This is a genomic window from Pseudomaricurvus alkylphenolicus, assembly GCF_011683955.1.
In the GTDB taxonomy this organism is placed as follows: Bacteria; Pseudomonadota; Gammaproteobacteria; order Pseudomonadales; family Cellvibrionaceae; genus Pseudomaricurvus; species Pseudomaricurvus alkylphenolicus.
Genome location: NZ_JAAQPI010000006.1, coordinates 1 through 57671 on the forward strand (window position 1 = coordinate 1; position 57671 = coordinate 57671).

Here is a 57671-nt window from a genome sequence, read left to right on the forward strand (position 1 = left end):
GGGCCGCAGCCAACGAACATCTCCGGCAGAACCGGCGGATTACGGCGCAAGCGCCTAATCCGCCCTACGCATAAACAACGCCGTCAGAGTACCAATCCTGCGAATTTCTAAGACCGGTTATGGCACTTTCCAGACTCCCATCTGCTAACAGACTGCGACAAGGTCCCGGCGGGAGAGAACAACAAGTCAACGACGAAATTGGGTCGGCTTCTCTATTTCGTAAAACCCATCCGTGATAGTCTCAAGCTTCTCTTCCACAATTTTCTGAGCATCGTAAATCCCGCGATTGTAAAAAAAAGGCCCCACTTCCTCAGTAAAAAAATCCAACAGAAACTCAGCGTCAAACTGCTTGATATCCTGATCCAACTCTTCGCTGAAATACAGTTTGATCTTCTTGACCAGAATATCCTTTTCATCCCGACTGAATTCGATATCAGACATAACGGTAAACTCCCGTACCCAACAAATTAGTCCAAGATCACATGTGGCAAAAAGCGGGACAAATCCTGCGTAATCAAACTGCGATCCTCCCGTACAGAAAGACCCGCCGCTTCACCATCCACCAACCAGGAACCAATCAACGTATGACTACCCTCGAACTCCGGCAACGGCGAGTATGCCTGCACCACATAACCCTCCTCGCCATAGGGACCGTCAGATACCTCTACCTCACGACCGTCGATATGGATACTGACATTGGCACCCTCCCGCGCAAAAATCGGCTTCTTCACATACCGAGTTAGGCCACTGCCCTGCAACTCATCCTCGAAAAAGGCGGGCAACAAATTGGGATGATTGGGAAACATCTGCCAGAGCATCGGCAACAGCGCCTTGTTGGAAACGATCGCCTTCCACGCCGGCTCAATCCAATCCACACCGGCCCGGCTCAAAGCATCGCTGTAATTCTCCCGCAGCATAAACTCCCAGGGATAAAGCTTAAACATCCAGCCAATCAACTGATCATCCAGATCCGTAAACTGACCCGACTCAGTTTGACCAATGTCCTCAATGTAAACGAAGCGGGTATCAATGCCTGCCTCACGGGCACAATCCTCCAGATACTGAACCGTACCACGATCTTCCTCGGTATCTTTGCAACAGGAGATATGCAGAACATCACCCAACGCATGGGCGCCGGCCAGAGCTTTAAAGCGTTCAATCAGTTTTTCCTGCAGCGAATTAAACTGATCCACATGCGATGGCAAAGAGCCATCAGCAATCTTGTCTTCCAACCACAGCCACTGCCAAAAACCCGTCTCATAGAGACTGGTAGGCGTATCCGCATTGTTTTCCAGCAGCTTCGCGGGGCCGTGGCCGTTATAGGCCAGGTCCAGACGGGAATAGAGAGTTTTATCGCCTCTTTTCCAGGACTGCTGAATCCAGTCCCAGTGATTTTCAGGGATCTGGAAGCGGCGCATCAACACTTCGTCACCAATCACCCGGTCGACCACCTGAAGACACATCTGGTGCAACTCCTCGGTGGGTTCCTCAAGATCCTTTTCAATTTGCTCCAGCGTAAATTGATAGTAGGCAGACTCGTCCCAATAGGGTTCACCATACATGGTGTGAAAGTGGAAGCCGAATTCCTGCGCTTGCTGCTGCCAGCTATCCCTCTCTCGGGTGACTTTACGCTGCATAACTAGCCCCCGAAGCTGCCCTTGGAGAAACCGCCGCTGCTGCTTCTCGCTTTCGACGCCACCATACTCCCAAATCCACCTCTGGAGATTGTGCGCTTAACGGTGGGTTTGGGGGCAAACGCCGACTTGCTGACTTTGGTGCGGCCAAAGCGATGGCTGCCATAAAGCCGGCCATCGGCACCCGCCCACTTACGATAGAGCGGAGAACGTCGGGAATAGGAGGTGTACAGCGGAGCGACGAGATAGTCATCGTCGTCATCAAATTCGGTACCAAACAAAAAACCACCCATAGCGGGCATATACCAGTCGTCCCCTTCGGGGGATTGATAGGGTACGCAGTTATCCACGCCGAATTCTGCTTCGCAGGAGTATTCACGTCGGTATTTCGGCGAGGTTCGGGCGGACTGCTCCAAGGCTCGATAGTATGCCCCCTCGCAAGCGCTTTCGAAAACAGGGTTATCTGCCACGCATTGGGCCACATCGCGATAGATTTGGGCCTCTCGGCCGCCGCTGCAGCCCACCATGGTCGCCGCCACAACCGCCAAGGCAAGAGGCTTAAGCCCCCTGCCCGGCCCGATTTTGCGCATGCGCTGAAGATTGATGGATCGAGTTCGTTTCACGGGCGATCCCTCCTCAGTAAGTCATACAGGCGGCATTAAGCAGCCCCACAGCGATGGATGTACCACCTAGCACAATACCGGCAGAAACCTCATTGTTATTAATACGCTCCACCAGCTGAGGCATAAACAGCAATCGAACCATGGCGAACGCCAGAATCTGAGCGACCAGTGCAATGCCTCCCCAAATGGCGAAATCCACCAGAGACACCGAGTTGGCTGCCGCGCTGGCCAGCGCCAGGGCGAAACCGATCACCGCACCGATAAATCCGGTAGCCGCCGCCACGTTCTGTTCATCCCTGACCAGTTTCCATTCGTCATGGGGGGTCACCAGTGCATAGATAAACTTGAACACCAGTAACAGCGCGATAGCAACGGCAAAGTGAAGGGCGAAGCTGGTAAAACCCAGCAGGGATTCCCGGATCATGTCCATATGAGTTACCTTTCTGTGGAATAAACGGTTGTAGAGGAAAACATTGCAGCGGAATCAGGCACCGGACAGTCGATTCCAATCCACGTGGTTGATTCGTTCATCGGCGATATAGTACAGCGTACTGCCGGGTTTGATCAGCGTATTCAAACGCGGATTGAGTTCGATATTGAAGTGACCGTCTTCAGATACGCCAATCAGAGTGGCATCATAGTGACGCTTGAGACTCTCGAAAATCGTTTCCACCGACATTTCGCCCGCGCCTTCGTAGCGCACGGAATACTGGGTCATTCCCACATCCACGTTCAAGAGCTGGTGGTGCAATTCGCTGGAGCCTGGATCCATAGCGGATTTGGCCAGCATCTCGACAGCAACGGAGGGCATACACTCTACATTGGGGCAATGTTGCTTCAACAGCTTGCCCAGTTTTTCGTCTTCGAAGTAAGCAATGATATGAGCGTCAGGGTTGCGACTGGCCACGTACAACGCCGTGGTCATGGTGACGTCGTCTTCCGGGTTATCGATAATGATACATCCCGCTTTTTCAATGGCTGCACGATCCATTTCTTCATCGTTACTGAAGCTGGTCACTTTGACGAAACCGATGATATCAGGCATGGGGTTTTCAATCTCGGCCCGCACACAGAGGGCCACCTTCTGGTCCTCCTCGTAGTACTCGATTTCTCGCAGCAGCAGACGTAGCAATTGCAGTGTACGCCCGTCATTCCAACCGATCACCAGAATGTGGTTGTTGTAATTCAGGCTTTTCAAACCCTGCACCCCCTTGCGCCATTGAAAAGAAACATAAGCGGCCAGCCGCCCCACAGCGAGACCAAACAGCCCTAACCCAACCGGAATGACAAACAGGCCCGTCACCAGTCTGCCTTCAGGTGTCACCGGCGACAGGTCTCCGTATCCGACGGTCGAGGCCGTGACGACTATCCAATACAGAAAATCCGGGCTGTCCACCAGCGCGGACTCACCGCACAGACTCAGCAGACTCCAGCTGCCAATCAAATAGATCAGCAGCGCCAGCACAATAGTGTGCCAACGCATATCCATAAAATGTTTCAGTAGCAGTTTGCGGAGCTTATTAAAAACAGGCATGTCGATGGCCAGCAGCGGGAATACCGGAGACTGTCTGGCAAAGTTGATCTCCCTTCGGACGTGCCGGCAATATACAATAATTTGCCGGTTCCTTTCATCCCTAAAGGTTCAACAAGAGCAAGTTAGGAGGACGTGTGACGCGCTGGATTGATAGGACAGGCGGAGATGGAGGGCTCCACCTCAGTCCACACAGCACTCAATCTTCCAGCTGAAAACTGAGACCGGCGTTTGCCTGGAGACGATCAATCAAAGCGTCCCCCAGCGCCGACGCCGGCGTCCAGATACCACCACTGGCCAGGTCTGGATTCTTAAGCAGACACACCGCGCTTTCGGCGATCATCTTGCAGGTAGAGCCGTAGCCCGGATCCCGATCACCTTTGACGCTGGCCAGGAGAGTTTCCCCTGCGGCCGTTGAGCCGGCAAACAGCACATCGTAGAAGCCGGTTTCCCGTTCTTCTTTGCTGGGTCCTTCACCCGGCTTGCGGCTACTTTCACTGAAGGATTTGTCTTCCATCACCGCCTTGGCCATGGCTTCGCCCTTTTCACCCGGACCGGTCAGCATCATTTCGTCGTAGACAAATTCCTCACCGTACTGGTGCTTAAGCAGATAATTGGAACGATGAATATTCTTGGTATTGATGGTGGCCATCATAAAGGGCGCTGACCAGCTGCCCAGATCGTCATCATGGACCGGCTCCATACCTGAAGGTTGCTCGGGTCCCTTGAAGGATTGTGTCAGCGAAAACGGGTTCATCAGGCGTTCGACCAAACCGGGAGTTTTGGCCGCGGCGGCCATGGTGGCCTGAAAGCTGGCCAGGGTACCCCCGGAGAAGGTGCCCTTCATGCCGCGCACCCGCCCTTTCACCCGTGTTACAGGCTTGCCGATCTTTTCCTGAGCGGCCCGTTGCAGGTAGTAGACACCAAGGTCAAACGGCACTGAATCAAAACCACAGGAGAAGACAATGCGCGCCCCGGTTGCCGCTGCCCGATCGCTATAGGCGGCGATCATTTCGTACATCCAGCCGGGTTCACCGCAGAGATCCACGTAGTCCGTGCCTTCCTCAGCACAAGCCCTGACCAGATCAGTACCATACAGCTGATAGGGGCCGACGGTGGTTAAAACAACCTCAGCACTGGCTGCCAGAGCGTCAATTGAGGCCGGATCGCCTGCATCGGCGACAACCAGTGGAACATTGGCTGCAATGCCCATCTCATCACGTACCGCCTCCAGCTTTTCTTGACTGCGGCCGGCCATGGCCCACCTGACGTCACCTTCAACGCCGTATTGGTTGTTCAGGTACTCACAAACCAGGCGACCGGTGTATCCGGTCGCACCGTAAACGATAATTCCATATTCACGGGACATAATCGGGACTCTCCATTGGTCTCAGGACAAAGCACAAAATACGCGTTTACCCCTATGTCGTCCAGACTCAGAATCGACTCGGCAGTCACAGACTGCAGACGACATGGACGTAAACACCGCAGCTTCGGCTTTGATTACTGTAGCAGCTCCTTCAGATACTCCCCGGTGCGGGAACGTTTTCGCTTGCAGATCGTTTCAGGTTTACCCTGAGCCACAACCTTGCCGCCGCCTTTACCGCCTTCCGGCCCCATATCGATAACCCAGTCGGCCTCGGCGACCACGTCCAGATTATGCTCGATCACGATTACGGAGTGGCCGGCATCCACCAAGCGGTGTAGCACCCTAAGCAGCTTCTCGACATCCGCCATATGCAGCCCGACGGTCGGCTCATCCAGCACGTAAAGATTGTGCTGCAGCGGCGCGCGTTCATCTTCCACCAACTGGTCTACCCGAGCCTTGGCCAGTTCGGATACCAGCTTGATGCGCTGAGCTTCTCCTCCGCTGAGCGTGGGGCTTTGCTGTCCCAACGTCAGGTAACCCAAGCCCACATCCTGCAGCAACTTCAAGGGGTGATGGATCTTACTGACGGATTCGAAGAACTCCGTGGCTTCGTCCACGTCCATCGCCAGCACTTCACCAATGTGCTTCTCTTTGTAGCGGACCGTGAGTGTCTCTGAGTTAAAACGCCAACCATGGCACTCCTCGCACTCCACCCGTACATCGGGCAAAAAGCTCATTTCCACCTTGCGCATGCCGTGACCACCACAGGCTTCGCAGCGCCCTTCACCCGTATTAAAGGAGAATCGGCCGGGTTTGTAGCCGCGCAGGCGGGCGTCCACCGTTGCGGCAAAGAGTTTACGAATCTCATCCCAGATACCGATGTAAGTCGCCGGACAGGAACGAGGGGTTTTTCCAATCGGTGTCTGGTCCACCTGCAACACCCGGCGAATGGAATCCCAGCCACTGATTTCCTCACACCCCTGCCACTGCACCTTTTTGCGTGATTTCTTGCCCTCGCCAATGACGTTTTTCAGATTGTTCTGCAACACCCGGTTGATCAGTGTGCTCTTGCCACTGCCGCTGACACCGGACACGACCACCAGCTGACGCAGGGGCACATTCACATCAATGGCTGCCAGATTATTCTCGGACGCCCCGACAATTTGCAATTGCTCCGGTTGCAGGCGCGCCCGCATTTTTTCGTGGCGCAGATCAGGCATGGGATGACGTATAGGCTTGGCGATAAACTGGCCGGTGAGCGACTTCTTGTTATTGGTCAGCTTGCTGAGAGAACCGGTACAGATCACTTCACCTCCATTAACACCCGCCCTGGGACCCATATCGATAATATGGTCCGCTTCGCGAATAGTGTCTTCATCGTGTTCCACCACCAGCACCGTATTGCCCTGCTGCTGCAGTTCGCGCAGTGTATTTATCAAGCGACGATTGTCCCGAGCGTGCAAACCGATGGTGGGCTCATCGAGAATGTAACAAACCCCCTGCAGGTTGGAACCCAACTGCGAAGCCAGGCGAATACGCTGGGATTCACCGCCACTCAAGGTCGGCGCAGAGCGGTCCAGTGTCAGGTAGTTCAGCCCTACCTTGTTGAGAAACGACAGTCTTCCCTGCAGTTCTGTCATCAAATCCCGGGCAATTTCCTGCTCCTGGGGTTTGAGCTTGAGTTTGTTAAACCACTGGCCCGCATCCTCCACCGACATAGCCGCCAGGTCAGCAATGGAGTGATCCCGAAAGGTCACAGCCAGGGCGGTATCGTTAAGCCGCTTGCCTTCACAGTGGCGGCAGCTCTTGTCATCTGCGCCGTCTTCCTGCGGCTGCCATTCCAGCTCTTCGCCGGTCTGCTCTTCGTCAAATCCTTTAATGGTAATACCCGTACCATAGCAACCACCACACCAACCGTGTTTGGAGTTGTAGGAAAACAGCCGCGGATCCAGTTCTTCGAAGCCTGTACCACAACTGGGGCAGGATCGTTCCGTAGAAAACAGGGCATCTTTCGGTTTGCGTCGGCCTTTTGCACTGGTTTCTACAATCACAACACCGTTGCCAAGATCCAGTGCCTGCTCCAGTAACTCCAGCAGCTCGGATTCGTTTTTGCTGCTCACCTGCAGACCGCCGACGGGCAATTCGATACTGTGCTCTTTATAGCGATCAAGCTTGGGCCAGGGATCGGTCGGTAAATAGCTGCCATCCACCCGCAGTTGACCGTAGCCCCGATCCGCCGCCCATTTGGCCAACTCTTTGTATATCCCCTTGCGCGCCACAACCATGGGCGCAAGCAACACGACCTGTTGATTGCGATAGTCCTTCAGCAATCGCGCCAAAATGCCTTCTTTGGTTTGAGGTTCGATAGGAACCTCGCAACCCGGGCAGTGCGCGACGCCAAGCTTTACATAAAGCAGGCGCAGATAGTGATAAATCTCCGTCAGTGTCGCCACCGTACTCTTGCGCCCACCGCGGCTGGTGCGCTGTTCGATCGCTACCGTGGGGGGAATACCATAAATGGTATCCACATCGGGTCGCGAGGCCGGTTGCACAAACTGGCGAGCATAGGCGTTCAGGGATTCCAGATAACGACGCTGTCCCTCACCGAAAACGATATCGAATGCCACGGTACTCTTGCCACTGCCGCTGACGCCGGAAATCACCGTAAACTTATTGCGCGGAATGCTGATGTCGACATTCTTGAGATTGTGCTCCCGGGCGTGGTGCACCGTGATCTGGTTTTTATTGCGGCGAAGGGGTTCCGGCAACTCAAGCCTGGCACTGTGGGCGGTATAACTGGCGGCGGCTTCTCGAACTTCGTTGGTTGCTGCCAGATGCTGGCCCAGTTTCTTGGCCTCACCCTGGCTCAACTGATAGTCGTAAAGCGCATGGGCGGTGTGACCGGCCTCGCCAGTCCTGGCTTGCCTGATCAACTCTGCCGGCGTGCCCTCTGCCACCAGTTGCCCCCCCTGATCGCCCCCCTCCGGGCCCATATCGATAATCCAGTCGGCGGCACTGATGACATCCAAGTTATGCTCAATCACCAGCAGTGAATGCCCGGCGGCAATCAACTGTTTAAAAGCGCCCATCAGGGTGGCGATGTCGTCAAAGTGCAGTCCGGTGGTGGGTTCGTCAAACAGGAACAGGGTTTTATCACCGGATTGCTTGTTCTTGTTGGTATTGTTCTTGGCCAGATGCCCGGCCAGCTTCAGTCGCTGAGCCTCTCCGCCGCTGAGCGTGGGCACGGCCTGCCCCAGCTGAACATATTCCAGCCCCACATCGGACAGCGGCTGCAGGGTCTTGATCACTTCCGGTTGATCGGCAAAAAAGGCCAGCGCTTCAGAAACCGTCATCTCCAGCACATCGGCGATGGACTTGCCCACCTTGGTGCCTGTTCCAAAGACTTTGATCTCAAGGATTTCAGTCCGGTAGCGTTTGCCGTCACAGTCCGGACAGCGCAGGTACACATCGCTGAGGAATTGCATCTCCACATGCTCGAAGCCATTACCGGAACAGGTCGGGCAACGCCCCTTGCCGGAGTTAAAACTGAAAGTGCCCGGCGTGTATTTGCGCTCCTTGGCAACCCGATCCGCCACAAACAGTTTGCGAATCGCATCAAAAGCCCCCACATAGGTGGCGGGGACTGAGCGCGTGGTTTTACCGATAGGACTCTGGTCCACCAGTACCAGATCGTCTATCTGTTTATGCCCCAGTACCGCTTTATGTGCACCCGGCGTTTCTGTGGTTTTGCCTTTGTGTTTGCAGAGGGCCGGATACAATACATCGCGCATCAGGGTGGACTTGCCTGAACCACTCACCCCGGTAATACAAACCAGCTGCCCCAGTGGGATGGAAACATCCACCTGCTTGAGGTTGTGCTCCGCCGCGCCCTGGATTTCGATAACCCCTTGAGGTGCCGTATCGATCTCTCCCTCTGGCGGTGCCACCAGCTTACGACCACTGAGATAATCAGCGGTGAGAGATTTGCGATGACGCAGCAGCGCCTTTGGCGTGCCATAAAAACGGATCTCTCCGCCCAGCTTGCCCGGGCCGGGGCCGATATCCAGCACCCGGTCGGCGGCGAGAATCACCTGGGGATCATGCTCCACCACCAGCAGAGTGTTACCAGCGTCACGCAGCCGGTGCAGGACTTTAATAAGGCGTTCAATATCCCGGGGATGCAGACCGATGCTGGGTTCATCCAGAACAAACAGCGTATTCACCAATGAGGTGCCGAGCGCCGTGGTCAGGTTGATGCGCTGAACTTCGCCGCCGCTCAATGTGCGCGACTGACGATCCAGAGTGAGGTAGCCCAGCCCCACATCCAGCAGAAAGCCCAGTCGCGATCGAATTTCCGTCAATAATAGCTGCGCAGCCTCGTCAAGTGATCCGGGCAGATGCAGCGTTTCAAAAAACGCGGCACATTGCTCCAGTGGCAGCTGCATCAGTTGATGAATGTTGTATCCCGGCAGATGAGATGCTTCGACGGGTTGCCGGCCAAGACGCCACAGCAACGCATCCGGCTTTAGACGGGCACCGTGGCAATCCTGACAGGGCGTGTAGGAACGGTATTTGGAGAGCAGTACCCGCACGTGCATTTTGTACGCCTTGCTTTCCAGCCACTCGAAGAAGCGATTGGCACCAAACCAGACCCCATCGTCCCAATCGCCCTCACCTTCGATTACCCAGCGCTTGTGTTTCTGACTCAGGGATTTCCAGGGTTTATCAATCGGCACTCCACGCTTTTTGGCATATTTGATAAGCGCCTGCTGAATCTCAGCATTAGTAGGTGTCTGCCAGGGTTTGATCGCCCCATCGGCAAGTGATTTACTTTCATCAGGTATCACCAGACCCCAGTCGACGCCAATCACCCGACCAAAACCACGGCAAGTTTCACAGGCGCCAATGGGAGAATTAAAGGAGAACACACTAGGGGTGGGCTCACTGTACTCAATATCACAGCTGGCACAGTGGTGGTGACTCGAAAACCTCAACGCTTCACCCGCTTGCATGGATTCATCCAGGGGGTAAACCAGTACATGTCCATTGCCGTGATGCAGGGCGATCTCCACCGCTTCACTGAGTCGCTCCCGCACCTCTGGCTTGAGCTTAAGACGATCCTGCACCGCCTCGACCCGGGATCGGTCACGCTTGTGAATGCGGGTGTATCCCTGCTGGTTGAGCAGCTGTACCACCTCTTCATCGGTAAAGTTTTCCGGCACTTTGATCGGCAGACACACCATCAGGCGTTGCCCGGTGTGCAGGGTTTCATAGAGATGATTGACGATTCCCTGGGGAGTATCGCTGCGCACCTCTTCATCACAGCCGCGACAGTGCAGGTGCGACAGGCGTGCAAACAGCAACTTCAGGTAGTCATTGAGCTCCGTCATTGTGCCCACGGTGGAGCGGGAGGTCCTCACCGGATTGGTCTGATCAATCGCGATGGCCGGCGGAATACCCAGAATATTGTCCACCGCCGGTTTGTCCATACGGTCAAGGAACTGACGGGCATAGGCTGAAAAGGTCTCGACGTAGCGTCGTTGGCCCTCGGCGTAGATAGTATCGAATGCCAATGTGGACTTGCCCGAGCCACTTACCCCGGTCACCACGATCAGCTCGTTGGTGGGCAATTCTAGATCGAGGTTTTTGAGATTGTTCTGGCGAGCGCCCTTAATGACAATGGATTCCTGGCTCATAACGTCCCTAAAACAAAAGAGTGAAAATCGAGGGTGTAGATTGGTACAGAAGCATTAAAGCTGTACGAATATACAGGAATATCCGCTAAGTTAAAGCCCAATCTTGACCCCAGATCAATAAAGCTCCTGGGGGTGGCCGGCGACGAATTAGAAAGCGGACTCTAATTAGGGGGCGGATTCTAGTTTACTCCCCTATCATGGCCACCAATTCTCCCGACACACTGTCTCAAAACCATCACGAGGACCGGCACCATGGCCACCAAGAAAGCCGCAGAACAGAAAGAAGACACCAAAGAAACCATCTTTGATCGCCTGAACTCCGGCACCGATAAGCTGGAGAACATTGCCAAGCAAATCTGGCTTGCCGGCCTGGGCGCCTATGGACGCTCGTTCGACGAGGTTCAGAACCGTTTCGAGAAGATGAACGATGAAAGCCAGCGCCTGTTTGAAGAACTGGTTGCCCGTGGTGAGAAGTTGCAGGCGGATGCCGAAAAGCGCCTGGACGAAGGCAAGACCGATCTCGATTCCCGTATCGAGAAGCTGAAGCAGTACGCCAAGATGCCCGGTAAGACCGCAGTCAATGACCAGCTGGATGACATCAACAGCAAGCTTGATGACATCAACAAAGAAATCAAGAAAAAGGCGTAAGCTGGCCGCAATTTATTGATTTTTATCGGGGTCGCCAACCTTTCCACATAGCACCCCGATACCCCTGCCCTTTACCCATGCTGAACATGTGGGTACAGTTTCTCCCAGGCTCCAGTCCAGACCTTTTGCATGGCAAGAATAAAAACCAAAGACCTGATACTCGAAGTGGCCCTGCTCCTGTTTAACGAACGGGGGGAACGCCTGGTCACCAGCGTCGATCTGGCCAATGAAATGAACATCAGCCCGGGTAATCTCTATTACCACTTCAAGGGCAAAGAGGAGATTGTCGAGGAACTCTATGCGCGCTTTCACACCAGTCTGGTACTGGTGATCGACAATATGTCCAGCGTCGAGCAGATCACAGCCAAGAGCCTGCTCTCGTACCTTAGCCTGGTGGCCGATATCTTCACACAATATCGCTTTATCACCCAGGATCTGCGCGGCTTGGGAGCCCATTACCCCAATGTCGAGCCTCAAGTGACCAAAGCCTTCAGCCGCCTGCATCGCCAGATCCAGGCCCTGGTGGAACAGCTGCCCAGTCGCGAAGCGACGGCAAGTATCGAAAATTCGGCCAGACTGCTGACCGATAACCTGATCAACACACTGTTGCATGCGGACGTCAGAGAGGTTTTTGCCCCTTCTGAGCCATCTGAAGCAGTCGAATCACCAATCGACATGCACGATCGCCTGCTACTTCAACTGTTGCCGTTTCTGCCACCACAGGACGCGTCCGATAACGCCGCCTGAACAACAACCTACTGATTTTTAAGTAAATTTTCTATTTCCAGGGAAGCCCCCCAATTCCCTAAGGGTTTTATTGTGCTATAGTCCCCAGAACATAAGTAAAACCGCCGAGAATTTCTTCGTATGCGCAAGCTTCAGCGTCAGTTTCTGCTTTCACTGGCGGCCGCGGGACTGTTGAGCATCACTCAGCTGGCCCCCGCCAAATCCATCGATTTCAGTTTCACCAAAGATCAGTCGAAAACCGCCGTCGACATCATCGATAAATTGTCCACCAGGCACTATCGCAATCAGGAGTTTAATGACGAACTGTCCGAGGCGATGCTGGACAAATTCATCTCCAACCTGGACCCCAGCAAGTATTTCTTTTTGCAGAGCGACATCGACCTGTTCGAGAAACGCTACGCCCGCAAGCTGGACGACACTCTAAGTTCGGGGGATTTGGAGCCTGGTCGCCACATCTTTACCACCTATTACGAGCGTGCCCACGAGCGCTTGACCTGGGCCATAGCGCTACTGGAGGGCAACGGCGCCAGCGAGTTTGATTTCAGCCGCCAGGAATCCATTCCCCTGGGAGAGGATAACCAGCGCTGGGCACAGAGCGAACCCGACGCCGACGAGAAATGGCGCAAGCGCATCAAATCCAGCATTCTCAGCCTCAAACTGGCTGACGAAAGCATAGAAGATGCCCAAAAGACTCTCCTGCGGCGCTATAAGAACCAGCTGACCCGCCTGGAACAACAGGATGCGGACGATGTGTTTGAGATCATGATCAACGCCCTGACGTTGCTCTATGATCCCCACACCAGCTATTTGTCTCCACGCACTCTGGAGAACTTTAATATCTCCATGTCTCTTTCCCTGGAGGGAATTGGCGCCGTTTTACAGACCGAGGACGAATTTACCAAGGTAGTGCGCCTGATTACCGCTGGCCCCGCCTCCAAGCAGGGTGAGCTGAAACCGGCTGATAAGATCGTTTCAGTGGGCCAGGGGCCTGAAGGCGAGATGGTTGACGTGATCGGATGGCGCCTCGACGAGGTGGTCAAACTGATCCGAGGCCCCAAAAACACCGTTGTGCGCCTGAGTGTGATTCCCGCGGATTCCGGAGATAACAGCATACGCAAGGAAATCCGCATCAATCGAGGCAAGGTCAAGCTTGAAGAGCAGGCCGCCAAAAAAGGCATTATCGAACTCAGTGATGGCGAAGAAGTGTTCAAGCTGGGCGTGATTAACGTACCTGCTTTCTACATCGACTTTGAAGCCTATCGACGCCGGGATCCCAACTTCAAGAGCACCACAACTGATGTTCTGCGCCTTTTGAAAGAACTGGAGCAGGAAAACATTGATGGCCTTATCGTCGATTTGCGCAATAACGGCGGCGGTTCGCTGCAGGAAGCCACTACCCTGACGGACCTGTTTATCGACCAGGGGCCGGTGGTACAGATACGCCAGACCAGCCAGACCATCTCCCGCAATTACCGATCCCGCCGTCGTGCCGCCTATCGTGGGCCCCTGGTGGTGCTGACCAACCGCTTGAGCGCCTCGGCCTCGGAGATTTTTGCGGGTGCTATACAGGATTACAAACGTGGCCTGATCGTAGGCACCCAATCGTTCGGCAAGGGCACGGTGCAGTCCCTGACCCCGGTCTATTCCGGGCAACTGAAGATTACCGAGTCCAAGTTCTATCGCGTCTCCGGCGACAGCACCCAGCACCGTGGTGTCATTCCCGATGTGAACTTCCCATTCCTGGTGGACGCTGAAGAAGTGGGCGAAAGCTCTTACGACACCGCCCTGCCCTGGGACCAGATTCATCCGGTACCACACGAAGCCTACTTTAATTTTGAGGGTATCCTGAAGGAAGTGAAGCGTCGCCACGAAGGACGAAAGGCAGAAGACCCGGACTTTGTCTACCTCAATCAACAGGTGACCCACTTGCGCAGCACCAAGGATCAAACCGAGCTGTCACTCAATGAGAAGGTTCGCCGGGAACAGCAGGTTGACCGCCGCTCTCGCGCACTGGCTATTGAGAATTCCCGTCGTGAAGCCAAGGGGCTGGAACCCTTTCTGACCTCCGAAGCCTGGGAAAAGGATTCCTCGGATCGCAGTGCGGAACAGTCCGCGGCGCCGCCAAGCGAAGACCTGGATACCGACAACGACGCCCTGTTGGCGGAAGCAGGCTATATCCTGATCGACATGCTGAATCTGCTGGAAAAACAGCCACCTGATCAAGTGGCTGATTTCTAAAAGCGATTCAGCCCACCGAAAAGGCCAGCCCACGCTGGCCTTTTTTGTGACCTTTTCTTATGCTACGCGGCTTCCATCTTCAAAGGGAATTTCCATGGTCGTCGTCTCTTTTAACGTCAACAGTTTGCGCATGCGCCTTCACCAACTGCAGCAAGTCATCGATACCCACCAGCCGGACTTTATCGGCCTGCAGGAAACCAAGGTTCAGGATCAGGACTTTCCACTGGAAGAAGTGGAAGCCATGGGGTATCACGTGATCTACCATGGGCAGAAAACCCACTATGGGGTTGCTACACTCAGCAAGCACCCTATTTTATCCAGCCAAAAAGGTTTTCCCAATGATGATGATGAGGCCCAGAAACGCTTTATCGCCGTCACCTGTGAATCGCCTCTGGGCGGGGAAATCACCGTGATCAACGGCTATTTTCCCCAGGGCGAGGCCATTGATCACCCCACCAAGTTCCCAAACAAGCGTGATTTTTATGCCTCGCTGCAGGATTACCTGAACGACAATCACGATCCCAGCGAGCAGATCGTGGTACTTGGCGATATGAATATCTCACCCACCGATCTCGATATCGGCATTGGTGAGGACAACCGCAAACGCTGGTTGCGCACCGGCAAATGCAGCTTCCAGCCTGAGGAGCGGGAGTGGTTGCAGCGGCTGGAAGGCTGGGGCCTGACGGACAGTTTCCGGGCCCTGAATCCGGACACCGATGACCTGTACAGCTGGTTCGACTATCGCAGCAAGGGTTTTGATCGCGAGCCAAAGCGCGGGCTGCGTATTGACTTGATCATGCTGACGCAGTCGCTAATGCAACGCTGCTCTGACGCCGGTGTCGATTACGACGTGCGGGCGATGGAGAAACCTTCTGATCACGCCCCTATCTGGAGCCGTCTGGATTAAGGCCTGTTTCACTAGTGTCGTGAGTCTGAAGTTCTTTGAATTAATTTCAAAGCCAAAAATTAGAGAACAAGGCGGCTGGACGCAGGCGTAGTGGTGCTACGTCAAGTTCAGCCAACACCGTTATCTGATTTTTTGGCGAAGGAATTTTTCAACGAACTTCGGATTCACGACACTAGACAGGGCCTTCCGCGGTGCTGATCTTGTTGTTGATAACGACAGGTTCAGCGCCATCTTCCTCAGCACCACCCAGCCACCGCAACAACAGCGTCTCCAACACCTCATAGCGGACCGGTTTGGCCAGATAGTCATCCATACCGGAGGCAAAACACAGGGACTGATCACCGTCATTGGTGTGAGCCGTCATGGCAATAACGGGAATATGCTCATCCTCGCCGGCTTCCTGTTCCAGCTGCCGAAGCTGACGTGTGGCTTCAAATCCATCCATTTCCGGCATCTGACAGTCCATCAGAATCAGATCCACGCCGCCTTTCTTCACTTCGCACAAGGCCTCCATGCCATTGCCCGCAATACGCACGCTATAGCCCAGTTTCTTCAGCATGCCCTCGGCCACCATTTGATTTACCCGATGATCATCAACCAGCAGCACCTCGCGCTGTTGATCACAGACGCCAATGCCTTCGCTGTCACTGCCGCCCTTCAGCATGGGCTTACCCAGCACGGCATGGGTAATCAGGTCGTGCATGCTCTGGCGAATAAACGGCCGATAGTGATGCACAATGTGGCTGTTGCCATCAATCAGTTGCTGCAATTGGGGGTGGTTGAGGTGATTGTGTGAGAGCAACAGCAATTGAGGAATATCGCGGAACAACTCGTGATCCAGCAGGCTCCTGGAAAAGTCGAGGCAGGTGTCACAATCCTTGGCCAGATTAATCAGAATCAGGTCAGGCCTGTCACCTTTTGCGGCCAATCTCTCCAATGTCTCTTGAGTATCATCGATTGAGCCACCCCGGATCAGATCCAGCCCCCAGTCCTCCATCTCCCGGAAGTGCTGCGGCGCCAGCTCCAATCCAAAATCGACCATCAATACACGCTTACCGCGCAGCTTGGGGTGTGCATTCAGGCTGGACGCCTGCTGGCCCGCCACCTTCAATGGCAGCCACAATTGATACTGGGTTTCCCGCCCTGGTACCGTCTCGATCTCAATGCTGCCACCCATACACTCTGCCAACCCCTTACAGATGGTCAACCACAGACCCGTAGCCCGGGTGGTTACGTCGTCTTCCGTCTCTTCAGAGCCGTTGGGTGCCGACTGAGCGGAGCTGTGGCGATCCACCAGATTGATCTCCAGCAGCCCTCCTTTATCACTGTCTTTCTTAAAGTCGATATCGGCAAATACCATGCCCTGTTCCGAAAACTGGATGGCATTGCCCAACATGTTTTTGACAATCTGGCCCATCCGACCCGCATCGCCTCTGGCACGCAGCGGGAAACCTGCCGCAATTCGATAGTCAAGCTCCACCCCTTGCTGATGGGCATCTACCGACATATCGGACAACCAGGCCTCAATCTGGGAACGCAGATTGAACACGCTGTGATCCAGTACCAGCTTGCGATTGCTGATACGGGAGAAATCCACAATATTGTTCACCAGGTCCAGCTGGCGTTCACCGGCGGTCTGGGCAAGTTTTAGCAGCTCTTGCTGGTGACTCTCGAGTTTGCTGTCTGTCAGCAACGACAGTCCGCCAAGAATGTCGTTGAGTGAGGTTCGGAACTCATGCCCCAGATTGATCAGAAACTGGGAACTCAGATCCACTGAGGCATCGCTGTCGCGTTTCTCAACCTCTAGGGCCCGCGCTTTCTGCGTCAGCGCATAATTGGCTTCCAGGCGCTGCCAGTAGGTGCTGCAGAGTACCTCCACCTGGTGGAACATCATGATCACGAATACCAGCATCATTAGGCTGTACATATAGCCTTCGAAGCCACCGACATAGGCCCCGGCAATGACTGGGGGCAGCAGGGTAATAGAGAGGTAAACCTGGCTAAAACGTTTATAGGGGGCCGTGACCTGCACCGTGGAGGCAAAGAAAATGACGGTGTAAAACCAGAGAATCGGGGTTTCCGCAACAATACCCAGAACCAGGGTGAAGGACACCAGGATCACACTCCACCAGGCCGCCCCCAGCAAGGTCACAACAAAAAAGCGGTTGCGCCACCGGCACGGCCCACTGGCGTAGAGCGTATCAAAGCGAACCAGAAAATAGCCCCGCAGAAGCGCAAACAGGATCAGCCCGACGGTCAGCGCCACTGCCACATTGGGAGCCATTACGCTCATATAACCGGTAGACAGGCAAAGCAGATAGGCCAGGACGTTGACGATGACCCCGCGGCGGCTGTACTTTGCCATGCGTTCGTCGGTTTCACGCATGATGGTCCGATCTTTCTGTACCTTGCCCTGGGCCTCAAATAGCTTCACACGTCACCTGCCTGCTGTGGGGTTATATCCATACTTTTCTAAGGATTATAGTCCTTTCAATGTCAATAGAAAGCACTTGAGGTTATCCATAATTATTTAATAGAAACAATAGATTACGGAATAATAGTGATGTGAATTCTAGCTATTTGTTGACCACTTCCACCAGCACGGTCTTGATCAGGAACCCCAGCAGCCCCAAACCCAGCGCAGTAAACAGGATAAACGTGCCAAAGCGGCCGGCTTTGGACTGCTTGGCGAGATCCCACATGATAAAGGTCATATAGGCAATCAAGCCGCCCACGCCCAGGATCAGCGACCAGTTTTCAAAGGTTTCAATATCCACAGCTACCTCAGGGAATACATAAGATTGTGCCTACAGAAGGAGCACCGCTCCCGCCACTTGTACTCTTATTAGAGTATCCTTGGCTCTCGCGGAATACCGTACGTCCTGTACATAAAAAAGCCGGCAATTATGCCGGCTTTTCAGACATCGATCAAAGATCGATTTACAGCTGGCCTTCCAGCTCAGGAACCGCGTCAAACAGGTCAGCAACCAGACCATAGTCTGCAACCTGGAAGATAGGTGCCTCTTCGTCTTTGTTGATGGCTACAATGACTTTACTGTCCTTCATACCCGCCAAGTGCTGGATAGCACCGGAGATGCCCACAGCGATGTACAGATCAGGGGCCACGATCTTGCCCGTCTGCCCTACCTGCATGTCATTGGGCACGAAGCCGGCGTCAACAGCAGCACGGGAAGCGCCAACGGCGGCACCCAGCTTGTCTGCCACCTTGTACAGCATCTCGAAGTTGTCGCCGTTCTGCATGCCGCGACCACCGGAGATAACGATGCCGGCAGCGGTCAGTTCAGGACGATCGCTGACAGCCAGCTCTTCACCCACAAAACTGGAGATGGCGGCGTCAGTGGCGGAGCCCAGTGCCTCAACAGCAGCGGAACCGCCTTCAGCGGCAACGGCGTCAAAGGCAGTACCACGAACGGTGATCACCTTGATCGCATCGGAGCTCTGCACCGTGGCGATGACGTTACCCGCGTATACAGGACGCTTAAAGGTGTCAGCGCTTTCAACAGAAATGATGTCAGAGATGGCCTGAACATCCAGCAATGCCGCAGCGCGAGGGGCAATGTTCTTACCGTTGGAAGTAGCGGGAGCCAGGATATGGGTATAGCTCTTGCCGATTTCAGCCACCAGCAGAGCCACGTTTTCGGCCAGCTGGTTAGTGTAAGCAGCGTTGTCGGCAACCAGAACCTTGGCTACGCCATCGATTTTGGCGGCAGCTTCGCCAGCAGCGGCGCAGTCAGCACCCGCAACCAGAACGTCAACATCGCCGCCGATGGCCTTGGCGGCCGCAACGGTGTTCAGGGTAGCGCCTTTGATGGAGGCGTTATCGTGTTCAGCAATGACCAGAATGCTCATGAGATTACCTTCGCCTCGTTCTTCAGTTTGTCGACCAGTTCAGCAACGTCAGCTACCTTGATGCCAGCTTGACGCTCGGCAGGCGGCTCAACCTTGAGGGTCTGGACGCGAGGAGCGGCATCCACACCCAGCTCTTCGGGAGTGGTGGTATCCAGAGGCTTCTTCTTCGCCTTCATAATGTTCGGCAGAGACGCATAGCGTGGCTCGTTCAAACGCAGGTCAGTGGTTACAATGGCTGGCAGGTTCAGCTCAACAGTCTGCAGACCGCCGTCGATTTCACGGGTTACCTTGACTTTGCCGTCGCCCATTTCAACCTCAGAGGCGAAAGTACCCTGAGCCATGCCAGTCAGTGCACCCAGCATCTGGCCAGTCTGGTTGTTGTCACCGTCGATAGACTGTTTGCCCATAATGATCAGATCGGGGCTTTCTTTGTCAACAATGGCCTTGAGGCACTTAGCGACAGCCAGTGGCTGCAGCTCAGCGTCGGTCTCAACCAGGATACCGCGATCGGCGCCCAGAGCCATGGCTGTGCGGATTTGCTCCTGAGACTGCTTGGGCCCCATGGAAACAGCCAGAATTTCGGTAGCAACGCCCTTTTCCTTCAGTCGAACGGCTTCTTCGACAGCAATTTCACAAAAGGGGTTGATGGACATTTTGGCGTTGGCGATATCAACGTCGGTGCCGTCGGACTTGGGACGCACTTTGACGTTGTAATCAACGACACGTTTAACTGCAACAAGAATCTTCATGGATTTCCCATTCGCTTATCTGTTAAGGATTGAACCGGAAAAAGCCCGGCATTCCATGGCTCGAAAGCCTGACCCGGCCCCTTTGACAAGGCTCTAACGGTCGTTTTGAGCGGGCCGATATACTGACTCTTTCACCCCCCGAAATCAACCGATTGGCAAATTCGGCGGCGAAGGTCACTGACGCATAGGGCTCGCCAAACGGCGGAATAACTGGCATCCCGACCATTTATCAGTAAACAGCTTAAACCGCCTTAGGGTGAGCCGGATCACCCCCGAGGGTGAAATTGGGGTGAAATTAAGACTAGCCGAGCTATCTGGAATTGCAAAACCACCTAAATTTGCCCGAGCCGAAACCAGCTGCCGGCACTGTGAACGCGCATCCATTCGCGGCCCTGCTCGTCGGTCTCCAGCTCGCTGAGTTCCACCAGCTCATAGAACACATTGCGATTGAGTAATCCCGGCAAGTTTCGATATACAGTCGCCATTGGCCGGGGCTCGCCGCTGTCAGCGTGGGAAACCTCCAGCGGGTTGGCCTCGCTCAGCAACACCTCATGACCGGTGTTGGTTGTTAACACCAGGCCCTGGTGCTCTCCCTGCTGCTCCAGCCTGAGCCCCACAAACACAAAAGGGGCTTGGTCCACTTGAATCCGCCATTTTTCCACCGGCGTCACCAGGAAATAGTCGTCACCCTCGCGCTTGAGAATGGAGGAAAACATTTTCACCATGGACTGGCGCTCAATTTTGCCGCCCTGGTAATACCACTGCCCTTCCCGATCGATACGCATATCGAGGTCGCCATTGCAGTCAGGGGTCCACTTTTCAACGGGAGGCAGTTTGTTTTCGTAGTCGCGTTGCAGCTGCTGAATGGAATCCAGCAAAGAATCGGGGGGGGTACTCATGAACACCTTCTCAAAATAAGGGACGGACTCTAATCAGGAATCAAGGCCTGGCCGCCTGATTGGCCCTTAAAGAACGGGCATAGAGTTCAAAGCCCGCGCTCAGCAGCGATTCGGGTCGTTGGCCGCTCATATTGAGCCAGCTGCCTTTGGCGCTGATAATGGACACATCCATCACATCGCCGCTCATCACATCATAAACGACGATCTTCAGCTCTGCGCGATCACCGCCCATGCCAGCCAGGGACTCCAGATCATCTTCCAGATCGAGCCAGGAATCCAGCCGATTCTCCATATCCAGCAAGGTGGGTACAAGCAGGAAATCGGCTTGCCGCTCCCTGGCCAGGCGCAGATTGTCAGCGAGAGAATGGGGATCCAATGCAACCTCCACCCCTGCAAAATGACGCTCAAGGGAACCGCTAAAATGAGACTGCAATCGGGTGCGCAGTGATCTGGAATAAGTCAGTTGCGCCGGATAGGCCAAATAGAGGTGGGAGTGATCAGATAACGTCCAGTAACGACGGGTATGGAGCTGAAATTGATCCGCCAATCCCAGCGACGGGCCTTTGGAAAAACCGGGAGCTACACAGCCTGTCATTATCGGCACCAACAACGAAAGCCCAATACCTGCGAATACCGCCCGAATGCCCATACCCGAACCTCTGATTTATTCAACCTTGGGTGGAGCACCCTGTGGCTGCTTTTCTGACTCCCTTCCTTCTCCAATGACACCCATGTGGACACCAACATCCATGATAAATTTCAGCAAACCCGCCTTGTCTTCAATCACATCCTGAAATGAGTGATTGTGATAGAGCTCCACCGCGCCGTGGGTGAGGGCCCAATATGCCAGATAATAATAGTAGGGCGGCACTTCTTTCAGCCTTCCCTCGCCAATACGCTGGGCAAAACTGTCATTCAATTTGGACAGCATCTGCTGGCGCAGGGCTTCCATCTGACTGAGTTTTTCCGGCTCTTCACCGTTGGCAACCATCTTCTCTTCAAGCCGCTGGAACAACCTGGCGCGCACCGGATCCGACATACGTTTGGAAAAATAGGCGCGCGCCGGCGCACTGTAATCACCCTGCTCTGCCGCAACCAGCGCCTGCTCCATGTCGGTCTTGAGCCCGTTCTCATAATCAAACAACAGTCGAACGTAGATTTCGGATTTGGAGGCAAAGTGCTTGTAAATCGTGCCCTTGCCAATATCGACCCTGGCGGCGATCTGTTCAACGGTCACCTTATCGTCGCCGTATTCAATCAGCAGTTCCAGCGCCGCATCCAGGATTGCCTGTTCGCGCTGGCGAAATTGTTTGACTTTGAGTTTCGCCTTGTCCTGCTTTGCTGTGTCCTGATTTACTGTATCCATCATTGGCCCTGCTCCGGGATAGAAAGCGGTGTGAAAGAGTATAGTGTGAATGACTGTATTGTGAATGAAAAAAGGGTTTCAGTCATATTTCCTGTAGATTAACACTTAATCATAGTGCTGGCCCAGCACCGAGTCGCTATACTGTTAGGATCAAAAACTTATAAGACACCGCATCCTGATTCAATTCAGGGCGCTCAACACCATTTGCACTGCCCGAGGAGACATCGATGTCCAGCACCAGTATCGCCGAGGCCATCAGCACCCTGACCGAACTGCTTCAAACCCTGGAGGATGCCTATTGGGAGGCGTCCACGATCCGGGACAAAGACACCTTCTTTGACCTTATCAGTGCGATTAACCAGGAACAGACTGAGTTGGCCAAGTTGAGTATCCAGGATCATCACCTGGACTATGAAATGATCAGCCTTGACTTCCGCCGCTGCCAGAACAAGCTCGGCAACCTGCGCAAGCGGCTGGACGATTGCGTCACCCGTTCCAGCACCGCGGTCAGACTGGATACGGTTATCGGGCAGGCCACTGCCCTGATGGGCCATTAATTTGCGGATTCACTATCAATCCGGCCTCCAATTGTCAGTTTGCGGAGGCCAGATTGCTCTGTAATAAACGCGAGAACTCGACAGCAGACAACGGCGGCGAAAAATAATATCCCTGAAAGCTGTCCACCCCGATCGAACGCAGGAATCGATACTGGGACTCGCTCTCCACGCCCTCCGCTACCACAGTCATTCCGAATTTGTGGGCCAGATCCACCATCACTCGTACCAGGGTTTCGCCTTCGGAGTCCTTGAGCACATCCCCCACAAAGCTGCGATCAATCTTGAGTCGGTTAAACGGGAAAGTTTTTAAATAGCTCAAAGACGAATAACCGGTACCAAAGTCATCGATCGCCAGCTGAATACCCTCTGCGGACAAATCCGACAAATAGGCCAAGGCAGCGTCCACATTGTCAACCAACACCCCTTCTGTGACTTCGAGCATCAGGTGGTGGCAATCCACCTGGTGGTCCTGCATCGCCGTTTTCAGCGAGCGCTTCAAAATGCTGTCGCGCAGTTGCCTGGGTGAAATATTGATAGCCATTAAGAATTCAGGAGTGACCTCAAGCCACTGTTGGCAGCTGGCTGCAGCCTCCTGGATAATCCAGTCGCCAATATCGACGATCAACCCCAACTCTTCCGCCAGCGGAATAAAGTCTACCGGGCTCACCACTCCCAACCGCCCATTGGTCCAGCGGGCCAGAGCTTCAGCGCCAATGATGCGCTTGGTGTCCATTTCCACGATGGGCTGGTACACCAACTGAATTTCATCCCGTGCCAACGCCCGACGCAACTCCGTTTCCACCTCCAATCGACGCTGGCTTTCGTCGTTCATGGCTTGGGTGTAAAAACGAAACGTATTTTTGCCAGAAGCTTTGGCTTTGTACATGGCGGCATCAGCATTGCGCATCAACACCTCCGGCGTTTCTCCATCGGCTGGGTATTGTGTAATACCTATACTGGCGGTAGTGACCAATTCCCGGCTGTCGATACTCATCGGCGCCGCCAGAACCTGTTTGATACGCTTGGCACCCAACTCCGCCGCGTTGGCATTGGCAGACTCCAGAATAACCAAAAATTCGTCCCCGCCGAGACGCGCAACCGTGTCGCCGTCCCGCAAGGTGGACTGCAAGCGCCTTGCCACCTTCACTAATAATTGATCACCTGCATCGTGTCCCAGACTGTCGTTGACCTGCTTAAAATTGTCCAGATCGATAAACAGCAGTGACAGCTGATGATTGAATCTTCTGGAATGTTTCAAACTCAGGCTGAGACGATCAAACGCCAGCAATCGATTGGGAAGATCCGTCAAAGTATCGTGATGCGCCTGATGCAGCAGCCTCTCTTCCTGTTGTTTGCGCACGGAAATATCTTCTTGCACCGACAGGTAATTACACACCCGGCCATCGGTATCACGTAGCGGTGATATGAGCGTATTGGCCCAATAAAGATCACCGTTCTTGCGGCGATTGTTCAGCTCACCATGCCAGGCCCGACCACTGGTAACATTGCTCCACAATTGCTGATAAGTAGCCAGAGGCGTCAGACCTGATTTCAAGATAGAGGTCTGCTGACCGATAGCTTCTGCGGTGGAGAAACCGGTCATCTCTGTAAATGTGGGGTTGACATAAATAATGGTGCCGTCCAAATCCGTAATACTGATGGCATTGGAGCTTTGGGCAACCGCTTCCGTCAATAATCGCAACTGCTGTTGGCTGGCCCGCTCGTCGGAAATATCTTTAACGACCCCGGAAACCCGGGTCAGCTCACCGGTCAGTACATCTGTTTCCGCGCTGGCAATGACCTGAAACCAACGGATTGCCGAATGCTCCAGTTGTAGCGGAAATGTGATTGTGGTGGAGTCCCCGCCCTGCATCAGCGATTCCCAGAACTGTTGCAAAGGCGTTTGATACTCTTGCGGCAGATATTGCAAAACGTCCTGTGGCTGGGCAATCTGCTTCGCGGTTAACGGCAACAGTTGCCGAGCCACTTCGGACAACATTAACTCATCGTTGTGTATATCGTAACGCCAGGCACCAAACCCCGTTATTTTTTGAGCTTGCTCAAGCGTACGACGTTCCTGGCGAAGCTTTTCCTCCACGCCCAGTCGCTCCAGTTCCGCGGCGGCACGTTCGGCAATCAATGCAAAAGCGTCGAGAAGATGTGCCGTTTTTGGCAACGGCTGGCGACTCATGCACACCAACAGCCCGACCACATCGCCGGTACGGGAATGCAAGGGACTGGCCAGGTAGCTTTCCACCTGCAATCGAATCAGATGTTCGTCCTTGGGGAAGTGCTCGGCGACACCCTCGGTGTACATACACATTTCGCTGTAGACAGCTTTTGAACAAGGTGTGTGTTCAAGCTCATAGAGAAAATTGTCACGCCAGTCGCCATCACTCCAGAACGACAGGGTTTCCACTTTGTCCAGGCTTTCTCCAAACAGACGCCCCACAAATACATGGTCCATTTCCAGAATATTGGCCAGGGCCTTGACCAATTGATGGAAGTACTCCATGCCCAGCTTGTCGGCAAGCTCCTGCTCAAAACTCTCTAAAATCACGCCCGCCGCAGCTTGCGGTGGCATGCGAGTGGCAATTCCCCGGTAACCAACGTACTTGCCGAGTTCATCGAAGCGGGGAGCGGCGTTGATTGAATAGAGCAGAGAATGGCCGTCACTATGATTGGCTTCAAGGAACATCACCCGCACACGTTTCAAATGACGAAAACGCTCTTGCAACACCTCTGGCCCCGAGGCCGGCAGCAGGCTTGCGCGGGGAAGGTTTAACAGCTGGTGACCCAAGACATCTGTGTCTTGCCATCCCAATTGTTGATAAATTCCTTCACTGATGGCGGTAATATTCAGGTGGGTATCGGCTTCCCAAGCCCAGTCGGCCAGTTCGGCCATGTGATCCAGGGTGCAATCCGGCTTTTCAAAGGAATCCGCTAGGGTCATTCCAGGGTGACTCGTATTTCGTCATTAAAAACATCTATAAAAGTATATACTGTTTGTTTCGGTTCGGCATAACGATTCATGCGCCAACTGCGATGTCATTATCCACCAAAAAAAACCCCTAGCGCTGGGGGAGCAAACTAGGGGCAAGACCATTAGGAGTGAAACATTAAGGATACAATCCTTAAAAGCGGGCCTTCCGTTCATCGTCCAGCCCAACCGGTGTCTACTAACACTTGGGGGATGTGCATCACCAGTTATACTTAAGTATTGGCCAGGGTTGGCAAACTTCCAGTAACGAAACTGACTTGCTTAAACAGATTTGCAATATCCTTACCGATTATCGGTAGGATTGGCTATAAACTATTCACTCCAACAACTCTTGCCGCTCACGAATTGAGCGGTACCAAGCCGGTGCATCGATGATTTCCCCCTCATCATCCAGGGGCGGATAGTCCAACCCCCGCTCATCGCAATAGCGAGTAACTATGGGTTGGCACCACTGAAATAACTTGCGCTCATAGATGTCAGCCGGCAAGCGACTGCGGTTGTAGAGCCCCGCCAACTGCCGTTGACGTTGAGCCTCGGTGAGTATAATGGCGCAGGCGACAGACACATTGAACGATTCCACCATACCCATCATGGGGATAATCACTTCGTCATCGGCGGCGGCCAAAGCCGCGTCACTGACGCCTTCCTTCTCAGTGCCCATAAGCAGTGCTGTCGGCTGGGTATAATCAATATTGCGGAAATCCACGGCTCGATCGGAGAGATTGGCTGCGACAATGCGAAACCCTTGATCTTTGAGATGGCCAACACCTGTTTCAATAGTCGGGTGTAACTGCGTCTCGACCCACTTGTGACTGCCCAGGGCCGTGCCGCGGAACGCCCGGAAACCTTTGCTGGGCTGGACACAGTGAAACTGATCGATTCCCACCGCATCGCAGGTTCTGATAATAGCGGAGAGATTCCGACCCTTATGGACCTCGTCGGTAATCACGGTGAGATCCGGCTGTCGTTGATCAAGGACGCGACGAATAATCTGATAACGTTCTGGAGTCATATAGATAGATATTGTGTGGACAGAGCACTGAATATCAGTGTCAGGTTGACTTGACGCCTGTTGGATTCCTGCTTGCTGTTGCCCTGTGAATAAAATGGAGGGAGGAAAGCCGAAAAAGTGGTACCAACCCGTTACTAATGGGAACGCATTATAACGATTGGAGACACTTTAGACCTCTTTTGCCAGTAACAAAATATTAATCGGAATGTCATTTTATTTTTCCACAGAACCTGTGGATATCTCTGTCAATAAGTCCCCCTAAAAGGCCTAAACCCCCCTAACTTGGGCCTTCCTGTCAAATTGTTCACTTTATAACCTAAGCTATTTTTTCCAATAAATTCAGTAGCTTACAAAAGTCAAATGGATAACATTGGTTTTTGGCGCCTCAATCAACCGCTCAAAAAGCCTGCAATTTGATTTGTGTATAACACGTAAGTGCCCCTTAACCGTGAAACCTTTGTCGTCACAAAAGATTCACTGCACAAATATAATTTCGTCATAAACGGAAGCTTGATTGGGTCAAAATTTTATAGAAACAGCACACCTAAACAAAAAACCCGGCCAGTGGCCGGGTTCTCGATAGTCGAATGTGACTAACTCATAAGTACTGCATCACAAGAGACTTTTCTACAGGGCTTTGCGCTCAATACGGTAAGCGTGCAGCAGGGGCTCAGTATAACCCGCAGGCTGTTCCTTGCCTTTGAACACCAGATCACAGGCCGCCTTGAAGGCCACGCCATCGAAGCCCGGCGCCATATTGTTGTACAGCGGATCACCGGCATTCTGCTCATCCACAATAGTCGCCATACGTTTCATGGCTTCCATTACCTGCTCTTCGGTACAAACCCCATGCTCCAGCCAGTTGGCCAGGTGCTGGGAGGAAATACGCAGCGTGGCGCGGTCTTCCATCAGGCCCACATTGTTGATGTCAGGCACTTTGGAGCAGCCCACGCCCTGGTCGATCCAGCGCACCACGTAACCGAGGATACCCTGGGCGTTGTTGTCCAGTTCGAACTTGATCTGCTCGTCGCTGAGCGTGGAAGCATCTTCCATCACCGGGATGGTCAGAATATCGTCCAGACTGGCGCGGCCACGGCTGGACAGCTCTTCCTGACGATCAAACACATTGATCTGGTGGTAATGAGTGCTGTGAAGGGTGGCGCCATTGGGCGACGGCACCCAGGCGGTGTTGGCACCGGACTTCGGATGGCCGATTTTCTGCTCCAGCATCGCCGCCATTTCATCCGGCATGGCCCACATACCCTTACCGATCTGGCTCTTGCCGGGCAGGCCGCACTCGATGCCCACATCCACGTTCCAATCTTCGTAAGCGCTGATCCAGGGCTGCTGCTTCATGATGCTCTTGGGAATCATGGGACCGGCCAGCATGGAGGTATGGATCTCGTCACCGGTGCGGTCGAGGAAGCCGGTGTTGATAAACACCACGCGCTCGGAGGCAACGCGGATACACTCCTTCAGATTAACGGTGGTGCGACGCTCCTCGTCCATGATGCCGACTTTCAATGTATTGCGCTCAAGGCCCAGGGCGTCCTCGATGCGAGCGAACAATTCAACGGTAAAGGCCACTTCTTCAGGGCCGTGCATTTTCGGCTTTACGATATTGACGCTGCCGGCGCGACTGTTGCGACGCTCGGTGTTGCCCTGCAAGTCGTGCATGGCGGCCAACACAGTGATCATGCCGTCCATGATGCCCTCAGGTACTTCGTTGCCATCTTTATCCAGAATGGCCGGATTGGTCATCAAATGACCCACGTTGCGAACAAACAGCAAGCTGCGGCCATGCAGGCTCAGGTCGGAACCGTCGGCGGCTTTATAGGTGCGGTCAGGGTTCATGGCGCGGGTAATGGTGTTGCCACCCTTCTCCAGGGTTTCTTCCAGGGTGCCTTTCATCAGGCCAACCCAGTTGCTGTAAACCTCAACCTTGTCCTCGGCATCAACGGCGGCAACCGAGTCCTCGCAATCCATAATGGTGGTCACGGCCGCTTCCACCAGCAGGTCCTGTACGCCGGCGGCGTCCGTTTTACCAATGCCACCATCGCGATCGATCTGAATTTCGATATGCAGGGCGTTGTTCTTGACCAGGACCGCCGTCGGTGCAGCTTCGTCTCCGTTGTAACCGACAAATTTCTCTGGCTGAGCCAGCGCTGTCTCGGAGCCGTCCTTCAGACTCACGGCCAGCTGACCATCCTTAACGCTGTACAGAGTGGCGTCGGCGTGGGAACCGCTGGCCAGGGGCACAGCGGTGTCCAGGTGATTGCGGGCAAAAGCGATAACCTTTTCACCGCGAACAGGGTTGTAACCCTTGCCTTTCTCGGCGCCACCCTCTTCGCTGATGGCGTCAGTACCGTAAAGCGCGTCGTAGAGGCTGCCCCAACGGGCATTGGCAGCGTTCAGGGCAAAGCGGGCATTCTTAACCGGCACCACCAACTGAGGACCGGCCTGCTCGGCAATTTCCTGATCCACATTTTGCGTAGTGACTTTAAAGTCGTGGCCCTCGGGTAACAGATAGCCGATTTCCTGGAGAAAGCTTTTATAAGCCGCGGCGTCGTGGGACTGGCCGGCACGTTCTTGGTGCCAGGCATCGATCTGCGCCTGGAGGTCGTCACGCTTGGTCAGAAGGGCTTTGTTCTTCGGTGCCAGATCGTTCAGGATGGACTCAAAGTCCGTCCAGAATTGGTCAGTCTCCACCCCGGTGCCCGGAGCAATCTGCTTCTCGACCAGGTTATAGAGTGCTTCTGCGATCTGGAGACCGCCTTTCTGGATACGTGCTGTCATAAACAATCCGCCTTAGATTCATGCTTACAGGTGGTTGAGGTGCGCTCCCTTCCAAGGGACGCAGGAATGCCGAAAAGTGTAGCTCAGAGGGGGAGAATTCTGCCAATTTATCGTTTTTATGCCCGCTATTCATAAGATAAATATCTATCAGCAATGGCACAAGCTTTAATCAGCGCTCCCATAAGCTGATCAAACATTGTCCAGGGTTTCTGCTGTTTCAGACAATAAATTGCGCATCCACTGATGCTCTGGATTATTTTGCAGTAATGGGCTCCACGCCATCTTGAGCTCAAAAGGCGGAATATCAAACGGTGGCGGCATAATGCTGACACGATTATTGCTCAGCTGCAGTCGCGCCAACTTGCTGGGTACCGTAGCTATCAGATCCTTTTGTTCCGCCAACAGCGCAGCAGCCTGATAATGACGGGTAAAGACAGTGATATGCCTTTTCTTGCCCATTTTCTTAAGGGATTCGTCCACCCAGCCCAACCGCTGTACATCAGAAGGATTGACACCCACGCCGACCCCCATACCGGTCTTACTCACCCAAACGTGCTGAGACTCCAGATAACTGTCGAGATTAAACTTGCCCAGCACTGGATTATCCTTACTGAGAATACAGCTGAAGTGGTCCTTCCAAAGCGTCTTTTGATGGAAAGACTGAGGCATATCGTCAAATCGGTTGATCACCATATCCACCCGGCCCTGCTCCACATCCAGAAAACTCACATCGCTGGGTGTCATTATGTCCAGGGTGATATTGGGCGCCAGGTTACGCAGCCGCCCCAGCAGCGCCGGTATCAATGTACATTCCGCGTAATCGCTGGCCATGATTCGGAACACCCGGCTGCTCTCGTAGGCCTTGAATTCCGAGCGCGGCTGTACCGTTTTCTCCAAGTCCACCAGAATCGATCGGATTTGCGGTTTCAATTCCTGGGCCCTTTCCGTGGGCGTCATCCCCTCGCTGGTGCGAATCAACAGCGGATCGTCGAACAAATCCCGCAGCCTCTTAAGGCCGTTACTCATAGCCGGTTGGCTGATTCCCAGCTGATTCGCAGCTTTGGTGACGTTGCGTTCGCGCAGCAATACATCCAGATACACCAGCAGATTAAGATCGATTCGAGCAATATTCATTGAACAAATACCGAATATAGAAAGTATAAATTAGGCTAATTCTGACAGAGTCTCTACACTTTGCAAGGTAACAAAACCATCCACTCGCTCAGAAAAGGATCGATCATGTCTACTCTGAACCAAGACATCGAAGCTGTAGCAGCTCTGAAACAAGCCGCTGGTAGCCCCTGGGATGCCATCAACCCTGAGTCTGCCGCTCGCATGCGTGCTCAGAACAAATTCAAAACCGGCCTGGACGTTGCCAAGTACACCGCCTCCGTGATGCGCGCTGACATGGCCGCGTTTGACGGTGACAAGACCAAGTACACCCAGTCCCTGGGTTGCTGGCACGGTTTTATCGGTCAGCAGAAGATGATCTCCATCAAGAAGCACTTCGGTGGCAGCACTGAGCGCCGCTACCTGTACCTGTCCGGCTGGATGGTTGCTGCTCTGCGTTCCGACTTCGGTCCTCTGCCTGATCAGTCCATGCATGAGAAAACTGCCGTTGCCGGTCTGGTAGAAGAGCTGTACACCTTCCTGCGCCAGGCTGATGCCCGTGAGCTGGGTGGCCTGTTCCGCGAACTGGACGCCGCTCGCGAAGCCGGCGACAGCGCCAAGGAAGCCGAAGTCCAGGACAAGATCGACAACCACCAGACTCACGTTGTGCCCATCATTGCTGACATCGACGCCGGTTTCGGTAACGAAGAAGCCACCTACCTGATGGCCAAGCAGATGATCGAAGCCGGTGCCTGCTGCCTGCAGATCGAAAACCAGGTTGCGGACGAGAAGCAGTGTGGCCACCAGGACGGTAAAGTAACCGTTCCCCACGAAGATTTCCACGCCAAGCTGCGCGCTCTGCGTTACGCCTTCCTGGAGCTGGGCGTAGATGACGGTGTGATCGTTGCCCGTACTGACTCCGAAGGTGCCGGCCTGACCAAAGAAATCGCTGTGGTTAAAGAGAAAGGCGACCAGGGTGACGTCTACAACTCTTACCTGGATTGCGAAGAAGTGGCTCCAGAAGACACCGCCGAAGGTGATGTTCTGATCAGCCGCGACGGCAAGCTGGTTCGTCCCAAGCGCCTGCCTTCCGGTCTCTACCAGTTCCGCTCCGGCACCGGTGAAGAGCGTTGTGTATTTGACTGTATCGAAGCCATCAACGCCGGTGCTGACCTGCTGTGGATCGAAACCGCCACTCCAAACGTTGCCGACATCGCCGGCATGATGAACGAAGTTCGCAAGGTTCACCCCGATGCCAAGCTGGTTTACAACAACAGCCCATCGTTCAACTGGACCCTGAACTTCCGTCAGCAGGCTTACGATGCCATGGTAGCCGCTGGTGAAGACGTATCCGCCTACGACCGCGCCAACCTGATGAGCGCTGAGTACGACGAGTCCGAGCTGTCTGCCCGTGCCGATGACAAGATCCGCACCTTCCAGGCTGACTCCTCTCGTGAAGCGAACATCTTCCACCACCTGATCACTCTGCCGACATACCACACTGCGGCCCTGTCTACCGACAACCTGGCCAAAGAGTACTTCGGTGAGCAAGGTATGCTGGGCTACGTTGCCGGCGTACAGCGCAAAGAGATCCGTCAGGGCATCGCCTGTGTTAAGCACCAGAACATGTCTGGTTCCGACATCGGTGACGACCACAAAGAATACTTTGCTGGTGAGAACGCCCTGAAAGCCGGTGGCGCGAAAAACACCTCTAACCAGTTCAGCTAAGAACCGGTTCGGAGGCACCCAACCCGGGTGCAGACCAGGCTTGAGAACGCGGGGACCTTCCATCCCCCTCGCTGATCGCCAAGTCGGATTCCCGGGTCAGGTGCCACTGCGTGAAAAAGGCGACCTCTGGTCGCCTTTTCTGTCTCTGCACCCTAGTGTAGCGTATTAAATAGATTGCCGTTTCAGTGGCCCTCAAGTTCGTCACAGCTAGGAGCCGTTTGCAGGAAATGTCGCCAACCTTTTCAAAAACGGCGACAACGCTGTGGCGAATTTGAGGGCCACCCTTCGGGCAAGCCGCTAAGGGGCCATCTCCGTTGTTACATTTGTTCGAAAGATCACCAATATTCCTTCACAAATGCGCCTAGGAGCTGGCCCCTTAGCGACTTGCTGAAATCGGCAATCTATTTAATACACTACACTCCCCTTTTGCTAGAATCCGCCTTTTGACGTTAACGATTGAGAGATTGCCATGACCGCAGCACCGCAAGCCCTGCAAGATGCCCAAACCCTCCTGAGCGACGCCGGTTTCGCCACCGGAGACGTCTGGTACCACGGCACCTCCTCGGCCCTGCTGGCATCCATTGAGGACAACGGCCTTAAGCGTTCCGGTGACAAAGCCATGAAACAGGCCGCAAAACAGACCATGGCCACCATCGGCAACAGCTACACCGAATCCATCGAGCCCGTGTTTCTGACCCAGAGCAAAGAGCTGGCACATTACTGGGCCGAACAAACCGTCCGCGACCGCAGTGTCCGCTTTGAGGGCACAGAACAACCGGTTGTTATCGCCGTACAACTGCCCCAAGAACTGGCCAAAGGCGTCAAACCCGACGTTGGCGCGGCGAGCCTGTTGATGACCAAAGAAGGTGAACACTACCTGGCACATATCACCGGCGTCTACGACCGCTGCGGAGTCCAGGCCCCCAGTATCGACCTGATGAAAGCCGATCGTATGGATTACCTCAATAAGTTGGGCATGGCTTATTACGACAAAGACATCGAGGCTGAATACGTGTCTGTTGTGTCCTGAGCATCCATCCCCCTATGCTCTATTCCATCGGTTATGCCACCAAACCGATAGAGACCTTTACCGAGCAACTGCGGCACTACCAGATAACCGCAGTTGCCGACGTTCGCTCCGTTCCCTTCAGCAATGCCTTTTTCGATTATCACCAGGATGCCATTCAATCCCACCTGGCTCGTGCCGGAATTCGGTATGTGTATTTAGGCAAGGAACTTGGCCCCAGATCCAAAGACAAAAGTCACTACGATGACTGCGGGCAGGTTCAATTTGATCAATTAATGAACTCCAAACTGTTTTTACAGGGAGTCCGTCGGCTGCAGATGGGATTGGAAAAGGGCTATCGCATTGCACTTATGTGTGCCGAGAAAGACCCCGCCACCTGCCATCGAAGCCTGCTGATTGGATATGCCTTAAAACGGCAGTTGGGGATGGAATTGCAGCATATTGATCATCTGGGAGATCTCGAAACCCAGGATCATCTCGAACACCGCCTTCCGGAAATGCACGGGCTGGTTGAGGATTTGTTTCTTTCTGAGCAGGAGAAACTCGACCAGGCCTACGACCGACAGCTTAAAAAAACGTCTTACCGACTTCCGGACTCCTGAACGGCTCCTGTGCCTACTGATTACTACCGAGATCCCTGGCGGACCGCCAGGCAACGGCCGCCTTGAGCCGGACCATTGCGCACCAGCTTGGGGACACCGTCATCCAAAATACAAAACCCAACCCCCAAAAACAAAAAAGGCAGAGAAACTAATCTCTGCCTTTTTCATCACTAAGCCTGGGAGGCTTAAGAGAAATTGTTGACTCTCAGATTACAGAGCAACAATGTTCTCAGCTTGAGGGCCCTTCTGGCCGTCAACGATCTTGAACTCTACCTGCTGACCTTCAGCCAGAGTACGGAAACCGTTACCCTGAATAGCGCTGAAGTGCGCGAATACGTCAGGACCATTCTCCTGCTCGATAAAGCCAAAACCCTTGGATTCGTTGAACCACTTAACGGTGCCTTTTACGGTGTCAGACATTGCTACAACCTTTCTGTTTAATAGTAGTTTTGCGCCCCTTCCGCCTAACACGGTCAGGACAATTGGGCTGGAAATGAAGCTGATACTTATAAACTACAGGACGAGACGCTAAACAGGCTGACATCGATACGAGCAGATTAAAAATAAAGACTTTCTTTCAGCGAGATCCAGTATACACAGCGCCCCTGACCTGTCAACGGCGTGACCGACGAGTTTTCACCGGTCCACCCGCCGCAGGGCCAACAGAGCCCTCAAAATCACTCCTTCAGAGACTTGCTCACCACCTCAAACACGTCTTTGGACAATTCCGGCTCCTTCAGAATCCGCTGCAGCGCCGACTTCATCAAACCCTGACGCTGTGGATCATATTTGCGCCACTTGGTCAGAGGTGTCAGCAAACGGGACGCCACCGACGGGTTCAGGCCGTTGAGCGTCAGAATCTGGTCCGCCAGGAACTCGTAGCCGGCACCGTCCGGACGATGAAAATTAATCGCATTACCATTGCAGAATGCCCCTATCAGAGACCTCACCTTATTCGGGTTCTTGAGGGTAAATGCCTCGTGCTGCATCAACTGCTGCACACGCTCCAGCCCCCCCGGTAAATGACAACCCGCCTGCACAACAAACCACTGGTTTACCACCAGTGCCTCGTGCTGCCAGCGGGTATAGAAATCCTTCAGCGCCTCATCCCGAACCGAGTCTGCCCCTTCTTGATCGGCATTGACCAGCACCGCCAGCGCTGCCATTTCATCTGTCATATTGGTCGCCTGGGCAAACTGTTGCCTGGCAAGATCAATAGACTGTTTTTCTGACAACAGAGACAGGTATCCCAGCGCGGTATTCTTGAGGCTGCGCTCAGCGATCGCTGCAGCCGTCACTGAAAACTCCCCCTCCTGCAGGCAACGATCGTAGGCGGCACGCCATTCCTCACGCAATTGCTCCGCCAGATAGCGACGCACATGCTTGCGAGCAAAGTGAATCGCTTCCACGTGAGCGGTCTCGGCAATCTCTGTCAGGTAAGCTTCCGTTGGCAGCTGCAACATTAACGCCACCATCGCCGGGTCCAGTGACTCGTCATTCAAGACAGCACGAAAGGCCTCAACCAACAGAGCATCTACCGGATGATCACCTTCGCCCTTCTCGATATAGGCACCCTGAACATCACCAATCACCGCCACGGCCAACTTCTGACTGGCATCCCAGCGGCTGAAGCCGTCGCTGTCGCGACTCATTATGGCAACCAGTTGCTGGCGACTATAATCGAATTGCAACCTCACCGGCGCGGAAAAACCGCGAAATAAAACCGGCGTCGGCTTCTCCGGCAGGTTTTCAAAGACAAAGGTCTGACTCACCTCAGTCAGCTCAAGCACTCTATGGGTATTGTCCTCAGTCTCCGCATCCGGAGTCTCACCTTTCAGTTTGAGGGCCAGATTACCGGCATCGCCCAACAGCCCCATGGCCACCGGAATATGAAATGGCAGTTTCTCTTCGCTCGATGCCTCCGGTGTTGAGGGACAGGACTGACTCAACGTCAACCGGTACTCACCACTGTTTTGGTCGTACTCGTCTGCAACAGCGATTTCCGGTGTACCGGCCTGACGGTACCAGCGAGTGAATTGATCCAGACTGGTGCCTGAGGCCTCTTCCATCGCCGTCACAAAATCTTCAATGGTGGCAGCACTGCCGTCATGGCGTTCAAAATACAGATCACTGCCTCGACGAAACGCCTCAGCACCGATCAACGTGTGGATCATGCGAACAATTTCCGCGCCCTTTTCGTAGACCGTGAGAGTGTAGAAGTTCGAAATTTCGATAAACGACGGCGGCCGCACCGGGTGCGACATGGGGCCCGCATCCTCCGCAAATTGCAATGTACGAAGCAGACTGACGTCTTCAACCCGCTTGACCGTACGAGAATTCATATCGGCGGAAAACTCGGCATCCCGAAAGACGGTAAAACCTTCCTTGAGGCTCAGCTGAAACCAATCGCGACAGGTAACGCGGTTACCGGACCAATTGTGAAAATATTCGTGGGCAACAATCGCCTCAACCCGCTGAAAGCCTGCGTCAGTGGTGGTCTTGGGGTTGGCCAGAACGGCAGAGGTATTGAAGATATTCAACCCCTTGTTCTCCATCGCCCCCATATTGAAATCATCGACGGCCACGATCATAAAAATATCCAGATCGTACTCACGGCCATACACCTCTTCGTCCCAGCGCATGGACTTTTTCAAAGAGCACATGGCGTGATCGCACTTATCGAGATCCTTGGCTTCCACAAAGATTCGCAATGTCACATCACGCCCACTGCAGGTGGTGAACTGATCTTCCACACACTCCAGGGTACCGGCGACCAGAGCAAACAAATAGGCAGGCTTGCGGAACGGATCATGCCAGACAGCAAAGTGTTTACCGTCCTCCATGTCACCACAGCGAACCGGGTTACCATTAGACAGCAATACCGGGAATTCCTGCTTATCCGCCACAATGGTGGTAGTGAATTCACTCAGTACATCGGGGCGGTCCAGGTAGTAGGTGATTTTACGAAAGCCCTCGGCCTCGCACTGGGTACAATACATGGTGCGGGATTTGTAGAGTCCCTCCAGACTGGTATTGGCCTGTGGATCAATTTCAACCCGAGTCATCAACTCAAAGCGGTCGCCGACCTTATGTATGGTTAACTGCTCGCTGCTCAGCGCATAGCCATCTTCCGTCAAGGTCGTGCCGTCGACGGCCACCTCCAATAAACGCATTTCCTGTCCATGCAGGACCAGGGGCGCATCGGTGGATGCGGAGTCCGGATTACGACGCATCTGCAGACGTGACTCCACCACTGTGGCACTCGCCTCAAGTGTGAAGTGCAGATCGGTCTGATCGATAAGAAAATCCGGCGCCTTGTAATCCTTAAGGTAAATGGTCTTGGGTTGTGCGTCTTTCATGGCAAATCCATTCTTTATTCAGGTCTAATCCGCCAGGCGGGAAACTTCCACATGGTAAGCGCCAAACTTGCGGATATTGATAGCGCCGGTGTCGAGCAACAGGTATTGCCCGCGGATACCCTTGAGGCATCCCTCCACGACGGGATTTTTGTCTAAATTATGTGTGACGGCTTTCTTGGCGTATTCCTCAACCGGATATTCAAACTCGTACAAGTCCGCATCGTCCAATACCTGAATGGCATTGATGCCAAAGCGCTTTTGCAACGCCACAATACCGTTCCAGGCATTGTCCAGCAGCTGATCCCGCATCGACACCAGATCCACATATTCCACTTCGCCCTTGAGCAGCTTGCGCCAGTTGGTCTTGTCGGGCACTTGTTCGCGCAGCAGGTCTTCAACCAGACCGGATTGCTGCCGCGTCGCCACTCTCAGTATAGGCAAGGCCGCCACGGCCCCTTGATCCATCCATCGGGTGGGCACCTGATTGATGCGAGTGATGCCCACCTTGATGCCCGATGAGTTGGCCAGGTAAACAATATGGTCGGTCATACAGAATTGTTCTGCCCACTCAGGTTCGCGGCAGGTACCGGCATCATAGTGGCAACGCTCGGGGCTCATGATGCAGCTGTCACAGCGAGCCAGCTTTTGGAAACAGGGGTAACAAAACCCCTGGTTAAAACTCTTTTTGGTCTTGCGACCACAGTGACAACAGTGAATCTGGCCGGTGTAGGCGATACGCAGTGTTTGCCCCACCAGATCATTGAGTTGGATAATCTCGTCGTCCAGCGGCAGGCCATAGGCCACCGGCTGAGCGTGTTCGGTGCGCATCTTGTCGAGATGGCCCTGCCCAAGCAGCTCCCAATCCATGAATGACCCCTATTGCCACTTAATGGGTTTTTCTTCGGGTTCCGCCACCTCGCCCTCACCGCCGCAATGACTGTGAGGTTTGGGAGGGACATAGCCGGTTCTTTCCTCTGCCGACACGTGCTGGTGCTCATAGGCAATAACCGCCTGCATACAGTGTTGGCGCTGCTCGTCCGTCAACACCCTGCCATCCGGCCACTTGCCAATTTCGATGGCCCGCTTGAGGTTTTCATAGATTTCCGGGGTGATGCTCCCCAGCAGCTCTTCAAAATTCATGTTGTTAATGCTCGTGATGATTTTCCAGTGAGTTATGGGCGACACCGGTCGGTACCAGCGCCCCCAACAGCATTCCGGCCACCAGGCCACCAAAGTGGGCGGCGTTGGCGACACTGCCGGCGATAAAGACATCCACAACGCCAAACATGCCCATCGCCATCCATAGCAACATAAAACCGATGATGCCGGGTTGCACAAATAACCCGGGGTGGGGATTACGGCGGTGATAAATCCAGAGGAATCCCAGCAATCCATAAACGACGCCTGAAAGCCCGCCAAACAGGGAAGGGCCCTGCCATATATACTGGACCAGGTTGCTGAGCACACCTATAAAGAGGAAGTACCACACCAATCTGGGGCTGCCGAACACCAATTCGATGCGGCGGCCAAACTCCCAGATCCAAAGGCTGTTGAAGAGAATGTGAAATAACCCGAAGTGCAGAAATACCGGTGTTAACAACCGCCACCATTGCCCCTCTTGCAGGCCATAACCCAATGAAGCTGCCGTGACACTGCCCATCACCACCTGAATCGGCTGAAAGGTCAATAAGCCTACCCATTGCAGCTGCCGATCAAACTCCATCAATAAGGCACCGGCACAGCCGAGCAAAATCAGAACCACGGTCACGGGCAAGCGCTGCAACAGGCCGGCAAAGCGGATTAAACGGATCAGCAGGAAATCCCCGCTCGCCTCCAAACTGCCGGAATCCCGCTCGCCGCGTGTCAGATTCAGCTGTGCAAACTGCTCTGAGTGAACAAAGTCCCGCACCTGCCCAGCGACCTGGCTATCCGCCACCCAAAGGCATTGTTGCCCGCGTTCTTCGGTGACGCGATACACCACTCCCCGGCTTTGCAGCAGCCTTAACAGAGGGGTCAGGTTCAAATCCAGCGCGAAACCGTGCACTCGGTGCCAATTAACATCTTTCATGGTCACTATTCTGCCCTACTCCGGGTCCACATACACCCAGGTAAAATTCTCTTCTCGCAGTACCTTTTCACCGTGATAGCGATAGGCGGTCAGACGGCCAAAATTGACAGCGCTGTAATCCAGGCAGGCGACGTTGTCTTGCAGCGGGCGTGGACGCCCCTTGAGCCAATAATGACCGAAAAAAACCGGCAGGGCATGATCGGGGTAATGCAGGAGATCCTCCCGGTGATGGCTCTTGATGGGGTGTTCGGCCAAGTCGTAGGGCAGCGGATCTGGCTGGAATACCACATCACCATAGGTCTTGGGGCTGGTGGCCCAGAATTTGGTGCGGAAAAAGCGCCGGATAAAACCATCCTTGCTCTGCAGCTGCATGCCATCGGGCAAGGGCATACTGGTACCACGGGTCAGTCGATCCACCACCCTGCTCTCAAAACTTCCCCTCTCCTTGGAGCGGGTCACAAACTCGTCATTGATGCCCTCAACGCTGTACCTCTGCCGATATTCGCTGATCAGGTTCTTATCCCAGCAGGCGTGGACGATACGGTAACCGTCCCCCTCGAGAAATAAAGGCAGGCTGCCAAACCAGCGACAGAAATGCTCCCATTCATCAGGATAATTGGCAAATTGGTCGAGGGTGGCGTCCATCAGCTTCAGCAGCCGCAGGGGCAAGTCGCCCTCATCACCATTCACCAGGAAAGTCAGCAGTTGATCGCTATAGCGCACCGCGTTGTATTCGTGATTGCCCAGTATCACTAAGGCTGTACCGGCCTGATGCATGCGTTCAACCAGGTGGAGGGTTTCCCGGATACCGGGGCCTCGATCGATCAAGTCCCCCACAAACACCGCCAGACGCCGGGGGTGGCGCATAACACCATCCATTTCTTTGTAACCCAGGCGCGTTAACAAACGCAACAACGCATCGTGGCAACCATGAACGTCACCAATGATGTCAATTTCCGATTTTCCCGCTAACGCCGGATGCACTGCCTTACCTCTAGCCTCTCAGTTTCTGCTCTTGCGCCCTTGATTACTCTCCCAGGTGACTGCCCCATCCAAGCTTACTGCGGCAGGTCTCGTAGAAATTATGATTTAACGGATGCAACAGCTGCAGCTTGTGGGGTTTCTTGTGAATATGGATTTCGTCGCCCGGATTGGTCACCACGTGGTTTTGACCATCACAGGTCACATGTGGGTAGGCGGAATTGTGCTCGCCGATCAAAATACGAATCTCGCTGTTACCGTCAACAACGATAGGCCGGCTGCTCAAGGTATGTGGATTCATCGGAACGATCACAATCGCATCAAGTTTCGGATGCATGATCGGCCCGCCGCCACTGAGGGCATAGGCCGTTGAGCCTGTAGGCGTGGACACGATTAATCCGTCCGAGCGCTGACTGTATACAAATTGACCATCGATATAGAGTTCAAATTCGATCATGCGGATAAAGCGCCCCGGGTGCACCACCACGTCATTGAGCGCATCACCACCGCCGATCAAGGCCCCCTTGCGGATTACCGAGGTATCGAGCAGGAAGCGGGTTTCCATCATGTATTTGCCGTCCAGCACCTCACCCACTTTGTTTTCGATGTCATTGGGCGTAATGTCGGTGAGAAAACCCAGGCGCCCGCGGTTAACCCCCAGCAGAGGTACCTTGTACTTGGCCAGCGAACGCGCCGCCCCCAACAGGCTGCCGTCGCCACCGACGACAATAACCAGATCACAGGCTTTGCCGAGAGCCTCGTAGCTGCACACCTCCATGGTATGCCCCGGCAACGCGGTGGCCGTACTTTCTTCCAGGACCACATTGGTGCCGCAACTGTGCAGATAGCGGATCAGCCGTTTGAGAGTGTGTAGGGCTCGCTCACTCCCGGGACGTCCGATCAGACCTACATGCTTGAAATCCGCCATAAATTGGGCTCTTTGTACTGTCAAAGTCAGCTATTATAGCCATTTGTCACCCGGGCGTCAGGAATTCCCCATGAGCCATCCTACACCACCCGCCACCCCCTGGCAGAGATTGCAGCATCCGCTGGTCCGGGATCTGGCCTGGTGTTGCTTTAGCCAACCGCTGGTAACAACCGACCAAGCTATAGCATCTGCCAGCGCCGATATAACAGCACTGAATGCATCGGATTGGACATTCTTGCAGCAGCTTGAGCAAGACCCCACCCCTCTCCAACAATGGATGGATAAATGCCCCAGTCCAAGGCTGGGATTTCTGTTTGAGCGATACTGGCAATTCTGGTGGCTTAATGGCCCGACATCAGATCACCGCGCCTACCTGTTTAACCGCCAGATACAAAAGAATGGCCGCACATTGGGCGAAATCGATTGCCTGGAGCTGGACACATCCTTGCGCAAATTGGTGCACACCGAATTGGCGGTCAAATTTTATCTGGGCATCGACAGCCAGCTGCTGCCGGCCCGCATCAGCGCGTCATCCGACAGCAGCTGGGTTGGCCCCAATATCCGGGATCGCCTGGATCTGAAGCTCTCCCAAATGCGAAACCACCAATTGCGACTGCTCGATGACAAAGAACATCAACAGGTGATTCCGGAGAAGTGGTCATGGCAGAGCCTGGAATCCCGGCTGCTGGTTCGCGGCCGACTGTTTTACCCCTGCGCTGAAAACTTTGGCGATACGCCGCTGCGGGCTCCAGCCGAAGCCGCTACGAAACACCAGCGGGGTTACTGGTTGCATCGCCAATACTGGAATCGATTACCTCAACAAGTGTGGCTGCCACTGCTACGTCGCCAATGGTTTGCGCCGCTGCAGTTTGAAAAAAGTTGGTGCCCAGAGGGATTTCTCAATAAAGATTTGCCGAAGCATCTGCAACACCACTTCGGGCACTACAGGCAGCCCATTCAGCTGGCGGGATTGCATCTTACCGACCATGGCTGGATAGAAAATCACCGGGTGTTTATTGTACCTGACGGCTGGCCCGGCAATACCTGACCGTTCTTCAACACGTATTCGTCGTCGGTCCAACGATCCACAGTGGATTTGTCCATCGCGAAAACACCATCACGCAACGACTCTGCATCGATACCCAATTGCCCCAGCAGAAAGGTGGCGGCGCGGCTGCGGCGGCCCGTGCTGCAGAAAACCAGACAAGGTTTACCCTTTGGTAATAAACGGCTTTTTAGCCGCAACAGGTTCAGCGGTATGTTAACCGCGCGGTCGAAGTGGCCGGACGCGTATTCGCCCTCGGTACGGACATCAATAATGGTAAGATCGTCCAGCAGGCGTTTTGAGAACGCTGTGAAGGGAAGTTCCGGGACTTTCGGTTGCTGCAACAGACGAAGAAAATCGTGTTTTTGCAGAACCTGCAAGACACCATCCGTCAGCATGGTGACAGTGGCATTGCGAACCGTTTCCTGCAGCAACGCATCTTCGCCAAAGCAACGCCCTACGCCGACATCGGCAAGATGCTCTGTACCACCCTCGTCATCAGAATGATGACGTGTCACTCGCGCCTGGCCTTCTTTCAGAAAATAACAGCAATCTCCCAACTCTCCTTGTCGGATCACCACTTCACCGGCACTGACCCAGCGACTGGTGAGCTTTTGGAAAATACCCTGTACATTGGTCGGAGGCATTTTTAGAAACAGATTGGAACGCAAAATTTCCTCCACCCAGGCCGCGTCTTCGTCCAGATCCCGTTGCGCGGCAAGATCCACCAGCAGATACTCTGCCACCTGACTCCAGGTCAACAGCTTATCCAACCGTTCACGCTCAATGGCAACCACAACGCAGTCTCCTGCGGCTTTCGCGTTACCCGGCCTCGGTTGCTGGTCCCAAAGTGCCTCCAGCGAGTCTTGGGCCCTGACCACATCCGGGCCCTCATCCTGGTCCGAACAATGCATCTCGCCAGACAACAGGAAATAGTGGTAGGGATCGAACTGTCCTTTGGAAAATAACCGATCCCCTGCGCAAAGCAATTGGGTCTGGCAATGATCCAGTGCTTCGTTCAGATGGCTGTCAAGCAATCCGCAAAAGGGTATCAGCGGTCTCAGCTGTTCGGCGGTGACTAATCGCGAAGCAACAAAATCCATTTCAGGCCCACTGAATGTGTTGAGGGAGTGTCGATGCCGTGGTCATCACAGAATGGTTTCCTTGCATAGCGTTAATTCAGATCATCCGTTATTCCGGGGCTTCTTCTTCCCTGTAAACCACCGGTATGAATAGCAATAATTCGTTGTCCGGGGTTCCAGCGACCCTGCGAAGCCAACTGTACAATGCCAAACATCATTTTGGCGGTATACACGGGGTCCAGCGCAATGTCCGTACTTTCTTCAAAGTCTTGACTGAAGGCGAGCAATTCCGGGGTCTGGCGAGCAAAGCCACCGCAGTGAAAATCTGCATTGATCGACCATCGGCCAAAGCTGTCAAACCCCTCCATCATGCAAGCGATCTCATCGCAATATTGCTGATAGCGTTCACCCAGTTTCAGTGCGCTGAAGCCAAGCAAGGTTTCACCCGCGATACTGACCGAAGCCATACCCGCCAGGGTTGTACCGGTTCCACAGGGAAGGCAAATCGTTGCATTTTGCAAATCGATTTGTGTTCGCAAACGGGACATCAAACCACTGCAACCGAGCATACCCCAACGATCCGCACCGCCCTCCGGAATGATGTAGGCCCGTGGAAACTCTTCGGACAACTGCGCCAGCCATTGAGGGTCAAGCTTATCGCGGTACCGTTGTCGACTGACAAACTTCAGTGTCATACCCAGCGCCCTGCAATCTTCCAGAGTCGGCGTTAACCGTTCCGGTTCATGCCCGCGAATTATGCCAACCGTATTCACACCAACGCTGGCGCCAAAATTGGCAAGCGCATGCAGATGATTGGAGTAGTAACCGCCAAAACTCAGCAAACAGGATGCGTTTTGGGCATTAGCCTGCTGCCAATGGCCAAGCAGTTTATAGGCTTTGTTACCAGACACCTGGGGATGTAATCGATCTTCCCGCTTCATCCAAAGGTCAATACCCTTTTGCTTCAAAGGCGCGTACTCTACAGGCTCAGGCGGATTTCTCGCCGCCCACTCATCCGCAGACAACGCCAACATCTGGACCACAGAGAGCGGTGTTTGAGTCTGAGCAGAGAGGTTCATCAGGGACTCGCCATACGTTGGGTCAGCTCCTCTGTGCTATGACGATGCTGTTCACATCGATCACTTTCACCCAGCAAAAAGTCTCTGGGCTGGTCCACCCGGTCGACACCGGCACCGCACTGCTCACCTCCACTGACCAGTGCACAGCAAACCGGATTGCGATAGTGACTGAGCCAGTTTTGGTACAGATCATCACCGACGCCACAAACCTTGGCAATGTAACCTTGTTGGTCTTCCAGATAACCTGCGATATCCGCAACGGGAATCGTCATATGCCCGGCACCGGGCTGGTAAGTCACAAAACTGACGCCTTGCTGATGCAACTGTTCCAGCAGTCGATTGCCGCTGTTATTCAGCAAATCCTCCCGCTCACCGCGTAACCTCGCGATTTCCTCCTGCAGGCCTGCCGTTTGCGTCTGTTGGTACATAGTTTCAATTTCCCGCATTTGCAACTGTTCCTGCAATGGTGCGGTAGCGGCTTCAATTTCTGCCTCGCGCTCGTTCTCGTAGTGTTCTCGCAGAGAATCCAGAGCGGCCTGATCGACATTCTTGATACTGTTGAGTTTGTGCTCGAAATACTCGCGCAGGCCTTCGATTTTCTTTTCGAGCATCTCATTCTGCTGCTGCAACTGCTGCCGTTGTTGATCCGCCTGCTGGCGAGACTTCAGACTGTCCTCGATCTCTGCCTGTTGCAATTGTAAGCGCTGCTGATGGGATTGTTTTAACCCCGACAACTCCTGTCGGTGCTGCTCCTGCAGCGCAGAAACCCGAAGTTTCTGCTCCTTTAGTTGTTGCTCCAGACGTTGCTTTTCCTTTTGTAGCTGAGGCGACGGCGCGCCGCCAGTGCCTTCCGCAGGAGGCGCTTCCGTCACCTCCTCTGGCTGGTAGAAAGACAGCTGCAGGCGGTTTCTGCTTATGGCCGCGCGAATCTGCTCCAATTGATTGTGCTCTGGCTCCATCACGGGATCCCAAAGCTGCTGTTGATGCCAGGCGATGGAGCACTGGCTGCGACAAGACAGGCGAATCGGCCCTCCACCGAGATCGGGCCCCCGCTCCGCAGACTCCACCAACTGCTCAAGTGGCACATTCCAGCTGCGATCCGGGAAGCCATCTTTATCGAAATTGATCAGAAAGAATACGGCACCTTTGACCACAGGCCCGTCATCACCGCCGATAATACGCAGATAGACTGCGTGAACCTCGGTGGACGCCTGTTCGGGCAGGGGAATAAAACCATCCAGCACGGCCTCAAATTCCGGATAAAGCATCTCCCTGCTGAGCTCATTTTCAGAGAAAATAAGCACTGCAACGGCTTCATCCTGCACGTAAGTCATAATTTCATCCCAAGGCGGCTAACACAGGTCTGTTTGGCTAATAACCTGAACTAATGCTAGTCGATTATGCGCTGAACTGCCCTGACTATCTGTGATTAGGTCAGCAAATGCAACTATTGCATTGAGGGAAGGAAATAAAGAGAAAAGCTTCTTTGGCACCGGGCAAAGTGGCGAACGCCTTAAGGAGCCCGGTGCACGAGAGTTCTGGTTGGATACCAGATATTTACATATCGACGCCGTCTTCTACCCATTCGTCGTCGTCGAAGTCCTGGAAAGACTCTTCCAGCAGCTCTTCGAGATAATCTTGCATAATGCCTCCTTACGCTATTAGCTCCCTGGTGATTGGTTATTCTGCTCTTGCACTGGGCTAGAGTGATCTGCAGCTCCCTCTGTGATCGATTCCGATACTAGGCAGTGTAGATGACATTTCGATGAACGTTCTTAGACAGAAAGCTTATAATTGCAGCCGATATTCAGACTAACACGAGTGTGGATAAGCTGAGAGCCAAATGTGGATAATCTGTGAAATCAGACTGGATAAGAGAAGTACATCCAGAGAAGAGGATAAGTTAATTGGCGGACCGGACGGGACTCGAACCCGCGACCTCCGGCGTGACAGGCCGGCATTCTAACCAACTGAACTACCGGTCCGCTGCTTAACCTACTACCTGGAAAACCCAACTTTTGCCGGGAAACCCAGATTCCTGCTTGGTGGGTGGTGAGGGGATCGAACCCCCGACCCTCGCCTTGTAAGGGCGATGCTCTCCCAGCTGAGCTAACCACCCCCTGTGCAAGAGCTGCGCATTCTACCGAAATCCGATGAGGTGTCAAACGTTTTTGACAAATTCTCGTAATACTTGCTAACTTGCTGATTTAGTAAACAAAATATCCTTCCTCCAGGGGAAATTTGAGGAGCGCCAATGACCCGTAACTGCGTTCGTGACGCCAAGCTCGTCCCAGCGACCTGGCTCTTTGCTAGCTTGAGCCTGTTGTCACCCGCATGCCTGGCGCAACAAACAACATCCACCGATCTCTATCTGGCCTGGGGCATTGTGTTTGTACAGATGTTGATCATTGTGATCATTCAACTGAGCCGTAAAAAGTACAAACGCAAACGCAATAACCTTAAAAACGCCCAGAAAGATCTGGAGCAACGAGTGATTGAGCGCACCAACAAGCTGCGCAATATCAATAACCAGCTCTATGACGAAATTGCCAAACACGAAATTACTGAGGAGCTGCTGCGGGAAACTCAGGATTATCTCAATAGCATCATTAACTCCATGCCCTCAGTGTTAATCGGCATCACCCGCCAGGGTGTTGTTACCCACTGGAACGCCGCGGCCAGTCGGGCGACTGATATCGAATCTACCGAAGCCCTGGGGCGTCATCTGTTCGATGTCTATCCGGACTTACCGGTGACCACCACAATGATCGAAGAGACTATCGATAACGGCGTGCCCCAGATCAGCGAAAACATCCAACATGGTGAAGGCAGTCATTCCCAGCACAGTGACCTCACCATTTACCCCCTGCTTTCCTCTGAAGTCACCGGCGCCGTCATCCGACTCGACGATGTCACCATGCGGGTGCGCATGGAGAATATGATGATCCAGAACGAAAAGATGATGTCGCTGGGTGAACTGGCCGCCGGCATGGCCCATGAGATCAATAACCCGCTAAGTGCCATATTGCACGGCATCCAAAACATTTACCGCAGAACTTCCACCGAGCTGGAACCCAATCACCACACAGCACAAGAGCTGGGCATTGAGGTCGCCAAGGTCCGGGCCTATCTGGAGGCCCGGGATATCTTTAAATTCCTGGATGGTATTCGCGAGGCCGGAGATCGCTCAGCACGAATCGTTACCAATATGCTGGAGTTTTCGCGCAGCAACACCCGCAATCACAAACTGACCGACATTGCCAATCTACTGGAACATAGCCTGGAACTGGCCGCCAATTCCTTTGAGCTGACCACACCGGATGGATCTGAGCAGTTGCAGGTCGTCAGGGAATTCGAGCAGGGTTTACCGCCGGTGCTCTGCTCCGCCACAGAGATGCAGCAGGTCATTCTGAATTTACTGCGCAACGCCTGTCAGGCTTTTCGCGATGAAGAGTACGGTGCGCCATTAAATCCCAGCATAACCTTACGCACTCGACGTCAGGGAGAATCGATCCGCATTGAAGTGGAAGACAATGGTCCCGGCATGGCGGAATCGGTACGGCGGCATATTTTCGAGCCGTTTTTTACCACCAAGGATGTTGGCAAAGGCACCGGGCTGGGATTATCCGTGACTTACTTTATCGTCACTGAACATCACGACGGCACCATCGAAGTGGAATCCAACCCCGGCAAGGGCACGGTGTTTATTATTACCCTGCCACTGGCGAACCGCACCGAATCTCTGGCAACGATTCCTTCTCCGTAGTTCGTTCGGAGAAATCTCACCGGTTTACTTTTCTAACAAGAACGCAGGAGTAATGGATTAAGGACGGACGAGTGGACTTGTCTAAGACTCTGGCCCTTTTTCGGTTTCCAAATGCGAAATAGTCACTGGCTTCACGGGTGGTTCGTCTTTTTCAGAAACGCCCTGCGAAGGCGCTGGTTCAACAGCCAAGCGACGAATGGGTTCAAGCTCTTTCGGAAATCCCATATCCGCCAACTCGTAGTCACAAACCCCATCGGGGAATATTCGTTCGAGCCGGGCGACGTAAGCCCCCATATCCAGCTTGCCGTATACCCCCTTCTCTACCGCTGTTTTTACCGGTTGTAAATGACATTTAAAAATGTCCCCGTTGATTGGCGCACCGGCAATCTCACGAGATGTGGGATAACTCGGAAAAACTTTGCTGCAGCGACCTTCTTGCCGCCCATTCCATTCACCGTCCCAGACCCCCTCGCCACGGGCAATCACATTCCCCCGCCGACCAAAACAGGTATCCCCCGCCTCGACAGGGCGATTACCGGCTACACCTTTATCGGGATTCGCCTTTAGATTCAGCAACCATTCGTCCATCACCGTAAAAGCATCATTAACCGGATTGAACTTGCGATGACTGATCCAAATCGCCTGATGATCCGAACGCCCCATACGCTTGTTCAGTCGCGCCCGCGTCATAAAAGAGGCCGAGGCATGATGCATGTCCAGCTTGCGATCCAGATAATGTCGCACATCCAGAATGGGCAGATCAATGTCACCAAGAAAAACATGTCCGGAACGATAAGCCGCCTCGATCGCCTCCAGACTGGCCTGAGTTCGTGGTGCCGGATTTTTCTCGGAATCCGACAAATTCAGATTCTGGTGACTCCAGGCTGAGAACTCTACCGGGAACCACTGCCCCTGCAAAAACCAGTAGCGTTCCGGTTGCATTTGTTCAGCCGTTTTCCAGCCACCGACACGGGCGTTGAGTTCGAGAAATTCTTCTATTTCCAGGCGACCTTGCACCAGCGCCGCCAGCCCGTACTGAACGCCCACATTATCCCAGGTGGAGCGGGCAAAGCCGGACTGGTCACGCCCATAAAACATATGCAGATCTTCCCAGTGAGTCCACTGTGTCAGTCGCTGCACCTCTTTTGAAAAATAGCGTTGAAAGTGCACAAAACGCGGATTGTGAATCAACGGCGTAAGGCCACGCCAGGATTGAACACACTCACTGCCGCCTTCAAAGTTTCGGCTGATTCTGTCGAAGTCCCCGCGAGCCAGTGACGCCAGCGTGTCGAGCACATTAAAGTAGTTGACCTTGGCATCTGCAGAACTCAACCCTTCCACCGCCACTCGCTCAGACCAGTCCCGCCAGCGATGATTGTGCCGATCCTGTACATCAAAATAATATTCCAGAGGTTCGCAATCCAACACATAAATGGTCTGGCTGATCATATCAGGGTAGGAATAAAGCGGAATAATACCGTCGAGCAAACCGGGATGATTCTGAGCCAATAGATATTGCTGAATCGCACCACCGGAACCGCCAACACCGACCGTGTATTCCGGTTCGCCATAGAGAGCGATGAATTGGCGTTTGACCCGCAGCGCGGTATCTTCCGCCAGCCAGATATTGTAATGATTACTGGTCTGGTTTGCGGAGGAATACACCACAGCATACCCCTCCCGCAACTGATCACGACGGCGCGCGAGCACATCGCCGGGTTTGATATTACCCTGGCGTTTACCAATGCCAACCCCACCCCGAAACTGATAAATCAGCTTTCCATTCCATCGATTTGCAGTGGGTTGTGACAGGGTTTCCCCTTCCCCACGCAACACCGCAATGGCGTAAAAATAGCGATTGATAGTGCCGGTTTCCATCCGCACCACAAAGTCCGTGGATTTACCTTCAACCTCTATTTGTTCGATGGGGTGATCAATACTGCCCAAGAGGTAGAAACGGCCATCCGTCGCGCTTTTAAAATAGTACCCCGCCACCGTTGGATGAGTGCAGTCTCGACTGTACCCGAGGAGCCTTCCCCTGCCTTCACCGGATTCATGCGGTTCATGTACCGGCACACCTACACCATCGTGATTATCAACCAGCGGTGCCTCGTTGGTAACAAGGTTTTGTCCACACCAGAACGGGTAACTGGGCGGCCCGGCAAACAGGGTTTGCTGTGGTCCTGTTTCACCTGGGCGGATGGGAAAAGTAAAGGTTTCCTGAGGCCTTAGGGTTTGCGATGGGTGCAGACCGCGATAGGAGGCCCGGGGTTTGCTGATTCGAGCCAGCCAGCTGTCTGGTAGCGTTTCAATAATTCCGTCAGGAGCCTGATGAAAGGTGGGCAACTGCTGATAGATGTACAAGCCACCCGCCACTGACACAATCGCCAGAATCAGGGCGCAGCCTGCGGCCAGCCATTTGAATACTCGCAACATAACGACCTCCGTCCTTTGAGTATAGATAGCGACCGACTCTGGCAACGAATGGAATGCGACCGGATGTTCACAGTGCGCTCATGGTTCTGCCGGGGTTAGTAGCCGCTTGCCGTACAGCTGTGAGATTTTCTAATTGGTTGTTACAGCGTCAAATACCGCTTATAGCGAGGGACCGAGTCTTGCCAAGCCGGAAACAACAAAATCGTCTTAACAATGGATTAGATTCAGCCCTCGTCGACACCCGCCAGCAACTGATAGCCGCCATTGAGGTACATGAGAGGATCAATAACATCGTTTTCACTGACCAGCACCCTGTTAATGGTCCCGATCACAATTGTGTGGGTGCCATAGGGTACCAGCTTATCCTGCTGGCAGAAGAATGCCGCAAGTCCGTCCGACAGATAAGGTAACCCCTCATCCAGCACCCAATTACCCACCTCAAAGCGACTCTCGCCCTGGTCTCCACCAGCACAGCGGTTGGACACTTCCTGCTGGGACTGGTGCAGGAGGTTGATGCAGAAATCAGCGCCTTCCGTAATTGCCTGGTGGATGCGGGCACTTTTATTGACACAGACCAGCAAGGAGGCGGGCTCGTCAGAGACCGAGGTAACAGAGGTTGCCGTCATGGCCAAAGGATGCTGCTGCGTATCCCGGGTGGATAATACACACACTCCGGACGCCAGACGCCGCATGCCTTCTCTCATCGCCTGAGCCAGATCCACATTTTTCATACAATTGCCTTATAACGAGTAGGCTTATAGCCCATTGAGTGCGTCGCGCATTGTAACCTATCTATTGGATATATAGCAGTTGGTCAGCGGGGATACAAAACCGTATAATCGCCTCCCTTTGCCAGATGTCCGCACTCGAAATGAGCATTAACAGCGTCTTTCCTGAACAATACGAGCAGCAACTTGAAGAAAAGCGTGCCCGTATTGACACCCAGTTCGCCCGCTTCCAGATCCCCGAACTGAAGGTTTTCCGCTCCCCCGAGAGCCACTTCCGCATGCGTGCGGAATTTAAGATCTGGCATGAAAAGGGGCAGGCCCACTATGCCATGTACCAACCCGGCGAGTATAAGAAGCCCTTTATCATTGAGGACTTTCCCGTCGGCAGCGAACTGATCAACAGCCTGATGCCCAGATTGCTGGGTGCCGTCAACGCCAGTGAGCCGCTCTCGCGCAAGCTGTTCCAGGCGGAATTCCTCACCACATTGAGTGGTGAGGCGGTGATCACACTGATCTATCACAAGCCTCTGGACGATGCCTGGCAGGCCGAAGCGGAAGCTCTGTCCACATCTCTGGGGTGCAGTCTTATCGGCCGCAGCCGCAAGCAAAAGCGGGTAATCGGTCAGGACAGCGTGACAGAATGCCTGCAGGTGAAGGAAAGGACCTTTTCATACCAACAGGTCGAGAGCGGGTTTACCCAACCCAACGCCCGGGTCTGTGAAAAGATGCTGGCCTGGGCGGTCGAGTCCGCGGCCCCCCTGTCTGGCGACCTATTAGAGCTTTACTGTGGCAATGGTAACTTTACCCTGCCGCTGTCGCAGCAGTTCGATCGTGTGCTGGCCACCGAAATTTCCAAGACCTCTGTCCACTCCGCCCTCCACAATCTGGCCCAAAATCAGATCGACAATGTGCAAATCGTGCGTATGTCGAGCGAGGAGTTTTCACAGGCGATGGACGGAGTACGCAGCTTTCGCCGCTTAAGAGATATCGACCTGGGGAGTTATCGCTTTTCCACGGTATTTGTGGATCCGCCTCGTGCAGGGCTTGATGACCACACCACCGATGTGGTCAAACGCTTCGATCATATACTGTACATTTCCTGCAACCCCGACACACTGGCGCGTAATCTGGAATCCATCTGCGAGACCCACGATATCAAGCGCTTTGCCCTGTTTGATCAGTTCCCATACACCCATCACATTGAATGCGGTGCACTGCTGAGCCGCCGCCCTTAATAAAGTCCTTAAAACTGCTGTTGCAGGATGCGTTTACAGGCGTCCACCACAAACTCACGGTGGTCGCTTTCCAGCTGGGTTCTCTGCTTGTCGAACACCAATTTTTGTTTGGTGCTGAGTTTCTTCCAAGCTTCCAGTATGGGAATGTGGTCCGTGGCGGCCGCCAGGTGATAAAACGCCTGATAGGATTCACGTAACTGATCGTCCACGTCCAGACCATCCAGCAGCACCTTAATACGAATGGCACCTTCGGTCATGGTCAACTGATCGTCCAGCACCCCTTGGGCAATAATGTAAATGCTCTTAATAACACGCTTGCGCTGGGCTTTGCCCTCGGCCGCCAGCGCCTGTCGCTGCTCCTCTTGATGACGACGCATCTCACGCAGGCGCAACTGGTAATAAATCGCAACCCCGGCAAGAATCACGACTACGACAAAAGCCCCGATGAGCAAACCCATTTCCAAACCCACTACTACAACCTCTTTACTTTGCTAAACATGCCGGCTCAACTTCAATCAATTAAACTCACATCAACCCAAAGAAGCTGAGCATGAACACACCGGCGCTGATACTGACCAAAGATAATACCGTTGTAAATACCACTATGTTGGCGGCCAGGGCAGCATCCCCACCGTATGCGCGGGCGACCACGTAACTGGCGGCGGCGGTGGGTGAGGCACATAGCAAAAATGCGGTACCCAGCGACTGCCCATGAACCCCCAGTAGCAGCAAAATCCCCACCGCCACGACCGGCATCAATACCAATTTAAACGCCGACACCTGCCACAGAAGAGCCAACCCTTCTCGAACATCACGATAATTCATGCTGGCTCCGATACAAACCAGCGCCAACGGCAAAGACACGCTGATGACGGTTTCACTGCTAACCACAAACCAATCGGGAAGCGACAAGCGCGCCAGCGATATGGGAAGACCTGCAACGATCGCGACAATCAGAGGGTTGGAGAAGATCTGTTTGAACAATTGCCCGATGGAAACGGGATCATCACTCATCCCGCGCACGAATAACACCACAGACAAAACGTTATAGAGGACCGTCACCAGCGCCATCAGCACCGACACAGTTGCCAGCGCGTCACTGCCGTAGGCGTTCAGGCAAAGGGACAGACCCACAATGCCCAAATTGCCCCGCAGTGCACCCTGCTGAAATACCGTTGCCTGATTTGGCATCATCTGTTGCCGTCGACTCCAGACCTTTGCCAGCCAGTACACCATTAGGGTGCACCCCAACAGCACCAGCGTCAGCCGTGGCTGCACTGCATCCAGGAGCGGCTGCCTGGAGATACTGGTAAACATCAGCAACGGCAGGGAAATATGGAAGACAAACCAGGTGCCCATAGCGCTCAGGCGCTGGGGCAACCAACCGGCAAAGTTAAGGCCTATTCCCAGGCACAACCACACAAAGATGGGAGTGGTTACCGACAGGCTGAACAGTAGAACTTCGAAAAACATCAGCGCTCGGCGATCCCACCTTCTTGTTCACTGTCCACCTCTTGCAGATCATTGGCCAACCAGCGTTGAGGAATCTGTTTGCCGGTCTTGGCCCCCAATTGGCGCAGATCATCAACACGCTTGAGCAGGTTGCCACGGCCATGGCTTAAGCGTTTACAGCTTAATTGCCAGGCTTCCTGGGCGCGCTGAATGTGTCGACCAGTATCATCCAGGGCTTCCAGCAGCAACACAAACTGGTCATGCAAGCCGCCAGCCTGGCGAGCAATACTTTCGGCATTGCGGTTTTGCTTTTCGGTGCGCCAAATGTTTTCAACGGTGCGCAGGCTGGCCAGCAGCGTGGTGGGGCTGACCAGGAAGATACCCTTTTCCGAGGCCTCTTGATAAAGCGAGGGAGCGGACTGCAGCGCCGACATAAAGGCCGATTCCACCGGAACAAACATAAACACAAAATCCAGGCTGCGAAGGCCCTGCAGCTGTTCGTAGTTTTTGGCGCCGAGCTGTTGAATATGAGTGCGAACGGAATTAACGTGGCTGGCAAGAAAGCTTGAGCGCTCGGCTTCGGAGTCCGCGTTCACCGCCCGCTCGTGGTCCACCAGCGACACTTTCGAATCAATAACAATATCTTTGCCGTGCGGCAGCCTCACCACCACATCCGGATTACGGCGTTGGCCCTCTTCGGTTTTCAGCGCTGCTTGGATTAGGTACTCGCGGCCCCGCTCTAACCCGGACTGCTCCAACAGCCGCTCCAGAATCATTTCTCCCCAATTTCCCTGGGCCTTGTTGTCGCCCTTGAGCGCATTGGTGAGATTGATAGCATCCTCTCCCATTTGACGGGTTTGCTTTTGCAACTCCTGCACCTGCCCCAACAGTTGGTTTCGCTCAGCACTCTCTTTTTCGTAGGCATCCTCCACCTTGCGCCGAAATGCCTGCAGCTGTTCCCGAAGCGGTTCGACGCTGGCATTGAGGGCGTTGCGGCTCTGTTCCTGAAAGCGGGCCTGCTTATCATCGAAAATACGGTTGGCCAGCATTTGAAATTCCGTACCCATCTGTTCACGGGTTCGTTGCAGCAATTGCAGCTGGGTACTGAGCCCCTCCTGTTCAGCCCGATATTGCGACTGCATGGCGGCAAACTCTGCCTGCAACTCACGATACCGGGACTGCCAACTATCCAGTTCTTCCCGCTGTTGCTCCTTTTGTTGATACATCTGGTCCAGATTTTGGTCCCGAAACTCGATTTCCTGACGCGCCAGCGCCAGCTCGGTGGCCCTGCTGCGCCCTCTTAACAGGACCAATACCAGTGCAACTCCTATCCCCAGAGCGAACGCGGCGAGGCACAGCCACCAGCTGACAGCAGTTAAATCTTCAAGAGATTGGAGCATGGCATTTCCGTTTACGGCCACATCAGGCCTTTGTTACTATCCATTGCGTTTTTAATTTTTGGACTTTTTGCCGTTCTCGAAGGATCGCAGCAGGGACCATTCGTGTTCAATATGACCAAACACTCATCCCCAATCAACAAAACACTGGCAGAGGGCATCTCTAAAACGATAAAAAGCCAGTGTGCAGATGCCTACGCAAATTACGACAACGGCGATTTCAAAAAAGCGCTGCGACAATTCTACCAAGCCTGGTTGCTGCTTCCCAAGCCCCAGGTCAACTATGCAGAGGCGGGCTGGGTACTGACCGGCATTGGCGATACCTATTTCCGACTGCAACAATACCAGCCTGCCTGCGAAGCTCTGCGCTCTGCTCAGCACTGTGGCAGCGTCAAAGACAACCCTTTTGTGGAACTGCGCCTGGGACAGTGCCTATGTGAAATGGAGGGGCTCCCCAGTGGCCGTCACCATCTGCACCGCGCCTGGCGCCTGGGAGGCCAGAAGCTGTTTGATACAGAAGACCCGCGCTATCTCGACGCCATCAAAGACCTGCTCAGTTGATCATCATCTACCTATTCTTGCGTATTGCTCCTGTCGCATTTTTCATTCTTCGCATAAAAATCGAACACTTAGAAACCAAACTGCATAAGCACAACTTTAAATGCCATATGTTTTGCTATAAGGGGTTACATTCCGAAAAGGGCTTATGCTAGATTAGTTCCAGGCAGTCTGGGGTTAGTGCCCCAGGCAAGGCTGAATATAAATCACAATAAAAGACGAAAATTGAGGATACACCTTCCATGAAACTGACTAAGCAATTTCTGGCGGCCCTCCTTTTGGCAACTTGCACCTCGGCCGCTATGGCCTGCTCCAAGCCCGAGGCCCCGGCCCTGCCGGACCCTGACACGGCGGTTACTCCGCAAATGGTCAAGGCCAAGAACGATGTCAAAGCCTTCCTGGCGGATGCAGAAGCCTACCTCAAGTGCAACATTTCCACCAAGCAGCACAACAACATGGTCGACAAAATGAAGTCCGTGGCTGCCGATTTCAACAAAATCGTACGCGCCTACAAGTCCCGTATGGCGGGCTGAGACCAGGCACCACAGCATCTCTGTTGGCGGAGTACCCGGCGTACTCCGCCAGCGATACAGACCTGCCCGTCTTAACGTTGTAACGCGTGCAAAATCAAACGTTAAAGCCCAGCCGATTCCACCCCTCTACGCTTTCCAATAGCTTTACTTAATACCCTGTGAGATCATCCGCCAGCAACACGGATGGAGAAATTTCGCACCCTTATGTCGGCCAGACTCTTTGATATCAAGCCCCTGCTGCCGGATATTCAAGCCGGTTACCTGATTCTCACCCCCAACAGCCGCCTGCGCAACAAACTACAGGAGGCCTACAACCATCATTGCCAGCTACAGCAGCTCACGACCTGGCCGGGCGCCAGGGTGCATCCTCTGAGCGAATGGATTCGGGAAAATTACCTGATTCTGCTGGACCAGGCCGCCGTGGAACAGCCACGGGTTCTGGCCTCGGAATTTCAGCAGCGACAACTGTGGCTGGATATTATCCGCGCTGACAGCGAAGGTGCAGAACTGATCAATCCCCTGCGGCTGGCCACTGACGCACAGAGCGCCTACCGCAGCCTGTTGCGCTGGAGTCTGACCATCGGGGATGTCCAACGCCAGTATGGCGAGAACGAAGACCTCCCCCTGTTGCGCTGGGCTACGGAATTCGAAAACAAACTGGATGAACTGGGCCTGCAGACGTTTGAGCATATGCAGCGGGAGGTACTGAAGGCATGCCGGCAAGGCCTCGTCCCGGGCGAACAAGCCCTCACACTGGTGGGCTTCGATGACCTGCCACCGCTGACACGAACCACCCTCGATGCCATCAGCCTGAGGCAGCGCCGCTGCGATGCGCTGAGCCGCCGGGATCCACAACTGTTTCAGCAACCCCTTCAACAACCGCACTGTTTCAGAGTCCGCACGGATAACGACGA

Annotated in this window: 47 protein-coding genes and 2 tRNA genes (1 of these 49 running past the window's edge); 14 read left to right on the plus strand and 35 right to left on the minus strand. The window is 53.9% G+C overall.

Features of this window, described 5'->3' with window-relative positions; translation table 11 throughout:
* Positions 1 to 186: 186 nt before the first annotated feature.
* The 7 genes from HBA55_RS15965 to uvrA all read right to left on the minus strand — a co-directional run bounded on the left by HBA55_RS15965 (position 187) and on the right by uvrA (position 10853).
* Entirely contained in the window at positions 187 to 441 is a 255-nt protein-coding gene (locus tag HBA55_RS15965) for a DUF2164 domain-containing protein (RefSeq protein ID WP_166993490.1), read from the minus strand.
* A gap of 26 nt (positions 442 to 467) precedes the next feature.
* On the minus strand, positions 468 to 1637 hold the full coding sequence (locus tag HBA55_RS15970) for a glutathionylspermidine synthase family protein (protein WP_166993492.1): 1170 nt from the start codon (positions 1635 to 1637) through the stop codon (positions 468 to 470).
* Positions 1638 to 1639: 2 nt separating this feature from the next.
* Entirely contained in the window at positions 1640 to 2257 is a 618-nt protein-coding gene (locus HBA55_RS15975) for a DUF1190 domain-containing protein (RefSeq protein WP_166993494.1), read from the minus strand.
* Positions 2258 to 2270: 13 nt separating this feature from the next.
* The gene (locus HBA55_RS15980) at positions 2271 to 2687 is read right to left on the minus strand and encodes a DUF350 domain-containing protein (RefSeq protein ID WP_166993496.1); all 417 of its coding nucleotides are present in this window, start codon (positions 2685 to 2687) and stop codon (positions 2271 to 2273) included.
* Between the two features lie 54 nt (positions 2688 to 2741).
* A complete protein-coding gene (locus HBA55_RS15985) occupies positions 2742 to 3791 on the minus strand; it encodes a potassium channel family protein (protein WP_166993498.1) in 1050 nt (349 codons plus the stop codon).
* A gap of 196 nt (positions 3792 to 3987) precedes the next feature.
* Positions 3988 to 5157 (minus strand): saccharopine dehydrogenase family protein, encoded by a 1170-nt coding sequence (locus tag HBA55_RS15990; protein ID WP_166993500.1) that lies wholly within the window; start codon positions 5155 to 5157, stop codon positions 3988 to 3990.
* A 134-nt stretch (positions 5158 to 5291) separates the two neighbouring features.
* On the minus strand, positions 5292 to 10853 hold the full coding sequence (uvrA, locus tag HBA55_RS38205; protein WP_166993502.1) for an excinuclease ABC subunit UvrA: 5562 nt from the start codon (positions 10851 to 10853) through the stop codon (positions 5292 to 5294).
* 252 nt (positions 10854 to 11105) lie between these two features.
* On the opposite strand from uvrA, the gene HBA55_RS16000 reads away from it, so the two are divergent.
* The 4 genes from HBA55_RS16000 (at position 11106) to xthA (ending at position 15393) form a co-directional block, all read left to right on the plus strand.
* Complete coding sequence (locus HBA55_RS16000; protein WP_166993504.1) at positions 11106 to 11501, plus strand: phasin family protein; 396 nt, start codon at positions 11106 to 11108, stop codon at positions 11499 to 11501.
* A gap of 129 nt (positions 11502 to 11630) precedes the next feature.
* Positions 11631 to 12248, plus strand: a complete 618-nt coding sequence (locus HBA55_RS16005; RefSeq protein ID WP_166993506.1) for a TetR/AcrR family transcriptional regulator — start codon at positions 11631 to 11633, stop codon at positions 12246 to 12248.
* 120 nt (positions 12249 to 12368) lie between these two features.
* Positions 12369 to 14486, plus strand: coding sequence for a carboxy terminal-processing peptidase (locus tag HBA55_RS16010; protein ID WP_166993508.1), 2118 nt, complete (start codon positions 12369 to 12371; stop codon positions 14484 to 14486).
* A 94-nt stretch (positions 14487 to 14580) separates the two neighbouring features.
* The gene (gene xthA, locus HBA55_RS16015) at positions 14581 to 15393 is read left to right on the plus strand and encodes an exodeoxyribonuclease III (RefSeq protein WP_166993510.1); all 813 of its coding nucleotides are present in this window, start codon (positions 14581 to 14583) and stop codon (positions 15391 to 15393) included.
* A gap of 172 nt (positions 15394 to 15565) precedes the next feature.
* Here xthA and HBA55_RS16020 read toward each other — a convergent pair whose 3' ends face one another.
* From HBA55_RS16020 to HBA55_RS16050, 7 genes are all read right to left on the minus strand, one after another.
* Complete coding sequence (locus tag HBA55_RS16020; RefSeq protein WP_166993512.1) at positions 15566 to 17827, minus strand: response regulator; 2262 nt, start codon at positions 17825 to 17827, stop codon at positions 15566 to 15568.
* 142 nt (positions 17828 to 17969) lie between these two features.
* Positions 17970 to 18170 carry a DUF2788 domain-containing protein gene (locus tag HBA55_RS16025; protein ID WP_166993514.1) on the minus strand — a complete coding sequence of 67 codons (201 nt, stop codon included), beginning with the start codon at positions 18168 to 18170 and terminating at the stop codon, positions 17970 to 17972.
* Positions 18171 to 18333: 163 nt separating this feature from the next.
* Positions 18334 to 19263, minus strand: a complete 930-nt coding sequence (locus tag HBA55_RS16030; protein WP_166993516.1) for an electron transfer flavoprotein subunit alpha/FixB family protein — start codon at positions 19261 to 19263, stop codon at positions 18334 to 18336.
* Positions 19260 to 20012 carry an electron transfer flavoprotein subunit beta/FixA family protein gene (locus tag HBA55_RS16035; protein WP_166993518.1) on the minus strand — a complete coding sequence of 251 codons (753 nt, stop codon included), beginning with the start codon at positions 20010 to 20012 and terminating at the stop codon, positions 19260 to 19262. Before HBA55_RS16035 ends, HBA55_RS16030 begins: the two co-directional genes overlap by 4 nt.
* Before the next feature lie 332 nt (positions 20013 to 20344).
* On the minus strand, positions 20345 to 20911 hold the full coding sequence (locus HBA55_RS16040) for a DUF1285 domain-containing protein (protein WP_166993520.1): 567 nt from the start codon (positions 20909 to 20911) through the stop codon (positions 20345 to 20347).
* A 40-nt stretch (positions 20912 to 20951) separates the two neighbouring features.
* Positions 20952 to 21506: a DUF4823 domain-containing protein gene (locus HBA55_RS16045; RefSeq protein WP_166993522.1), complete on the minus strand. Its 555-nt coding sequence runs from the start codon at positions 21504 to 21506 to the stop codon at positions 20952 to 20954.
* A 69-nt stretch (positions 21507 to 21575) separates the two neighbouring features.
* Positions 21576 to 22280 carry a TetR/AcrR family transcriptional regulator gene (locus tag HBA55_RS16050; RefSeq protein WP_240946127.1) on the minus strand — a complete coding sequence of 235 codons (705 nt, stop codon included), beginning with the start codon at positions 22278 to 22280 and terminating at the stop codon, positions 21576 to 21578.
* A 224-nt stretch (positions 22281 to 22504) separates the two neighbouring features.
* On the opposite strand from HBA55_RS16050, the gene HBA55_RS16055 reads away from it, so the two are divergent.
* The gene (locus HBA55_RS16055) at positions 22505 to 22834 is read left to right on the plus strand and encodes a hypothetical protein (protein ID WP_166993524.1); all 330 of its coding nucleotides are present in this window, start codon (positions 22505 to 22507) and stop codon (positions 22832 to 22834) included.
* Positions 22835 to 22868: 34 nt separating this feature from the next.
* Here HBA55_RS16055 and HBA55_RS16060 read toward each other — a convergent pair whose 3' ends face one another.
* The 4 genes from HBA55_RS16060 to HBA55_RS16075 all read right to left on the minus strand — a co-directional run bounded on the left by HBA55_RS16060 (position 22869) and on the right by HBA55_RS16075 (position 30777).
* Positions 22869 to 25787, minus strand: coding sequence for a sensor domain-containing protein (locus HBA55_RS16060; protein ID WP_166993526.1), 2919 nt, complete (start codon positions 25785 to 25787; stop codon positions 22869 to 22871).
* Positions 25788 to 26151: 364 nt separating this feature from the next.
* Positions 26152 to 26847: a tRNA (guanosine(18)-2'-O)-methyltransferase TrmH gene (trmH, locus tag HBA55_RS16065; protein WP_166993528.1), complete on the minus strand. Its 696-nt coding sequence runs from the start codon at positions 26845 to 26847 to the stop codon at positions 26152 to 26154.
* Positions 26848 to 27474: 627 nt separating this feature from the next.
* Positions 27475 to 29643 carry a malate synthase G gene (locus HBA55_RS16070; protein ID WP_166993530.1) on the minus strand — a complete coding sequence of 723 codons (2169 nt, stop codon included), beginning with the start codon at positions 29641 to 29643 and terminating at the stop codon, positions 27475 to 27477.
* 189 nt (positions 29644 to 29832) lie between these two features.
* On the minus strand, positions 29833 to 30777 hold the full coding sequence (locus tag HBA55_RS16075; RefSeq protein WP_166993532.1) for a LysR family transcriptional regulator: 945 nt from the start codon (positions 30775 to 30777) through the stop codon (positions 29833 to 29835).
* Between the two features lie 105 nt (positions 30778 to 30882).
* Between HBA55_RS16075 and HBA55_RS16080 the strand changes: the two genes are divergently transcribed.
* From HBA55_RS16080 to HBA55_RS16090, 3 genes are all read left to right on the plus strand, one after another.
* Positions 30883 to 32481, plus strand: a complete 1599-nt coding sequence (locus tag HBA55_RS16080; RefSeq protein WP_166993534.1) for an isocitrate lyase — start codon at positions 30883 to 30885, stop codon at positions 32479 to 32481.
* Between the two features lie 469 nt (positions 32482 to 32950).
* Positions 32951 to 33511 (plus strand): hypothetical protein, encoded by a 561-nt coding sequence (locus HBA55_RS16085; protein WP_166993536.1) that lies wholly within the window; start codon positions 32951 to 32953, stop codon positions 33509 to 33511.
* A 14-nt stretch (positions 33512 to 33525) separates the two neighbouring features.
* Positions 33526 to 34110: a DUF488 domain-containing protein gene (locus tag HBA55_RS16090; protein WP_166993538.1), complete on the plus strand. Its 585-nt coding sequence runs from the start codon at positions 33526 to 33528 to the stop codon at positions 34108 to 34110.
* A gap of 210 nt (positions 34111 to 34320) precedes the next feature.
* Here HBA55_RS16090 and HBA55_RS16095 read toward each other — a convergent pair whose 3' ends face one another.
* The 7 genes from HBA55_RS16095 to HBA55_RS16125 form a co-directional block, all read right to left on the minus strand.
* Positions 34321 to 34530: a cold-shock protein gene (locus HBA55_RS16095; protein WP_166993540.1), complete on the minus strand. Its 210-nt coding sequence runs from the start codon at positions 34528 to 34530 to the stop codon at positions 34321 to 34323.
* 257 nt (positions 34531 to 34787) lie between these two features.
* A complete protein-coding gene (gene pepN / locus HBA55_RS16100) occupies positions 34788 to 37469 on the minus strand; it encodes an aminopeptidase N (protein WP_166993542.1) in 2682 nt (893 codons plus the stop codon).
* 24 nt (positions 37470 to 37493) lie between these two features.
* Positions 37494 to 38336, minus strand: a complete 843-nt coding sequence (locus tag HBA55_RS16105; RefSeq protein WP_206019829.1) for a DUF2797 domain-containing protein — start codon at positions 38334 to 38336, stop codon at positions 37494 to 37496.
* Positions 38337 to 38345: 9 nt separating this feature from the next.
* On the minus strand, positions 38346 to 38609 hold the full coding sequence (locus tag HBA55_RS16110) for a YeaC family protein (protein WP_166993544.1): 264 nt from the start codon (positions 38607 to 38609) through the stop codon (positions 38346 to 38348).
* Positions 38610 to 38613: 4 nt separating this feature from the next.
* Positions 38614 to 39537, minus strand: coding sequence for a rhomboid family intramembrane serine protease (locus HBA55_RS16115; protein ID WP_166993546.1), 924 nt, complete (start codon positions 39535 to 39537; stop codon positions 38614 to 38616).
* Between the two features lie 15 nt (positions 39538 to 39552).
* Positions 39553 to 40521 carry a metallophosphoesterase gene (locus HBA55_RS16120; RefSeq protein WP_166993548.1) on the minus strand — a complete coding sequence of 323 codons (969 nt, stop codon included), beginning with the start codon at positions 40519 to 40521 and terminating at the stop codon, positions 39553 to 39555.
* Between the two features lie 43 nt (positions 40522 to 40564).
* Positions 40565 to 41446: an NAD(+) kinase gene (locus HBA55_RS16125; protein WP_166993550.1), complete on the minus strand. Its 882-nt coding sequence runs from the start codon at positions 41444 to 41446 to the stop codon at positions 40565 to 40567.
* A 70-nt stretch (positions 41447 to 41516) separates the two neighbouring features.
* Between HBA55_RS16125 and HBA55_RS16130 the strand changes: the two genes are divergently transcribed.
* Positions 41517 to 42494: a DUF1853 family protein gene (locus HBA55_RS16130; protein ID WP_166993552.1), complete on the plus strand. Its 978-nt coding sequence runs from the start codon at positions 41517 to 41519 to the stop codon at positions 42492 to 42494.
* Here the strand turns inward: HBA55_RS16130 and HBA55_RS16135 are convergent.
* The 5 genes from HBA55_RS16135 to HBA55_RS16155 all read right to left on the minus strand — a co-directional run bounded on the left by HBA55_RS16135 (position 42449) and on the right by HBA55_RS16155 (position 46771).
* On the minus strand, positions 42449 to 43594 hold the full coding sequence (locus HBA55_RS16135; RefSeq protein ID WP_166993554.1) for a cyclic nucleotide-binding domain-containing protein: 1146 nt from the start codon (positions 43592 to 43594) through the stop codon (positions 42449 to 42451). The two genes, HBA55_RS16130 and HBA55_RS16135, sit on opposite strands and share 46 nt — an antisense overlap.
* Before the next feature lie 71 nt (positions 43595 to 43665).
* A complete protein-coding gene (locus tag HBA55_RS16140; RefSeq protein ID WP_166993556.1) occupies positions 43666 to 44652 on the minus strand; it encodes a 1-aminocyclopropane-1-carboxylate deaminase/D-cysteine desulfhydrase in 987 nt (328 codons plus the stop codon).
* Positions 44652 to 45986, minus strand: a complete 1335-nt coding sequence (locus HBA55_RS16145; protein ID WP_166993558.1) for a hypothetical protein — start codon at positions 45984 to 45986, stop codon at positions 44652 to 44654. Before HBA55_RS16145 ends, HBA55_RS16140 begins: the two co-directional genes overlap by 1 nt.
* 574 nt (positions 45987 to 46560) lie before the next feature.
* Positions 46561 to 46637 (minus strand) — tRNA-Asp (locus tag HBA55_RS16150).
* A 58-nt stretch (positions 46638 to 46695) separates the two neighbouring features.
* Positions 46696 to 46771, minus strand: a tRNA-Val gene (locus HBA55_RS16155).
* A 135-nt stretch (positions 46772 to 46906) separates the two neighbouring features.
* Here HBA55_RS16155 and HBA55_RS16160 point away from each other — a divergent pair.
* A complete protein-coding gene (locus HBA55_RS16160; protein ID WP_166993560.1) occupies positions 46907 to 48418 on the plus strand; it encodes a two-component system sensor histidine kinase NtrB in 1512 nt (503 codons plus the stop codon).
* Between the two features lie 81 nt (positions 48419 to 48499).
* On the opposite strand, the gene HBA55_RS16165 is transcribed toward HBA55_RS16160, so the two are convergent.
* Together HBA55_RS16165 and HBA55_RS16170 are read right to left on the minus strand one after the other, a co-directional pair.
* A complete protein-coding gene (locus HBA55_RS16165) occupies positions 48500 to 50854 on the minus strand; it encodes a DUF6351 family protein (protein ID WP_166993562.1) in 2355 nt (784 codons plus the stop codon).
* 224 nt (positions 50855 to 51078) lie between these two features.
* On the minus strand, positions 51079 to 51585 hold the full coding sequence (locus tag HBA55_RS16170; protein WP_166993564.1) for a flavin reductase family protein: 507 nt from the start codon (positions 51583 to 51585) through the stop codon (positions 51079 to 51081).
* A gap of 140 nt (positions 51586 to 51725) precedes the next feature.
* Here HBA55_RS16170 and trmA point away from each other — a divergent pair, with 140 nt between their 5' ends.
* On the plus strand, positions 51726 to 52817 hold the full coding sequence (gene trmA / locus HBA55_RS16175) for a tRNA (uridine(54)-C5)-methyltransferase TrmA (RefSeq protein ID WP_166993566.1): 1092 nt from the start codon (positions 51726 to 51728) through the stop codon (positions 52815 to 52817).
* An 8-nt stretch (positions 52818 to 52825) separates the two neighbouring features.
* Here the strand turns inward: trmA and HBA55_RS16180 are convergent, their stop codons facing one another.
* From HBA55_RS16180 to HBA55_RS16190, 3 genes are all read right to left on the minus strand, one after another.
* On the minus strand, positions 52826 to 53275 hold the full coding sequence (locus HBA55_RS16180; protein ID WP_166993568.1) for a DUF2489 domain-containing protein: 450 nt from the start codon (positions 53273 to 53275) through the stop codon (positions 52826 to 52828).
* 67 nt (positions 53276 to 53342) lie between these two features.
* Positions 53343 to 54290, minus strand: a complete 948-nt coding sequence (locus tag HBA55_RS16185; protein ID WP_166993570.1) for an AEC family transporter — start codon at positions 54288 to 54290, stop codon at positions 53343 to 53345.
* The gene (locus HBA55_RS16190; protein WP_166993572.1) at positions 54290 to 55669 is read right to left on the minus strand and encodes a DNA recombination protein RmuC; all 1380 of its coding nucleotides are present in this window, start codon (positions 55667 to 55669) and stop codon (positions 54290 to 54292) included. Before HBA55_RS16190 ends, HBA55_RS16185 begins: the two co-directional genes overlap by 1 nt.
* Before the next feature lie 111 nt (positions 55670 to 55780).
* On the opposite strand from HBA55_RS16190, the gene HBA55_RS16195 reads away from it, so the two are divergent.
* The 3 genes from HBA55_RS16195 to HBA55_RS16205 form a co-directional block, all read left to right on the plus strand.
* Entirely contained in the window at positions 55781 to 56227 is a 447-nt protein-coding gene (locus HBA55_RS16195; RefSeq protein ID WP_166993574.1) for a tetratricopeptide repeat protein, read from the plus strand.
* Positions 56228 to 56466: 239 nt separating this feature from the next.
* On the plus strand, positions 56467 to 56757 hold the full coding sequence (locus HBA55_RS16200; protein ID WP_166993576.1) for a hypothetical protein: 291 nt from the start codon (positions 56467 to 56469) through the stop codon (positions 56755 to 56757).
* A gap of 204 nt (positions 56758 to 56961) precedes the next feature.
* A protein-coding gene (locus HBA55_RS16205) for a PD-(D/E)XK nuclease family protein (RefSeq protein ID WP_166993578.1) crosses the window boundary here: on the plus strand, positions 56962 to 57671 show its 5' end (the start). 2065 nt of this gene lie beyond the right edge of the window; the window shows 710 of its 2775 coding nt (coding positions 1-710); it begins with the start codon at positions 56962 to 56964; the stop codon falls past the right edge of the window.

Bases quoted from the DNA above. Each gene is read 5' to 3' on its own strand.
- HBA55_RS15965 (WP_166993490.1), bottom strand. From the start codon at position 441: ATGTCTGATATCGAATTCAGTCGGGATGAAAAGGATATTCTGGTCAAG.
- HBA55_RS15970 (WP_166993492.1), bottom strand. From the start codon at position 1,637: ATGCAGCGTAAAGTCACCCGAGAGAGGGATAGCTGGCAGCAGCAAGCG.
- HBA55_RS15980 (WP_166993496.1), bottom strand. From the start codon at position 2,687: ATGGACATGATCCGGGAATCCCTGCTGGGTTTTACCAGCTTCGCCCTT.
- HBA55_RS15985 (WP_166993498.1), bottom strand. From the start codon at position 3,791: ATGCCTGTTTTTAATAAGCTCCGCAAACTGCTACTGAAACATTTTATG.
- HBA55_RS15990 (WP_166993500.1), bottom strand. From the start codon at position 5,157: ATGTCCCGTGAATATGGAATTATCGTTTACGGTGCGACCGGATACACC.
- uvrA (WP_166993502.1), bottom strand. From the start codon at position 10,853: ATGAGCCAGGAATCCATTGTCATTAAGGGCGCTCGCCAGAACAATCTC.
- HBA55_RS16000 (WP_166993504.1), top strand. From the start codon at position 11,106: ATGGCCACCAAGAAAGCCGCAGAACAGAAAGAAGACACCAAAGAAACC.
- HBA55_RS16005 (WP_166993506.1), top strand. From the start codon at position 11,631: ATGGCAAGAATAAAAACCAAAGACCTGATACTCGAAGTGGCCCTGCTC.
- HBA55_RS16010 (WP_166993508.1), top strand. From the start codon at position 12,369: ATGCGCAAGCTTCAGCGTCAGTTTCTGCTTTCACTGGCGGCCGCGGGA.
- xthA (WP_166993510.1), top strand. From the start codon at position 14,581: ATGGTCGTCGTCTCTTTTAACGTCAACAGTTTGCGCATGCGCCTTCAC.
- HBA55_RS16030 (WP_166993516.1), bottom strand. From the start codon at position 19,263: ATGAGCATTCTGGTCATTGCTGAACACGATAACGCCTCCATCAAAGGC.
- HBA55_RS16035 (WP_166993518.1), bottom strand. From the start codon at position 20,012: ATGAAGATTCTTGTTGCAGTTAAACGTGTCGTTGATTACAACGTCAAA.
- HBA55_RS16040 (WP_166993520.1), bottom strand. From the start codon at position 20,911: ATGAGTACCCCCCCCGATTCTTTGCTGGATTCCATTCAGCAGCTGCAA.
- HBA55_RS16045 (WP_166993522.1), bottom strand. From the start codon at position 21,506: ATGACAGGCTGTGTAGCTCCCGGTTTTTCCAAAGGCCCGTCGCTGGGA.
- HBA55_RS16050 (WP_240946127.1), bottom strand. From the start codon at position 22,280: ATGATGGATACAGTAAATCAGGACACAGCAAAGCAGGACAAGGCGAAA.
- HBA55_RS16055 (WP_166993524.1), top strand. From the start codon at position 22,505: ATGTCCAGCACCAGTATCGCCGAGGCCATCAGCACCCTGACCGAACTG.
- HBA55_RS16060 (WP_166993526.1), bottom strand. From the start codon at position 25,787: ATGACCCTAGCGGATTCCTTTGAAAAGCCGGATTGCACCCTGGATCAC.
- trmH (WP_166993528.1), bottom strand. From the start codon at position 26,847: ATGACTCCAGAACGTTATCAGATTATTCGTCGCGTCCTTGATCAACGA.
- HBA55_RS16070 (WP_166993530.1), bottom strand. From the start codon at position 29,643: ATGACAGCACGTATCCAGAAAGGCGGTCTCCAGATCGCAGAAGCACTC.
- HBA55_RS16075 (WP_166993532.1), bottom strand. From the start codon at position 30,777: ATGAATATTGCTCGAATCGATCTTAATCTGCTGGTGTATCTGGATGTA.
- HBA55_RS16080 (WP_166993534.1), top strand. From the start codon at position 30,883: ATGTCTACTCTGAACCAAGACATCGAAGCTGTAGCAGCTCTGAAACAA.
- HBA55_RS16085 (WP_166993536.1), top strand. From the start codon at position 32,951: ATGACCGCAGCACCGCAAGCCCTGCAAGATGCCCAAACCCTCCTGAGC.
- HBA55_RS16090 (WP_166993538.1), top strand. From the start codon at position 33,526: ATGCTCTATTCCATCGGTTATGCCACCAAACCGATAGAGACCTTTACC.
- HBA55_RS16095 (WP_166993540.1), bottom strand. From the start codon at position 34,530: ATGTCTGACACCGTAAAAGGCACCGTTAAGTGGTTCAACGAATCCAAG.
- pepN (WP_166993542.1), bottom strand. From the start codon at position 37,469: ATGAAAGACGCACAACCCAAGACCATTTACCTTAAGGATTACAAGGCG.
- HBA55_RS16105 (WP_206019829.1), bottom strand. From the start codon at position 38,336: ATGGATTGGGAGCTGCTTGGGCAGGGCCATCTCGACAAGATGCGCACC.
- HBA55_RS16110 (WP_166993544.1), bottom strand. From the start codon at position 38,609: ATGAATTTTGAAGAGCTGCTGGGGAGCATCACCCCGGAAATCTATGAA.
- HBA55_RS16115 (WP_166993546.1), bottom strand. From the start codon at position 39,537: ATGAAAGATGTTAATTGGCACCGAGTGCACGGTTTCGCGCTGGATTTG.
- HBA55_RS16125 (WP_166993550.1), bottom strand. From the start codon at position 41,446: ATGGCGGATTTCAAGCATGTAGGTCTGATCGGACGTCCCGGGAGTGAG.
- HBA55_RS16130 (WP_166993552.1), top strand. From the start codon at position 41,517: ATGAGCCATCCTACACCACCCGCCACCCCCTGGCAGAGATTGCAGCAT.
- HBA55_RS16135 (WP_166993554.1), bottom strand. From the start codon at position 43,594: ATGGATTTTGTTGCTTCGCGATTAGTCACCGCCGAACAGCTGAGACCG.
- HBA55_RS16140 (WP_166993556.1), bottom strand. From the start codon at position 44,652: ATGAACCTCTCTGCTCAGACTCAAACACCGCTCTCTGTGGTCCAGATG.
- HBA55_RS16145 (WP_166993558.1), bottom strand. From the start codon at position 45,986: ATGACTTACGTGCAGGATGAAGCCGTTGCAGTGCTTATTTTCTCTGAA.
- HBA55_RS16160 (WP_166993560.1), top strand. From the start codon at position 46,907: ATGACCCGTAACTGCGTTCGTGACGCCAAGCTCGTCCCAGCGACCTGG.
- HBA55_RS16165 (WP_166993562.1), bottom strand. From the start codon at position 50,854: ATGTTGCGAGTATTCAAATGGCTGGCCGCAGGCTGCGCCCTGATTCTG.
- HBA55_RS16170 (WP_166993564.1), bottom strand. From the start codon at position 51,585: ATGAAAAATGTGGATCTGGCTCAGGCGATGAGAGAAGGCATGCGGCGT.
- trmA (WP_166993566.1), top strand. From the start codon at position 51,726: ATGAGCATTAACAGCGTCTTTCCTGAACAATACGAGCAGCAACTTGAA.
- HBA55_RS16180 (WP_166993568.1), bottom strand. From the start codon at position 53,275: ATGGGTTTGCTCATCGGGGCTTTTGTCGTAGTCGTGATTCTTGCCGGG.
- HBA55_RS16185 (WP_166993570.1), bottom strand. From the start codon at position 54,290: ATGTTTTTCGAAGTTCTACTGTTCAGCCTGTCGGTAACCACTCCCATC.
- HBA55_RS16190 (WP_166993572.1), bottom strand. From the start codon at position 55,669: ATGCTCCAATCTCTTGAAGATTTAACTGCTGTCAGCTGGTGGCTGTGC.
- HBA55_RS16195 (WP_166993574.1), top strand. From the start codon at position 55,781: ATGACCAAACACTCATCCCCAATCAACAAAACACTGGCAGAGGGCATC.
- HBA55_RS16200 (WP_166993576.1), top strand. From the start codon at position 56,467: ATGAAACTGACTAAGCAATTTCTGGCGGCCCTCCTTTTGGCAACTTGC.